Below are 56,910 nucleotides of genomic sequence, written 5' to 3'. Positions count from 1 at the left end.
TGCAATTTCCACACGTCGGAACAAGCCATAATCCCCCTGCACGGCGGCAAAGGTGAAATAGACGCCTAACATAAAGGCGACCGAGTAGAATGCGAATGCCCCAAGACCGGGTCGATAGGAACGGGTCACCAAGTAAACCACCGTAGAACGAACTGCCTCAAAACGTGCCCTTAGCGGGCATCTGCCGGTACTATGTCACAGGTGATTCGGCTTGTGAATCCCCTGTGAATAAAAAGGTCAAATCTGAGGGTTGGGCGCTTACCGAACCAGAGCGGCGACGCCTGGCAGGGCCTTACCTTCCATCCATTCCAAGAACGCACCACCTGCGGTGGAGATATAAGAAAATTCAGCCGCTGCACCCGATGCGTTCAGCGCGGCCACCGTGTCACCTCCACCCGCGACAGAGGTTAGTTTGCCATCTCGGGTCAAAGCCGCGGCTTGCAGCGCGGCGGCATTGGTGGCGGCGTCGAACGGGGTCAGCTCGAACGCGCCTAGCGGGCCGTTCCAGATCAGAGTCTGGCTTTTCTCCAGCACCTTGGCCACGGCTTCGACGCTTTCGGGGCCAGCGTCCAGTATCATGGCGTCGGCAGGGCATTGATCCGCGGGCAGAACCTGATGCGGTGCGTTTGCCTCGAATGCCTCGGCTACCACGATGTCGCGCGGCAGGACGATCGTGCAGCCTGTAGATTCGGCTTTGCTCAATATCTCGGTGGCCGTGTCGGTCATGGCGTGTTCGGCCAGAGATTTTCCGACGTCGATCCCTTTGGCCACCAGGAAGGTATTGGCCATCCCTCCGCCGATTACGAGGTAATCGACCTTCTCGATCAGGTTGCCTAACAGGTCTAGTTTGGTTGACACTTTCGCGCCACCGACAACGGCAGTGACGGGGCGATTGGGTGCACCCAAGGCAGCCTCAAGCGCGCTGAGTTCCTGTTGCATCAGACGACCGGCGCAGGCCGGTAGCAGGCGGGCAAGTGCTTCGGTCGAGCTGTGCGCGCGGTGGGCGGCCGAGAAGGCGTCGTTGCAATAGACATCGCCCAGTTTTGCCATGCCTTCAGCAAGGGGCAAGCTGTTCTTGGTTTCTTCGGCATGGAAACGGGTGTTTTCCAATAGCAGTACCTCGCCTGCACCCAGCGATGCTGCGGCAGCTTCGGCCTCAGGACCGACGCAATCATCGGCGAACCGAACCGGTGTGCCAAAGGCGGTCTCGAGCGCCGGGACCAATTGCCTGAGAGACATCTCGGCGACGCGTTCGCCTTTCGGCCGGCCGAAATGGGCCAGCAGGATCGGCTTGCCGTTTGCGGCGAGGATATCGCGCACGGTTGGTACGATGCGCTGAATGCGGGTGTCATCCGTGACCACACCATCCGCGACGGGCACGTTGATATCCACACGTACCAGAACCCGTTTGCCGTTCAGTTCCATATCGTCCAGAGTTTTCCAGCCCATCGCGTCTATCCTTGCCCATTACATCCAGTTTCAGGCGGTTCTTTTCCTGCATTTTGCCTTAAGGTCAATGCGTCACTTGGCATTCGCGCGTCTGCGTCATAGGTATTTGCGCAAGTTTCAAAGACAGGAGGGCCAGATGGCCGAGATCAAAGACCCCGAAAACACGATCATCATCGAGCTGAAAGACGGCAATGTCGTTATCGAGCTGCTACCCGACGTGGCACCTCAGCACTCGGCCCGCATGAAAGAGCTGGCGCGTGGTGGCGAATATGACAACGTTGCCTTCCACCGTGTGATCGACGGGTTCATGGCGCAAACCGGTGACGTACAGCATGGCGACATGGAAGACGGTTTCAACATTCGCATGGCAGGCACTGGCGGATCGTCGCTGCCGAACGTACCTGCCGAGTTCTCGAAGCTGCCCCATGATCGCGGCACTTTGGGCGCGGCACGCTCGGCCAACCCGGATTCGGCCAATTCGCAGTTCTTCATCAACTTCAAGGACAACCATTTCCTGAACGGTCAGTACACCGTGTATGGTCGTGTCATCGATGGAATGGAGCATGTGGATGCCATCGTTCGTGGTGAGCCGCCTGCGAGCCCTGACCGGATGATCAGCGTGAAGGTGGCCGCCGATGCATAAGCTGGCTGCTGCATTCGTCGTGTTGGCCAGCCCTGCGCTGGCGACAGGCCTTGAGATCGAAATCGAAGGGGAGGGGGCGAATGGCACCGTTACGGTCGACCTCTTCGAAGACCTTGCGCCCAAGCATGTCGAGCAGATTACTGCTCTGGCCGCTGACGGTCAGTATGATGGCGTTGTGTTTCACCGCGTGATTGATGGCTTCATGGCTCAGACCGGTGATGTGCAACATGGCCGCGTTGGCGCGGACATGCGTCGCGCCGGAACAGGTGGGTCAGATCGCCCAGACCTGCCTGCTGAGTTCTCGGACTACAATTTTGACCGGGGCGTTGTCGGCATGGCACGGGCACAGGATCCCAACAGCGCAAACTCGCAGTTCTTCATCATGTTCGAGCCCGGTCCGTTCCTGAACGGCCAATACACGGTCGTTGGCCAAGTTACCGACGGGATGGATGTAGTCGATGCGATCAAGCGCGGCGACGGCCCTAACGGTGCTGTTATCGGTCAGCCCGATGCGATGAAAAAGGTCACCGTGACCGAATGAACGAAAAAAGCCCCGGCTCGCGACAGCGGACCGGGGCTTTCAGAAACGGACCGATCAGTCGTCGGACGACATCGCCCGCCAGATCAGCGCACCAATTGCGCCGCCAATCAGGGGCGCCACCCAGAACAGCCACAGCTGTGCCAATGCCGGACCATCGGCAAACAGCGCCACGCCAGTTGACCGGGCAGGGTTTACCGAGGTGTTCGTCACTGGAATCGAAATCAGATGGATCAGCGTCAGCCCCAACCCGATGGCAATCGGCGCGAATCCTGCCGGAGCACCGCTGGACGTTGCCCCCAAAATGATCACGATGAAGAAGGCCGTCATGACGATTTCGATTACCAACGCGGACATCATCGAATACCCTTCGGGTGAGGCCTCGCCATACCCGTTCGAGGCAAACCCTCCCACACCTTCAAAACCCGGCGCTCCGCTTACGATTAAATAGAGCACGGCTGCTGCCGCGATGGCTCCGATCACTTGAGCGATCCAATAAGGGATCAGATCTTTGGCGTCGAACCGCCCGCCTATCATTAGGCCAAGGCTGACTGCCGGGTTGAAATGCCCGCCCGAGATATGCCCGACCGCGTAGGCCATGGTCAGCACTGTGAGGCCAAAGGCAAAGGAAACGCCCAGCCAGCCGATACCCACATCGGCGACGCCCGCAGCCAGAACCGCGCTGCCGCAGCCTCCAAGTACCAGCCAAAAAGTGCCAAAGAATTCAGCCATAAGTTTCGATGACATGAAAAGTCCTCCAGAAAACAATGGTTTTAAGACTAATTCATAAAGTGCGTTTTGTGAAACTGACGTTTGCGGGGAAATTCTTATGTTCTTTCACAGCGAGTGGAAACTATCCAGTGCGTCCGTAGAATGTCTGGCGCGCGCTTTCCGATAATGAGATACCGGGTTCAGTATTGTAGGCGAGCACGGCAAGAATACGGGTCTGTTCACCCTCGTTTGGTGCAACCCGATGGATCGAATTCCGGCCGCGGAAGAACACCAGCGTTCCAGCGCTGGCGTCAAGCCTATTAACTGGGGTACGGCCATCAAGGATGTCACCAACCGCGTCAAAGCTCATCTCACCGGCATCTGCATCACGCACATCACGAACGTACTCAAATGACCCGCCCTGTTCCGGAGGTTGCACCATCAAAGTGATCGCGAATGAAGAGTTGTCGAAGTGCCAACCCAACTCTTGGCCTTGCTCGGCAAAATGCAGGTTAATGGACGACAATGGGTCGGCATATTCATACAGCGCGTTTTCTTCCAGCACGTCGCACAGAAAGGAGCGGAATACATTGGAATCATATAACGCCCGCAGGGCGGAGGATTCGGCAATTTGATCATCTGTCAGGCAGCCTTTTGAGGATGTAACCAGCCTGTTGCGCGGGTGATCAGGATTGTAGGCAGGGTCCTTCGGGCTGAGATAGACCGTATGTTTTTCGGTCTTCGCATAAACCTTTTCCCGCTTGGCTAAACCCTCGGCCCGAATCGAAGATATCGCGCCCTCTTTGACGAAACCCGGCATCTCCAGCACACCGTCGCGTTGATAGCTCTGTCTGAGTTTCGCGCAAAATTCCGCATCCTCGATCGGGTATGTGGTGAGGTCAACAATATCTGCCAGTTCCATTGAGCCTCCAGGCCGTTGAGTGCAATATTCCCAACCGGTGTAGGGCTTATTCTGTAACCGAGAAACAAAAAAACGCCGCGATCAGGATCGCGGCGTTTCAGCAGGACAGAATGACCTGTCGTTATTGTTTGACTTCTGCCGCAGGGTTGGCACCCGACTTGCCGCCGCGACCGGGGTTCAGCGGGTCGTCCTGACGCTGGACCGAACCTTCGAAATGCGCGCCGCTTTCGATGGCGATGGTCTTGTGGATGATGTCACCTTCGACCCGTGCGGTCGAGGTCAGGCGGACCTTCAAGCCACGTACGCGGCCCACGATGCGGCCATTGACGACGACGTCATCGGCAGTAACTTCACCCTTGATGGTTGCAGTCTCGCCGATGGTCAGCAGATGGGCACGGATGTCACCTTCTACGGTGCCTTCAACCTGGATATCGCCCGAGGTTTTCAGGTTTCCGGTGATGTGAAGATCCGAGGACAGGACCGATGCGGGCGGCTTTGGCTTGGGCGGGGTGCTTGCCTTGGTTTCAGCCGGTGCAGGAGCCGCCGGAGTGGCCGGTGCGGCTGGTTTTGCTGCCTCAGTCTCTTTCGATCCGGGTTCGTTGATTTTGCTCTTAGAAAACATTTCTCGCAGCCTTGATGTAAGTCATTGGGTTAACAGGTTTTCCGTTCACACGGACCTCGTAGTGCAGGTGTGTGCCGGTTGACCGTCCGGTGCTACCCATATCAGCAATATGATCCCCGCGCGAGACCCTTTGACCAACCTTTACGCGTACCTTGGTGTTATGAGCGTAAAGTGTCTCAATCCCAAAGGCGTGCTTGATCTTAACCAGCCGTCCGAAACCCGATTGCCAGCCTGCATGAGTGACAACACCATCGGCGGTCGCGAAGATATCGGTGCCCGAGGGGCCGGCAAAATCAGCGCCATTATGCATGCGGCGACCGCCGGTCTTGGGATCGCGCCGCGTACCGTAGCCGCTGGTGAAACGAACCGCTGCACGCACCGGGCTGGCGAAGGGGGCCTTTTCGGCAGCGATGCGATAGAGGTTCAACTGGTCCATCTGTTCCAGCAGGATATTTGCGCGGATCTGGTCGGGGGTCAGTTCCTCACCGCGCGTACTAAGGGATAAAGGGGTCAGCGGACCGCCCATACCGCTATATCCGCGACGAACCTCGTCGAGGATACGATCTGTGGGCATGCCCGCGTTGCGGAACATCTTGTCGAGGGGTTCGACCGAGATCACCATGGCCTCTTCCAACTGGCGGAAAATCTCGTCGCTGCGTTCCTGCATCAGACGAATTTCAAGTTCCAGCTCATCGCGCTGATGCAGCGCACCTTGTGCGTCAGCCGCAATCTGGTCGCGCTGTGCAGCGGTCCTAGCCAGAGCGTCTGTCATGAATGCCATTTGCGCGGGATTGGCCGATGCCGCCATATACGCAGAATCTCCATCGGCGCTTTGTTGCAGTTCGGCCAATTCAATTCGGGCGTCTTCACGCTGTTTCATCGTGGCGCGCAGTGTGGTCTGGATAACCTCGATGCCGGTCTCCAACTCGCGGCGGCGGTTCTCGGATTCCAGTAACTCGGACTGCATGACCGAAATCTGTTCCAGCGCCGCGTTGAACCTGTCATGGGCGGCCAAAGCCTCGGCAGCGCGCGTATCGCGTTCATCCGACAGGATATTCAGGCGCTCTTGATAGGTTGCTTGATCGCGCTTGGCTTGTTCCCGGAAATTGCCAGACCCAATACTGTCCATCAGCAGGATCGACGTGGCAATGGCGGTCCAGGCGACCATTACCCCGACACCAGCGACGGCGGCGATCTGGGTCTCCGAACTTAGCCGGATAAACCGTGTATCATTGTCAGATTTCAGAAAAACCCGGCGCTCTGGAAAGTGCCGCTCAAGCAGTGAGTGTAGTTTAATTGCCAGACGTGTCCGCACGCGTCCTACCTCAATTGTCCCCATATCTCGGAGCCGGTCGTGAGTGAGTAGCCGCTCCTTGACGCGATTGCATAAAGGGGTCGGGGCATTCGGGCAAGTTTGTTAACCAATCGAGCGCTATGAACGGAGTTTTACCGCACGTGATCGGCGGGAATTTGCCGATAGCAGGCGTTTGCTGTCAGTCTGATACAGCTCCGGGTGGTGGCAAGTCTTCAGTCAGGGGCCAATAGAAATCAGGGGGCTGCCCGGCCTCGGCGCGCTTCTCTTCGTTGAAGGGTGGTTTCAGCGCTCCGTGGAAATAGCGGCGCACAAGGGCGTGAAACACATCCTTGGGATCCGCATTCTCGCGCCCGCACAGGAAGTGAAACCATTTCGAGCCATAGGCAACATGGCCAACTTCCTCGGCATAGATTACTTCAAGCGCGGCAACGGCGTCATCAGCGTTGGCCTTGCGGAAGATGCCTATCATGCCAGGGGTCACATCTAGCCCGCGCGCTTCAAGAACCATCGGGACCACGGCAAGGCGGCCCATCAGGTCCTCGGCGGTGTCCTCGGCGGCGCGCCACATTCCCGCATGGGCGGGCAGGGCACCATAATGGCTGCCCATCTGTTCGAGGCAGTCGCAGACCATCTCGAAATGGCGCGATTCTTCTTCGGCACATTTCACCCAATCGTCATAGAAGCCGATGGGCATCGGCACATGGCCAAATCGGGCAATGATGTCCCAATGCAGGTCCACGGCGTTCAACTCTATATGCGCGACGGCGTGTAACAGCGCGATACGGCCCGCCTCGGACCCGGGCCGGCGGCGGGGCACATCCCGAGGAGACAACAGTTCGGGCTTTTCAGGCCGCGCAGGGTAAATCGGTGGCTCGGCGGTGCCCACTTCGATCTTGGGCGCGTCGCCCTGCCGGGATGCAAACCAGGCAGCGGCGTATTGTTTGGACAGGGCGGTTTTCTCGCGTCCGACCGATGTGGTCAAAACCTCAGTCGCCATTTCGGTCAGTGTTTTTGACACGCTTGCCCCCTTACGCTGCAGTCCGCGCGGGTCATACCCTTGATGCCCGCGCGGGTCGAGAGGGTCAGAGTGCGCGCGCAGCCTCAAGCACTTCGTCCACATGACCCGGCACTTTCACCTTGCGCCAGATACGGGCAATTTTGCCCTTGGCATCGATTAGAAAGGTTGAACGTTCAATGCCCATCGATTTCCGCCCATACATGTTCTTTTCGACCCAAACGCCATAATCCTCGCACACGGTCTGACCCTCATCGGACAAAAGTGGCGTGGTCAGGCCGTGCTTTGCGACGAATTTGTCGTGCTTTGCCAAGGTGTCGCGCGAGATGCCGAAAACGTTAGCACCCGCATCCGCAAAGGCTTGCAGTTGTTCCGAGAAACCGATGGATTCCTTAGTGCAGCCCGGCGTATCATCGCGGGGGTAGAAAAATAGAACGACGGCACGGCCACGTTGTTCCGACAGGGACACCTCGCCGCCGCCATCGCGGGGCAGAGTAAAGTCGGGTGCGATGTCTGAGACTTCGGGCATATTCAAACTCCGGCTGAGAAATTAACGGTTGCCGCATATCATAGGGCTCCGTGTGCAGGTTGAAAGGCGTGGGACGTAAATTGGTCCAGCAAGAACAGCAGGATGACGCCGGTTCGGTTAAAAAGCCCCGACGTCGGTCGCGTCGACGGACTGCTGGCTTGTGGACATTGCGCGGTGTCTTCATTCTTCTGCTTCTGGCACTGGTCACAGGCTTCATGGTGGTGGGGCAGCGCATGCACGCGCCGGATTGGCTACGTGATCGGGTTGAAACTCGGTTAGATCAGGCGCTGGGCGGCGTCAAAGTGCGGTTCGGCGATGTCAGCTTTATCATTCATGAAGGCTGGCGTCCTCGATTGCGTTTGACCGATGTCCGCATCAATGACGCTGACGGTCGTCAGATCGCCGAAGTGTCCGACCTGCGGGCCAGCCTTTCTATGCGCCCGCTGCTGCGCGGTCATGTGCGGCCCAAGCGGATCATCCTGCAAGGCGCGCAGATCGCTTTGACAAGGGGTGTGGACGGAGCCCTTTCTCTGACGGTGGGTGCGGGCAGTGCGCCGGTCGGGCAAGCTCCGAATCTGGCGCAGCTGATCGAGGCCTCGGACGAGGTGTTCCAGGCCCCTGTCTTGTCAGCCCTGACCTCAGTTGAACTGGATGCAATTACGCTGGACTATCAGGATCTGCAGCTGGGTCGGTCCTGGGTGCTGGATGGTGGGCGCATTCAGGCGACCCGCAGCGCGCGTGAGGTTCGACTGGCCACCAGCTTTTCGGTACTTGCCGGGCGGGACTACGTAAGCACGATCGAGGCCAATTATACCAGTTCGCTTGGCAGCCCTGCCGCACAGTTTGGCATTTCGATCACCGATCTGCCTTCCGAAGATATTGGCGGACACAGCCCAGCTCTTGCATGGATGCAGGTGTTGCGCACGCCCATCTCTGGTGCTTTGCGTGGTAGCGTGGACCCCGAAGGCGCACTGGGCCCGGTCTTTGCCACACTGAACCTCGGTGCGGGTGCGGTGCAGCCAACACCTGAAACTACACCGATCAAGTTTGAATCGGCGAGGACCTATTTTACATACGATCCAAAGCTGCAGGCGCTGGACTTTAATGAGGTCTCGATCAATTCCGCTTGGGGAACAGTTCAGGCGGATGGAATGACCTTCCTGAAGGGGGTCGAAGCCGGCGGCTTGGAGAGCATGTCAGGGCAGTTCCGCCTGAGCGGGATTGAGATCAATCCGGTCAATTTGTTCCCTGAACCATTGAATCTGTCACGGGCCGATGTGGACTTTCAGATGAAACTGGCTCCGTTTCGGATGCAGTTGGGTCAGATGACAATCGAAGATGGTGCCCGACGCGCGCGCCTGAGCGGATCATTGGCCGGTCTGACCGAAGGTTGGGTTGCCGAGATTGACGCGCAGATTGACCAGATGAGCTCTGATCAATTGTTGAAATACTGGCCAGAACGTCTTGCGCCGAAACCGCGTCTCTGGGTCACTGAAAACCTGTATCAGGGCGAAATGTCGGATCTGGATTTCGCTCTGCGTCTGCGGCCCGGGGAAAAACCCGACATCTATGCCGATTTTGAGTTCGAAGAAACCAAGGTCCGGTTCGCCAAGACGCTTCCGCCCATTCAGGATGCACAAGGGCAGGCCAGTCTGCTGAACGGACGGTTTACGGTCTCGGCGCAGAAGGGGATCGTAATCGCGGACGAGGGCGGGGCGGTTGATGCTTCGGGCACCTCGTTTATCATTCCAGACACCCGTATAAAGAAATCCACGCCCGGGATCGCCCGCGTGCAGGCCAAAGGTAGCGTGACGGCTGCCCTGTCTTTATTGGATCGACCACCGCTGCAATTATTGACCAAGGCCAATCTTCCTGTTGAGCTGGCAGAAGGTCAAGTCAGTCTTTCGGGCACGTTGTCGTTGCCCATGATCAAGGGCTTGAAGCTTGAAGACACACGATTCCATTTTTTGGGCGAACTGTCCGATTTGGACAGTGACAGGCTGGTGCCAGGGTTTGAAGTCAGTGCCGACCAGCTCGATCTGAAAGGGGATCAAACGGAGGTCGCCATTTCGGGCGAGGGCCTGTTTGGCATCGTACCAGTTAAAGCCACCTGGCGACAGCCCATCGGCGGCGACACCGCGCAACGTAGTGAGCTGACAGGGCAAATTGAAATCTCTCCGCGCCTGTTGGAACAGATAAATGCTGGTTTACCCAAAGGGATGCTAACCGGACAGGGGGTGGCTGACTTTTCACTGGGTATCGGCGCAGGTGAACCGCCACTTCTGAACGCAAACTCAGACCTGGTGGGGGTGGCTCTGGCCATCCCCGAGTTGGGGTGGAGGAAAGGGGCAAACAGCAGCGGCACCTTAACAGCCGAAGCGATGCTAGGCGCGCAACTCAGCGTCGATGAGCTGCGTATCGAGGCGGCTGGGCTGCGAACATCAGCCACGATCTCTTTCAGAGATGGTGGGTTTGACCGCGTGCGTTTCAGCTCATTTGAATTGGGCAACTGGTTGGCTGTTCCTGCGGAACTGATCGGGCGAGGGGCGGCTTTACCGGATATCCGTGTGTTGGGCGGCGTGCTTAATCTAGGTAAATCGACCTTGGGTGAAGGGGCTAGCAGCGGAGGTAGGGCAGCTGGACCTGGGCCGAAACTCGACGTCACATTGGACCGGTTACAGGTTACCGAGACGGTGGCATTGACCGGGTTAACCGGCTTGTTTCAAACCACAGGCGGGTTGACAGGTGGATTCGCAGCTCAGGTCAACGGTGGCGCGCGGATCAAAGGCCAAGTGACGCCGCGCGATAATCGAACGGCGGTTGGGCTGACTTCCGAAGATGCGGGTGCGGTTCTGCGTTCGGCTGGTGTTCTGACGCAGGCGCGTGGCGGGTCCATGCAATTGCAACTCGAACCGATTGCAGAGCCAGGAAACTACGATGTTGACCTTAAGATCAAGAATACGCGGATCACCGACGCTCCAGCGATGGCGGCCTTGTTGAACGCGATCAGCCTGGTGGGGCTGTTGGACGAAATGGCAGGGCAGGGCATTTTCTTTGCAGCCATCGATAGCAAAATGCGCATCACCCCGACCGAAGTGAAAGTTTTAAGTGGCAGCGCCGTGGGGCCATCTATGGGACTTTCATTCGAGGGCACCATTGATACGGTGACTCAAATGCTGAACCTGCGCGGCGCGATCTCGCCAATTTATCTGGTTAATGCGATCGGCAGCGTTCTGTCGAAGAAGGGCGAGGGGATTTTCGCCTTCAATTATACCCTGACAGGCCCACTTAGCGATCCAAAGGTTTCTGTCAATCCGCTGTCCGGGCTGGCCCCGTTGTTCCTGCGAAACTTGTTGCGCGAGCCCGCGCCGACTGTCTCGGATGGCCCAAATGCAACGCCTGACCGATCGGACCAACCCCATCCGGCTGTGCAATCACGCGGCGAGGACCGTTGATCTGAGCGGTGGCCGAATCTGTTGGGCCGATGTATGGGGCGGCCATGAAACTCAGCGATTTTGATTTCCATCTGCCTGAACACCTGATTGCGACGCGGCCTGCCAGCCCGCGCTCATCGGCACGCCTGCTACTTGCGCAGCAGGATACCATTCGGGATCAGCGTGTCCACGAACTACCGGACATATTGCTCCCTGGGGACCGGCTGGTCTTGAACGACACGCGCGTCATCCCAGCACGCCTGAATGGCCGCCGCCATCGCAGCAGCGCACAGGGGCCTGTGTCCGCAGCGATCGAAGCGACGCTGCTGGACCCGCAATCCGACGGCTGCTGGGCTGCACTGATCAAACCGTTAAAGAGGGTCAAACCCGGCGAAGAAATCGTGTTTTCAGATGACCTTAGTGCGACCCTGGATCGGGTTGCCGATGGCCAGGCCTTTCTGCGTTTCAACCTGACCGGAGAGGATTTCGACCAAGCCTTGGAGCAGGCTGGCGCGATGCCATTGCCGCCTTATATTGCGGCGAAACGTGCTGCGGACGAACAGGATAAGACCGATTATCAAACTGTATGGGCGCGGAACTCTGGTGCTGTCGCAGCCCCGACAGCGTCGCTGCATTTCGACGATGCGTTGCTGCAGGCGCTTTCAGCACGTGGTGTCGAGTTTACCCATGTCACTTTGCATGTGGGTGCGGGCACCTTTCTGCCAGTTAAGGTCGAGGACGTGGCGACCCACAAAATGCATGCTGAATGGGGCCGTGTCAGCGCGCAGGCCGCAGCCGATATCGCCGCGACCAAAGCAGCGGGTGGGCGGATCATTCCTGTGGGCACGACGGCCTTACGTCTGATCGAAAGTGCTGCACGTTCAGGGCAGATCGAGCCGTGGGAAGGTGAGACCGACATATTCATTTACCCCGGATTTGAGTTTCACGTCACTGATGCGCTAATGACTAACTTTCATCTGCCGAAATCCACACTGTTAATGTTGGTTTCCGCGTTGATGGGACAGGATCGAGTCAAGTCAATTTATGATCACGCCATCGCGGATGAATATCGCTTTTTCTCCTACGGCGACGCATCTCTTTTGATCCCCTAGTCGCATCTGTTTCATCCGCGCCGCAACAATGTCGTAGACAGGCGCGACGCGGATAGTATTTGATCGCAAAGCGAACAAAACAAATCAGCAATTTGGGTTGGCAGAATGCTTCAGGTTCTTTCCAGCGCTTGGGCGCTTCTTCTGGGTATGGGATTGCTGATGGTCGGCAACGGCCTGCAGGGCACTCTGCTGGGCGTGCGTGGCGAGATTGAGGGGTTTTCTACCCTCGAAATGTCATTTGTAATGTCCGCCTATTTTGTTGGATTTCTCGGCGGTTCGCGTTTGGCGCCCGAAATGATCCGTCGCGTCGGTCATGTGCGCGTATTCGCAGCACTGGCTTCGTTTATTTCGGCCGTCATGATCATGTATCCGATGCTTGCCGATCCCATTGCCTGGTCGCTGGGCCGGGTCGTGATCGGATTCTGTTTCTCTGGTGTGTATGTGACCGCTGAGAGCTGGCTGAACAACGCCGCAAACAACGAGAACCGAGGACAGGCCCTTTCGCTTTATATGATCGTGCAGATGGCGGGTGTTGTCAGCGCTCAGGCCCTGCTGCTGGTTGGTGACCCCGCCGGGTATGAAACCTTTGTCATCGCATCGATTCTGGTTTCGATCTCGTTTGCACCCATTTTGTTGTCGATCTCTCCTACGCCTGCGTTTGACACCACCAAGCCGATGACCCTGCGCCAGTTGATGGAAACATCACCGCTGGGCTGCGTTGGCATGTTCTTGTTGGGCGGGATTTTCTCGGCTCAATTCGGGATGAGCGCCGTTTATGGTGCGCAAGTAGGTCTGAGTCTGGTTGAAATTTCGATCTTCGTGGCGGTGTTCTATATTGGAGCGGTATTGCTTCAGTTTCCGCTGGGCTGGATGTCCGACCGGATGGATCGTCGCGTATTGATTATATTGGTCTCGGCAGTTGGCGGGGTCGGTGCCGTTATTGGCATGGTGCTGGGCGTAACATTCACAATGCTTCTTGTTGCGGCCTTCTTTATTGGCGGCATGACAAGCCCGCTTTATTCCCTGCTGATAGCTTATACCAACGATTATCTGGAGTATGATGATATGTCGGCGGCCTCGGGCGGATTGGTATTCATCAATGGCCTTGGAGCTATCGCCGGGCCGATTATTACCGGCTGGCTGATGGGCACAGGCGTTGTCGGGCCAAAGGGTTTCTTTCTGTTTATCGCTACGCTGATGTTTGCCATGGCCGCCTACGCCGCCTATCGGATGACCCAGCGAGTCTACACACCGGTGGATGAGACGGGCGCGATTGCTCCGATCTACCCAACTTCGTCACCTGTTGCGCTGGAAGTCGCCCAAGAGGTTGCTATTGAAGCAGCGCAAGATGAGCAAGATGCGCAAGAACCCGCCCGTGCGCCGGAATTGTGACTTTAGTGTTGCAATATGTTACTGTCACAAATCTGTAAAAGTGATTTTAATGACGTTACGTCCTGGGGAGGACAATTACGGAGTCTAGGGCAATGGCAGGTCCTGAAGAAGTATTGAGTTTTTGGTTAGATGAGGTCGGCCCCGAGGGGTGGTACCTACAGGATGAAGCGCTGGATGCGCGGATTCGAGACAAATTCCTTTCAACCTGGAAAGCAGCGTGTGAAGGCAAGTTTTCGCTCTGGCTGACCTATCCCAGCGGGACGCTGGCTTACATTATCCTTTTGGATCAGTTGCCTCGCAATATGTTCCGGGGCAGCAAGCAAGCCTTTGCATCCGATAGGGCGGCACTGGCGGCAGCAAAATGCGCGGTCGACAAGGGCTGGGATCTAAAGATCGATGAACCCGCGCGGCAGTTCTTCTATCTGCCAATGATGCACTCGGAAAATTTGTGCGATCAGGAGCGTTGTGTACGCATGATGCTTGAGCGGATGCCCGAAAGTGGCGACAGTAATCTGCTGCATGCGCGCGCGCATCGCGAGGTGATCCGAAAATTCGGTCGTTTCCCATACCGAAACGATGCACTGGAAAGGGCAACTACTGATCACGAAGCCGCATATGTGAGCAATGGTGGCTACGGATCAACAGTACGTGAATTGCAGGCCGCGACCTAGGTCGCGGGCTCGCAACCCTTGATGATCAATATCCGGTTGGTGATGTTGTCTGCAGAAGTCGTGATCGCATAGTTGATCAGGTCTTCCGGACGTTCGACAAGGTTCGCCAAGCGAGATTGGGTGTTTTCAAGCTTCCCCTCCAAACTGTTCAAGTGTTGCAGTGTGGCGCTGAGCTGTTGGCGCATGGTTTCATCAAGCTGTGCTCTCTGGCCAAATGAGGCAAGATCGCTGCGCAGCTCTGTAATCTCTACTCTTATGCCTTGCGCCTGTTCGCGTAATGGCGCCACTGCTTGCAAGTTCTCAGCAAATCCGGTCCGAATTTGGTCTGCGGATTGCAAAAGTTTCCACCCCAGGAAGAGGCATAAGGCCAGCAATATCAATGTCGCGTTCAAAAAAGCCAGTAATAAGTCCTTGAGGGTTTTGGCCATGTTTCGCCTTTCGAAATATGGTGGATATCAAAAACAAATGGTTCCGAAGTCTCCGTTCTAGCCTTTGCGGCGGCACGGGTATAGGCTGAATTCAGCTTGATAATGGCGAAATTACCTTGCGTCACATATGTCGCGGGAAGTTATGTTGATGCGTTGGAAAAAATAGTTTAACGGTAAACTAGTTTTTGAACCGATCTGTGCCGAGAGGGAAACATGGCTGCAAAATCCTATGATCTGATCGTAATCGGGGCTGGCCCCGGTGGCTATGTGGCCGCTATTCGCGCGGCACAATTGGGCCTTAAGACCGCTGTCGTTGAACGCGAGCATTTGGGCGGCATCTGCCTGAACTGGGGCTGCATCCCCACAAAGGCGCTGTTGCGGTCATCGGAAGTGTTCCATCTGATGGAGCGTGCCAAGGATTTTGGCCTGAAAGCTGACAAGGTCGGTTACGATCTGGACGCCGTGGTCAAACGCTCGCGCGGGGTCGCGGCGCAGCTTTCCGGCGGCATCGGTCACCTGTTGAAGAAAAACAAAGTGGCCGTTGTGATGGGAGAAGCGACCATTCCGGCCAAAGGCAAGGTCAGCGTGAAAACTGACAAAGGCACCGAGGAGCTGACAGCGAAGAACATCGTTCTGGCCACTGGCGCCCGTGCGCGTGAACTGCCGGGGCTCGAGGCTGATGGCGATCTGGTCTGGACCTACAAACACGCGCTGCAGCCGCCGCGGATGCCCAAGAAATTGCTCGTTATCGGTTCGGGTGCGATCGGAATCGAATTCGCCAGTTTCTACAACACGCTGGGAGCAGACACGACTGTTGTCGAAGTCATGGATCGCGTTCTGCCGGTCGAAGATGCTGAGATCAGCGCGTTTGCAAAAAAGGCCTTCACCAAGCAAGGCATGACCATCATGGAAAAAGCAATGGTCAAGCAACTGGACCGCGCCAAGGGCAAAGTAACCGCGCATATCGAGGTGAAAGGTAAGGTCGAGAAGCACGACTTTGACACTGTGATTTCGGCGGTCGGTATTGTCGGCAATGTTGATAACCTCGGGCTTGAGGCTCTGGGCGTAAAGATTGACCGCACCCATGTTGTGACGGATGAATTCTGCCGTACCGGGGTTGAAGGACTTTATGCGATTGGCGATATCGCTGGCGCGCCGTGGCTTGCGCACAAGGCGAGCCACGAAGGCGTTATGGTCGCTGAGCTTATTGCTGGTAAGCACGCACATCCGGTCAAACCCGAAAGCATCGCTGGCTGTACCTATTGTCAGCCTCAAGTCGCCTCGGTCGGATACAGCGAAGCCAAGGCCAAAGAGTTGGGGTACGACATTAAGGTCGGCCGGTTCCCATTCATTGGAAACGGCAAGGCCATCGCACTGGGTGAGCCTGAAGGGCTGATTAAAACCGTGTTTGATGCCAAGACTGGTGAACTGCTGGGCGCGCACATGATTGGTGCTGAAGTGACCGAGCTGATCCAGGGCTATGTGGTGGGCCGCCAGCTGGAAACCACGGAAGAAGACCTGATGAACACCGTCTTCCCGCACCCAACGCTGTCAGAAATGATGCATGAAAGTGTGCTGGATGCCTATGGGCGCGTGATCCACATGTAAGGGAAGGGGGCTCTGCCCCCGCCGCGGCAAGCCGCGACTCCCCCGGGATATTTATAGCCAGATGAAGCATTGGATTCGCACTTCATCTGGCCGAAAATATCCCGGAGCGCGAGGCAGAGCCTCGCAAAATTCAAAGTTTATTTCTTGGTCAAAGCTTCCAGTATACGCGCCCATGAGCGGATGCCTTTGTGGAAGCTTTTGACATCATATTTCTCATTCGGTGAGTGGATCGCATCGTCATCATTGGCATAGCCGACCAGCATGGAATCCAGGCCCAACACCGAATTGAAATACCCAACGACAGGGATCGAGCCGCCCATGCCAGTGAAGACGGCCTCGCGGTCCCATTCATCCGAAAGCGCGCCGCGCGCGGCTTCGAATTCGGGGCGATTGAGGTTCATGACCGAGGCGGGCGAGCCCTCAAGGTCGTTATCCCATACTACTTTGGCATCCGATGACAAGCGATCTTCGACATGTTTGCGGATTCGATTGCGCAACGCATCCGGATCCATATCGCCGACCAGACGGCAGGTAATCTTGCAATGCGCCTCGGACGGGATCACGGTTTTGGAGCCAGCGCCGTTGTAGCCTCCCCACAAGCCGTTCACTTCCAGCGTCGGCCGCGCCCATTGTTGTTCGAGCGTCGAATACCCCTTTTCGCCGTGTGGTTCGGAGTAGCCAACAGAGTTCAGGTATTCCGCTTCGTCGAAACCACAATTCTGCCATTGGCGCAGTTGCTCCGCTGGGACTTCGTGCACGCCTTCGTAGAAGCCGTCGACCGCCACGCGACCGGTGTCTTCGTCGTAGAATGAGGCAACGATGCGCGATAGCTCTCGCAGCGGGTTCAGGCCGGGTCCGCCATAATGGCCTGAATGCAGGTCGATGCGGGGGCCGATGATGGTGAATTCATCCTTAAGCATGCCGCGCAATTGCGACGCGATTGACGGGACACCTCGCGAGACCATCGAGGTGTCACAGACCAAAGCCAGATCGGCTTGAAGCTCGGCTTTGTTCTCTTCGAGGAACGGCACCAGAGATGGCGATCCGGATTCTTCCTCGCCCTCAAAGAAAAAGGTAATGCGGCAGGGCAGGGAGCCGTGAACCGCTTTCCAGGCGCGGCAAGCTTCTACAAAGGTCATCAACTGCCCCTTGTCATCGGAAGACCCACGACCGCGGATCACTTGACCATGTGCGGTGTCTTCCAATGCTGGATCGAAGGGGTCGCGGTTCCACAGTTCCAGCGGGTCAACCGGTTGTACGTCATAATGGCCATAGAACAGAACATGAGGGCCTTCGTTGCCTTCGCCGACATGACCAACAACCATAGGATGGCCCGGGGTTTCTCGCTTTTCAGCGTTGATGCCGATGCTTTTCAAATCATCGACCAACCAGTCTGCGGCTTTGTCGACGTTCTCCTTGAACGCTGGATCAGTGGAAATAGAGGGGATTCGCAGGAACTCCATCAGGCGATCGATAGAGGTTGTCAGATCGGTATCGATCCGGCTCAGTACAGCGTCAAGCGACATGGGTCTCTCCTGAAAGGTCTGGATTTGGCGCAGAGCCTAGCAGCGCAAACGGGGCCGTCCAGCCCGTTTCGCCCTAAGAATCGGTGAATCTGCCTGCGTCGTTTCCTCGCGTCTGGTTGCCGTAACTTTACTTGTCGGATAGCCGCTTAGTAGGTATTTGATGCAAATCAAAGTTGGGTTCAACGGTTCGGCTGTAGGCAGGTCGGACAGGGGAACGCGAAGCCATATATTCGGCCCGTCTGTGATGTGGCAAAAAATATCGCCCGGGGTTATGATAAACCCGGGCATCCAAGGAGGGTCCGTTGGACTATACTGCTCAGCTCGATACTGCGATTGCCAGGCTGCATGACGAAGGACGTTATCGGACCTTTATTGATATCGAACGCCGTAAGGGTCAATTCCCGCACGCCGTGCGGACTTGCCCGGACGGATCACAGCAGAACATCACCGTGTGGTGCGGAAACGATTATCTGGGCATGGGGCAAAACCCCGTGGTGCTGGACGCGATGCATGAGGCGGTAGATGCGACCGGTGCGGGTTCAGGCGGAACACGCAATATATCAGGGACGACTGTCTATCATAAACGTCTCGAAGCTGAGTTGGCCGATCTGCATGGCAAGGAAGCCGCGCTATTGTTCACCAGCGCTTACATTGCAAATGATGCGACCCTGAGCACGTTGCCCAAGCTATTTCCTGGCCTGATCATCTATTCAGACGAGCTGAACCACGCCTCGATGATCGAAGGCGTGCGCCGTAATGGTGGGGCCAAGCGTATATTCCGTCACAATGATGTCGCACATCTGCGCGAATTGCTTGAGGCCGATGACCCGGCAGCCCCCAAGCTGATCGCCTTTGAATCAGTCTACTCGATGGATGGCGATTTTGGTCCGATTGAACAGATTTGTGATCTGGCTGATGAATTCGGAGCTTTGACCTATATCGATGAAGTTCACGCCGTCGGTATGTACGGCGCCCGTGGTGGTGGCGTGACTGAGCGGGATCGCCTTGCTCATCGCATCGACATCATCAATGGAACGCTGGCCAAGGCCTATGGCGTTATGGGGGGCTACATTGCCGCAAGCGAGAAGATGTGTGATGCCATCCGCTCTTACGCGCCCGGTTTTATTTTCACTACATCCCTGCCACCTGCGGTCGCTGCAGGGGCGGCGGCTTCAGTTGCCTATCTCAAGCGCGCACCGGAATTGCGTGAGCAGCACCAAACCCAGGCCAGCATTCTTAAGCTGCGGCTCAAAGGGCTGGGCTTGCCGCTGATAGATCATGGCAGTCATATCGTGCCGGTGATCGTCGGTAATCCCGTGCATACGAAGATCCTCAGCGACCGGTTGCTGGATGACTATGGAATCTACGTTCAGCCAATCAATTTCCCGACCGTTCCGCGCGGCACCGAACGCCTGCGCTTTACCCCCTCTCCGGTGCATGGACCTGACGAAATGAACCGTCTGGTGCAGGCGATGGACGAACTTTGGTCACATTGTGCGCTAAATCGCGCCGAACTTGCCGGGTAATGTCACACTAAAGTGTGCAACGAGTTTGCTGCGTGTTACGCTTACGCTAACAAAAGAATTAGACGAATCGTTGTAGGGGCGATTCGCCGTTAGCGTGCAACACGCGACAGGCAAAGATGGGGCAGCAGGAATGATTGGGCGCAGATCACAGCGCGATTCCGAAGAAGACATGGACGTCAGGCCAAAGGGCTTTGACGACTACGAGGTACGACTCGGCGATGTTATGCGCGGCGAACGCGCGACGATGGGCAAATCTCTTTTGGATGTGCAGCGCGAACTGCGGATCAAAGCCAACTACATAGCCGCCATTGAAAATGCTGATCCTGATGCTTTTGACACACCCGGCTTCATCGCTGGGTATGTGCGTTCCTATGCCCGCTATCTGGGGATGAACCCCGATGAGACTTTCGCAAGCTTCTGTCAGGAGAGCGGATTCGAAGTTGCACACGGCATGTCGGCCGAGGCATCGGTAGTCAAGAAAGCCCAAGGTGGTTTGCCCGCTCGCGGGTCGATGGGGCGTGATCCCTTCGTCTCGCCGAACACGCCCTATATTCCCGGTCGCGAATCCGTGGTCAGCCAGATCGAACCGCGGGCCATCGGCTCGACACTTGTGCTGTTGGCCGTAATTGGCGGAATTGGCTATGGCGGCTGGTCGGTTCTGAACCGAATTCAGCAGGTACAGGTCAGCCCGGTCGAGCAAGCGCCGGTTGTTCTGACCGATCTTGATCCGCTGGACGCTGCGCAGGCGCGGTCGGATGAGGCCGAATTGGCCATCGTCGACGCACCAAGCACAGAAGCGCTGGATCGTTTGTATCGCCCGCAAGCGCTGGATGTACCGGTGCTGGTTGCCCGCGATGCCCCGATTTCAACGCTTGATCCGCGTACAGTCGGCACTTTCCGCGCTCCTGAGCCACCGCAGATTCAGGTGACTGAAGTTCATACGGTCGAGCGTCCGGCGTTACCGCAGGTGGTTGAGCAACTGGATACGACGCTGAAGATCGTAGCCGTTAACCCATCGTGGATGCGCGTAACGGCCGCTGATGGCAGTGTCATTTTCGAAGGTACACTGGGTACCGTCGAACAAGGCAGCACGTTCGAAGTGCCCCTGACCGAAGAGGCTCCGCTATTGCGAGCTGGCGCATCAGGATCCGTATATTTCTCGATGAATGGTGAACATTTTGGTCCGGTTGGCGCACCCGGCACGGTGACCAAGGGCGTTGTGCTCTCGAAAGATGCAGTTTCCGAGAAATTTGCAGTTGCAGATCTTGAGGCCGAACAGAACAGCGCGCTCAAGCAACTGGTCGCGGAATTGCAGACTAAGACAGCAGAAGCACCTGCTGAGTGATCTAGCCATTGCTCCCCTTGGGTTGGCGAACTATCTAAGGGGCAACTCAGGCTGATCTGGACCCTCCCTAATGTCCCTTAATCACGTGCGTCCTTGGCGCGACATCTATCGCCGCAAATCTCGCCAGATCATGGTGGGCAATGTGCCTGTTGGTGGAGATGCGCCGATTGCTGTGCAAACCATGACCAACACGCTGACGACAGATGTGGCAGCGACGGTCGCGCAGGTTCAGGCGGCAGCAGAGGCTGGCGCGGATATTGTTCGGGTGTCGGTCCCGGACGAGGCCTCGGCCAAAGCGCTGAAAGAAATCGTGCGCGAAAGCCCGGTTCCAATCGTGGCTGACATTCACTTTCACTACAAACGTGGTATCGAAGCCGCCGAGGCGGGTGCCGCTTGTCTGCGGATCAATCCCGGGAACATCGGCGATGAAAAGCGGGTGAAGGAGGTCATCAAGGCCGCGCGCGACCACAATTGCTCGATACGGATCGGGGTGAATGCGGGTAGTCTGGAAAAACACCTGCTTGAGAGATATGCCGAACCATGCCCCGAGGCGATGGTTGAAAGCGGGCTGGAACACATCCGTATCCTCGAAGACAACGACTTTCACAATTTCAAGATCAGCGTGAAGGCCAGTGACGTCTTTCTATCGGCAGCCGCCTATCAAGGCATCGCCGAAGCCACGGACGCACCGATTCACCTGGGCATCACCGAGGCTGGCGGGCTGGTATCGGGCACGATAAAGTCTGCCATCGGCCTGGGCAATCTGCTGTGGATGGGCATTGGCGACACGATCCGGGTCAGTCTGTCCGCCGATCCGGTGGAGGAGGTGAAGGTGGGCTTTGAGATCCTGAAATCTTTGGGCCTGCGCCATCGCGGCGTGAACATAATCTCATGCCCTTCCTGCGCGCGTCAGGGCTTTGATGTGATCAAAACGGTTGAGGCGTTAGAACATCGACTGGAACACATCAAGACTCCAATGAGTCTGTCGATAATTGGCTGCGTGGTGAATGGGCCGGGCGAAGCCCTAATGACCGATGTCGGCTTTACCGGCGGCGGGGCAGGGTCTGGCATGGTCTATTTGGCGGGAAAAGCCAGCCACAAGATGTCAAACGATCAGATGATCGATCACATCGTGGAACAGGTCGAAAAGAAGGCGGCAGAGTTGGACGCTGCAATTTCAAACTGAAACAAAGCACGGCGCTTCTTGTATGAAGCGCCGCGTCTAAAGAAATCCAATGCTCACAGATTTGTCAGACTGGACGTGATTTCCGTTTGCCAATTACAATCAAACCACCAAGTCCAGCCAACAACATCAACACCGCAGGCGGCAATGGTATAGGTGCTACGGTTCCAAACGCATCTAATCCGCTTAGCCCTTTGCCATCCCAGGTGAACGTGTTGTTTTCTGAATTGTTCCTGATCAGTATGTAACGGGGATCAAAGGCACTCCAAGCCAGATAGTATTGGCCAGAGCCAGTCCAGGAAAAGAGTGAGCTCCCACCAGGGTTATCTATACCACCGCCCCCAACGTTTCCATCGCTTGAGGCCGATTGAGTGGCGAATGAATCTAACCCAGCGAATCCAAGAACTGTATTCATAAATGAAAGCCGATTGGCGTTGCTATTGTTACTACCAGGCCCAGGCCCGACTAAACCACCATATGAAGCTGCGAGCCAAGATCCAGCGGATGCATTGAAACCGTCGGGATCCAACGCCAAATCCCAAAAATCACATGATCCTGAACAGGTAATATCAACGCTTTTTGTTGAAGTTGCGATAGTCACGGCCGATGCTGAATTAGCAAATATCATGCCAAAAAGCGCTATCACCAAAACAATTCTCAACCGAAGGTGCGCAGTGAAGTCCTTATTCATACCCAATTACTCTCCAAAAAGTAGAGAAAACTCGAACTGCCTTAATTATGCCTTAGTTTTCGCAGCGTGTCAAAATAAAACAAAAGCCGGCAAACGTAATTCTGCAGAGGCGTTTTCAATGGTAAAACTGCAGATTATCCGCTTCGTCAAGCATCGCGCCGTCACCCTTGTTTGGCGTACATCCAGAACGCAAGCGGCAACATCTGGTCGGCGATCAAAAACCGCCACTTGATCTTAGCGATGAACAAAAATGTGCTCGTTGGAAACTTGCATCTTTATTGAGCCATTTTACATGCCTTGATACCCTATTCGTCGATATTCGTTACCGCTCGATCCATCCTGAGCTTATCCAAGACGCAAAACTTCTGCTGAAGCAAAACAGACGCAACACGGGATGGGGTTACTCTGCAAACTTCGGATATATGAAACCGTTCACCGGATATGAACTGCCGTACCGACCCGGATTGGTTTCCACCCGTACCAGCGTCCAGTCATTGTTTTTGGATACGTCCATGACACCCATTTTCAACGACACTTTGTTGCGGTGCCAGTTTGCATGGTTGATGATGACTTCTCGGTCGGTGACGATATCGGTGACGACGGCGACATGACCCAGAGGCATTCCGCGGGTTGCACGAAACGACATCACAGCACCAACCTCTGGCTCATTGCCCCGGTCAAAGATATTGCCAGCCTTGCCCCACCAGTCCTTTGCATTACCGCGGATCTGGATGCCGCTGAGGTTTCGGGCGTAGGGTACGCACCACACTCTTTGCCCGCGGGCATGCTTTTTCGAAACCTCTTGCAGCGCCATTGCCTGACGCTCTGGATCAAGATCACTATCGTTTGGATTCTGAGCGCAGGCCGAGACAAAACCGATAAGGCCCATCGCGATCACAGCGCGGGCGGTGACTGGCAGGCGCGGCCAAATCGTATTTGTTTTGCGGTTGCTGATTTGCAAGAATCTTTGATGCCGGTTTGAGTGGTTACAGAGTTTTAAGGTGATCATGCAGCTTGTGAAAAGAGCCCAAAAAGGTCCCGGCAAAATATTGCCGGTTCCCTAGTTCCAAGGTGGTCCAATGCATGCTCAGGAACGCCCACTCAATCGATTCAATTCAATTGATAGGTTTGAAGAGAAGGCTCACAAAAGGCTCAATATCCAATGTAGATGGCTGTTGGGCCAAAGGTGAGTTGAACCCATCGGCAAAGTGAACGTCGGGCGATCATTCCAACCTCTGCTCTTAACCTTGTTCTGCACGAACTCCGTTCGCAATCTGCAGCATCTGATCTGCGGGTAGGTAACCGCGCAGCATTTCAGTGCCCAGAACAAATGAAGGCGTTCCAGAGATTCGTAGTTTTTGTGCCAGCGCGCGGGTTTTGGCGATCTCCTCGGTGACTTCTTCACTGTCCATCGCCGCGATGATCGCGTCGCTGTCCAGTCCCAGCCCGTCAGAGATGCGGCGCAGTGTGACTTCGGACGGCTCACCGCTAAAGGCCAGGAGGGCATCATGAACCTGTTTGTATGCATCATCTCCCGCCACCTGTTTGGTCGCGATGGCAAAGCGGGATGACACGACCGAGGCATCGCCCAAAATTGGCAATTCCTTAATAACCAGACGGATATTGCCGTCCTGGGCCAGCAGGGTCGCCACTTCGGGCATGGCGCGCCGGCAATAGCCGCAGCGATAGTCCATGAACTCAACCAGAGTTATGTCGCCGTCTGGGTTGCCACCCACCCAGCTATAACCATCGTTGAACAGGTCTTCCGCATTGGCAGCGACGAGTTCTTTGTCGGCATTCGCCTCGGCTGCGGCGTTGCGCTCTTCAAGGATGTTGATCGCCTCGATGATCACCTCCGGATTTGCCAGCAGATATTCGCGCACCTGCGCGCCAAACTCGGCTCTCTCTGCGTCGCTCATGGCGTTCAGGTCGAGCGCCTGCGCGGGGCTAGTGATCAGGGAAAGACCCAATAGGGCCGGTGCAGCATGTCTCAGGATCATTTCCGTTTCCTTCTTTTGTTCTTTTTCAGGCGCTCCGAGGCAATCAGCACATCCTGCGCCCTTTGCCAACCCGGAGAGCCTTCGGGGAGTTGTGCAACCGCGCGTTTAGCATGGATGCCTGCATCAGCAAGACGACCCTGCAGCGCATATCGCTCTGCGGTCACAGCAGACGCCATTCCATTGTTGCCCACCTGCGAATAGGCTAAGCCAAGATCACGCATCAATCGGGCGTTTCGGTAATCTCTTGCCCTTGCTTTTTCAAGAACTTGCAGGGCTTTCTTGGTTTGCCCATCCGCCAGCAATGCGCGCCCGTAACCGGCCAGAATCAGAGAATTGTTCGGCGCCATATCGACCGCATCGCCATAGGCCTCAACGGCCTCGTTCAAGCGCCTGTTCTCAAGCAGGATCTGACCTTTCAATTCATAGTAAAACGGGTCATCGGGACGAACCTCCAGCGCGCTGTCAATCGCGGCGCGGGCACGGGCAAGATCGCGGTTCTGGTGATGTGCCGAGGCTTCGCGCATCAATCGAATATCGCGATCTGTTTCTTCTGCAGCACGGCGAAGAGTCCAGGATGGCGACCGCAAAAACGCAGATAGCTTTCCTTTGATGCGGGCAAACCAGTAATTCGCGTTTGGGTTCTTTTCGGCTTTGTCTCCAAACTGATCCAAAAACGTCTCAGCCGCCCGCAATCGTTCCCGGCTGGTCGGGTGTGAACGCATGTAAGGGTCCTGCCTGAATTCACTTAGCAGTTCCTGACCGGCAAACTTGCGGTGCAGATCGACCATCCCGCGTGGCGAGATCCCGGCCCAACGCAGATAGCTGGCGGCGCTGCGATCGGCTGAGGCTTCTTCTGCCCGTGTATGCCCCAAAAAGCTGCGTAGTGCCGAGGCCTGGGTACCGGCGGCAATGCCAGCTGCAGCCTCGCCGCCACCAGCAGCGGCGGCTGCCAATGCCAGCAGCGTGCCAAGCTGAGCGTTGCGTTGCGCCGCTCGCAGGTTTTCCGAACGGCGCGCAAGATGCCCGTTGGCGATATGGGCGGCTTCATGCGCGATCACCGCCTGCAACATTTCGGGGGTTTCGACAGTCAGGATCAGACCGTAATTCAGGTAAATGGTGTTGTAATCGATAACGAAGGCATTGAATACGCTATCATTTACGACCAGAATCCTGACCCTGTTGGTGTTCAGGCCGGCCGCGCGCAGGATCGGAAAGGCCAGTTCTCTCAGGCCGTGTTCTATGTCAGGATCGCGGATCAGGCTTTGTGCGCTGGCCTGAGTGACACCGGCCAGCCATGTCACTGCGATCAGCAACACGGCCGGGATTGACGCCAGCCGGGATACGCGTTCAAAAGCCATGGCTGCAACATGGGAGATGGCCATGAGAAACTCAACCCGTTCCGGGGTCGATCCCTTCATCGTGATGGACGTGATGGAGGCTGCGCGCAAGGCGGAAGAGGCCGGGCGGCATGTCATTCATATGGAGGTTGGCCAACCGGGAACCGGGGCACCCAAAGGCGCGACTGAAGCATTGGCCAAGGCCATGGAACAAGGGCCGTTGGGGTACACTGTGGCTTTGGGTTTGCCCGCGCTCAGGCGGCGGATCGCGCGGTTGTATGGCGAGTGGTATGACGTTGATCTCAACCCCGAACGGGTGGTGATCACGCCGGGGTCGTCCGGCGGATTCCTACTGACCTTCACGGCACTGTTCGACAGTGGCGATCGGGTAGGGATCGGGGCACCCGGGTATCCGTCCTATCGGCAAATCCTCAAGGCGCTGGGGTTGATTCCGGTTGATCTGCCGACCGCGTCGGAAAACCGCCTGCAGCCGGTGCCCGCGGATTTCACAGGGCTCGATCTGCAGGGTTTGATGGTTGCTTCACCTGCGAACCCCACTGGTACGATGCTGGACCATGCCGCGATGCAGTCGCTGATCGAAGCGGCGCACAGGCAGGGGGCTTCATTCATCAGTGATGAGATTTATCACGGGCTGGAATACGAAGCCAACGCCGTCACCGCGCTGGAACTGACGGATGAGTGCTATGTGATCAACTCGTTCTCCAAGTATTTCTCGATGACCGGCTGGCGTGTTGGCTGGATGGTTGTGCCCGAAGATCAGGTGCGCGTGGTCGAGCGGATTGCCCAAAACATGTTCATTTGTGCGCCACATGCGAGCCAGGTGGCGGCATTGGCGGCGATGGATTGCGAAGATGAGCTGCAGGCCAATCTGGATGTTTACCGCCGTAATCGCCTGTTGATGCTGGATGGGTTACCCAAGGCCGGGTTTACCAATATCGCGCCGCCGGATGGGGCGTTTTACGTCTATGCAGATGTCTCGGATTTGACGCAGGATAGCCGATCCTTTGCCGCCGAGATTCTGGACAAGGCCGGGGTTGCCGTGACGCCGGGGTTGGACTTCGATCCGGTGCGCGGGCACACTACGCTGCGGTTTTCCTATGCGCGGTCGACCGAGGACATTCAGGATGGGCTGGATCGGCTGCAGCGTTTTATGGCCGAGCGGGGCGCGATCCCGCAAACGGCCTAAGGCGTTCACAAAGGCGGGGTTATACGATAGGCTCTGCCTCAAACGATCTCGGGAAAACTTGAGGCCATGAGCAGGATTTTCTACGCACTCGCCCTGATCTGGGCGCTGACCGGTGCCGCTGTCGCGCAGGATTTCAGCGCCCTTGCACGTGCCCTTCCGGACGAAAGTCGCATCGTCGATGAAGGCAATACCGGGGTGCGGGTCGAACTTGGTTTAAGTCAGGGCGTGCCATACCGTGTATTCACGCTGCGTGATCCCTACCGGATGGTGCTGGATTTTCAGGAAGTTGACTGGTCTGGTCTGAACCGCGAGTCATTCCTGCAAAGCGACCGCATCAGCAGTGTCCAATACGGGGCGTATGTTCCCGGTTGGTCGCGTCTGGTGTTGGAACTTGGGGCTCCGTTGGCGGTGGAAACCGCTGAGCTGCGGGTTGATCAGGCAACGGGCGCGGCACATTTGTCGCTGCACTTGAAAGGGACCGACTTCGACAGTTTCGCAGCCACCGCCGGTGCCCCCCGGCAACCGGGGTGGGACCTGCCGGAGCCTGCGGTGACATCGACGGTGCCCGCGCGCGGAGGTGAACAAGCAGTGCGAGTCATGCTGGATCCTGGACATGGCGGCATTGATCCCGGGGCAGAGGTAGCTGATACCAATGAGAAAACGCTGATGTTGGTCTTCGCGCGTGAACTGCGTGAGGCGCTGCTGCGAGCAGGTGGTTTCGAAGTGGTGATGACACGCGTCGATGATCAGTTTGTTTCGCTGGAACGGCGCATTGCGCTGGCGCATCGGGCCGGGGCGGATGTATTTATTTCGCTGCATGCGGATTCGCTGGCCGAAGGGCTGGCGCGTGGGGCGGTGGTTTACACGCTGTCAGAAGAGGCCTCGGATGTGGCCAGCCAGAAGCTGGCCGAACGGCATGACCGAGGCGATTTGATTGCCGGTATCGATCTGAGCGGAGCCGACGATCAGGTTGCTGATGTGCTGCTGGATTTGGCCCGGCAAGAGACCAAACCGCGCAGCAAAGCGCTGGCCCGCTCGTTGGTCGATGGTATGGCGCAGCAGGGAGGCCCGATGAATCGCAGACCCCTGCGGTCTGCGTCATTTTCGGTATTGAAGGCTGCGGATATCCCTTCGGTTCTGGTCGAGCTGGGGTTCTTGTCCAGCCCGCGCGATTTCAAGAACATCTCTGATCCGGACTGGCGCGCTTCGATGGCGCAAGGCCTTGTGCAGGGACTTGAGAACTGGCGTCAGGACGATTTGGTGAAACGATCGCTGATCGGTCAATAACGTAGCGGCGCAAAACGGCCATTGTAGCCTTTCGTGTTTTGACCCTGCGGGGGGGCGGCACTATATAGGCGTCACCGCGAGTAAAAGGCAGTAACGTGATCCGGTTCATTCTTTCGTTTTTCGGGGCGATTTTCAGCCTCGTGACCTTGGGTATTTTTATGGCCGCGCTGGTCGTTGGCGCGGTGTTCTGGATGTATGGGCGCGACCTGCCCAGTCATGAATCACTGGCGCAATACAAGCCGCCGACCATCAGCCGGATTTACTCGGGCGAAGGACAGCTGATCGACGAATTTGCACAGGAACGCCGTCTGTTCACGCCGTCCGAGGAAATCCCCGATCTGGTGAAACAGGCGTTTATCTCTGCGGAAGACAAGAATTTCTATACCCATCAGGGCTATGACCCGCGCGGTATCATTGCTGCCGGGGTCGAGGCCGTGCGCACCAAGGGCGAAACCGTACGTGGTGCGTCAACGATCACGCAGCAGGTGATGAAGAACTTCCTGCTGTCCGGCGATCGCCGGGCCGAGCGCAAGATCAAGGAAATCATCCTCGCCACTCGGCTTGAGGATACGCTGGACAAGGAACAGATCCTCGAACTCTATATGAACGAGATATTTCTGGGCCAGAACTCCTATGGCGTGACCGCCGCGGCGCAGACTTACTTCAACAAGACCCTGCAAGAGCTGGCACCACACGAAGCGGCGATGCTGGCCGCTATGCCCAAAGCGCCGTCCGACTACCATCCGGTTCGTCAGAAGGAACGCCTGCTCAACCGCCGCAACTATGTGCTGCGCGAAATGCAGCAGAACGGGTATATTGATCAGGCGACCTATGAGACCGAGGTCGAGATGCCCCTGCGCTCGGTCCAAAACGGTGACTTTGAAAGCTTCCGTACTGCATTGCCACCCCGTGATTACTTCACTGACGAAATCCGCCGCCAGCTGAGTGAGGATTTTGGTGAAGGTGAGTTCTTCACTGGCGGCTTTACCGTCCGGGCGTCGGTTGATGAAGAAATGCAGGTCGAAGCGGCGAAAGCCCTGCGCACGGCGCTGCAGAAATACGACCGCTCGCGCGGGAAATGGCGTGGTACGGGTGAGGTGATCCCTGAAGAGAAGCTGGCAGATGAAGCTAAGTGGCGCGAGGCGCTGGCGATCATGGAAATCCCCCGCGACGTGGTGCTGCCGACGCAATGGTATCCGGCCGTTGTTCTGAACGTGGCCGACCAATCCCTGACCGTCGGGATCGAAGATGGCCCAGCAGATGGCACCGTCCCCCGCGAAGATATCAAGTGGATGCAGGGTGATTTCGCAGCCAATTTCAAACGCGGCGATGTCATTCTGGTAATGGCCGGCGAAGAGGGGCAGTGGTCTGCCCGTCAGGTGCCAGAAGTGCAGGGCGGCTTTGTCGCGATGGACGTGAATTCGGGCCGTGTTCTCGCGATGCAGGGTGGGTTTTCTTATCAGGACACGGTGTTCAACCGCGCCACGCAAGCGCAGCGGCAGCCTGGGTCCAGCTTCAAACCCTTCGTTTATGCAGCCGCACTGGATAGCGGATATAGCCCAGCCACAATCGTTGTGGATGCGCCGATCGAGGTGAATACACCGCAGGGCCTTTGGCGTCCCAAGAACTCGACCAACAAGTTCTATGGTCCGACGCCGTTGCGCACCGGGATCGAGATGTCGCGGAACTTGATGACCATCCGCTTGGCGCAAGAGGTCACCATGCCCGTTGTTGCGGGGTATGCCGAACGGTTCGGCGTTTATGACCGTATGGGCGCATTCCTTGCGAACTCGCTGGGGTCCGAAGAAACCACGCTTTATAAAATGGTTGCTGCCTATGCGATGTTCGCCAATGGCGGTGAGCGGGTTGAGCCGACTCTGGTTGACCGTATTCAGGACCGGTTCGGCAAGACCATCTATCGCCATGACGATCGCCAGTGTGTGGATTGTAACTCCAGCTGGCTTGAGCCCGATGAATCGCCCACGATCCTGACCGATCGCAGTCAGGTCATGGATGCCATCACCGCCTATCAGCTGACTTCAATGATGAAAGGCGTGGTGGATCGCGGCACCGCGTCGCGTGTCGTGAACCTGCCCGTGCCCACGGCGGGCAAGACCGGCACTACGAACGAATCCAAGGATGCGTGGTTTATCGGTTTCACCTCAAACATCGTGGCAGGTTGCTACATCGGTTATGACCGCCCGCGTCCGATGGGCCGGGGGGCCTATGGCGGCACGCTGTGTGGCCCTGTGTTCCAGAGCTTCATGGAAAAGGCCGTCGAGAAATACGGCGGAGGCCCCTTTGAAGTGCCTCCGGGCGGCCATTTCATCAAGATCGACCGGTTCAGCGGCGCGCGCCTACCTGAAGATGCCAGCGGAGAATACGTGGTCGCCGAGTATTTCCGTGATGGCGTCGACGGCTTCATCGACCGCATCTATGATGGTGGCTTTGCTATGGGCTCGGATTTGCCGTTGTTTGAAGAGGCCAGCTCGGGCCGTCAGGTAACCACCTCGACGGGTGATACGATCACGGTCGGCCCCAATGCTAGCCAAGGTGAACTGCAGGGCGGTGGGCTTTACTGATCCGCTATATCTAAGAAAAGGTGGAGCAGATCGGCCTCACGGTCGGTCTCGACCGAACCATGTGAGCGCCAGAAAATTGAAAGTGCGCACTTTGCAGCAGCCCATTTTGCCAGTCGGTCTTCGCTCACAAGCAGCGCATCGGCGTAGAGCTTTAGACATCTTTTGATCTGGCTGCGCTGCTGCACTAGAGAGGGCATGCCTTTGGGATGGCGCAGGGCATTCGCCAGCTCGAACGCGGATCACCCAAATACCCTTTTGCGTCTATCACGCGTGGCCCGGTTGCAGTCTGAATAACATTGTCGGGATGCAGGTCACCATGCAATGCGACTGTCTGAACCTGGGTGTCCAACAGGCGACGCGCCAGACTGATCGCTCTCTTCATGTTGCACTGTAATGCTGCGGTGCAGTCCGGCAAAAATCGGCAGGAGAATAGGGGCTCAAAGACATCACTGAGCGGCTTCAACCCTTTGGGTGATTTGATCGGCATGTGATGTAGGCCTCGCGCTGTATCAGCCAGACTGGCAAGGGCTATGCCTGGCTGACCAGTACGCGCAATATCGCCGAGAGACGGCCCCTCCAACCACTCCATCAGCACGGCATTTTGCGCTTCCGACAGTATTTGAACAGCACCGCGATTCTCCCAATGCTTCAGCAGCGTAGTACCTGCCGCCTCATTGCCCCGATCCGTGCGATGGTAAAGTTTCAGCGCCGCGCTTCCATTGGCTGTTTGAACCTTCCAAACCTGTGCATGGCCGGTATCTGCGACGTAAGACAGGTTATGCAGCACCCAATTGTTCGCTAACTTTTCCACTGCGCTCTGCATTACGATCCTGCCCGTCTTGTGGTGACCTGCACCTCTTGCTATCACGCAACCCTGATTGAGCAAGTTGGGACCTGACCATGCGCGCCGAAACCCAGAATATCGTGGCGGAAATCGAAAAGTCGCTGGAGCTGCTGGCGCAGCGTATGGACTATGAAACCGCTCCGCACAGGCTAGAGGAATTCAACGCGCGTGTTGAAGATCCGAACCTGTGGGACAATCCTGAAAACGCGCAAAAACTGATGCGCGAACGGCAGATGCTGGTCGACGCAATCGAGACCTACGAATCCATCAAAACCGATCTCAGCGATAATATCGAACTGATCGAATTGGGCGAGATGGAAGAGGACGAAGAGGTTGTCACCGACGCTGAGAACGCCATCAAAAGCCTGCAGACCAAAGCCGCCAAGAAAGAGCTTGAGGCGCTGCTGGATGGCGAAGCCGACGGCAATGACACGTTCCTTGAGATCAACTCGGGTGCGGGCGGCACGGAAAGCTGCGACTGGGCGTCGATGCTGGCGCGGATGTACGTGCGTTGGGCCGAGAAAAAGGGCTATACGGTTGAACTACAATCCGAGACGGCGGGGGAAGAGGCGGGGATCAAATCCGCCGCTTACAAGATCACCGGCCACAACGCCTATGGCTGGTTGAAATCGGAAAGCGGCGTGCACCGGCTGGTGCGCATTTCGCCTTTCGACTCAGCAGCAAAGCGTCATACCTCGTTCAGTTCGGTCTGGGTTTATCCGGTGGTGGACGACAATATCGAGATCGAGGTCAATCCTTCGGACATCCGCATCGATACATACCGGTCCTCGGGCGCAGGCGGTCAGCACGTGAACACCACGGACTCGGCGGTACGTATCACACACATCCCGACCGGGATTGTTGTGACGAGTTCCGAGAAATCGCAGCATCAGAACCGCGATATCGCCATGAAGGCACTGAAATCGCGGCTGTATCAGCAGGAGCTGGATCGCCGGAATGCTGATATCAACGCAGCGCATGAGGCTAAAGGTGATGCGGGTTGGGGCAACCAAATTCGGTCCTATGTGCTGCAGCCCTATCAGATGGTTAAAGATCTGCGAACCAACCATGAAACGTCGGATACCAAGGGCGTACTGGACGGCGACCTTGATGAGTTCATGGCAGCGACGCTAGCGCTGAATGTCTCGGGTAAAAGCCGGTCCGAGGCGCAAGGCGAAGGCTAGTTGCGAAAGCACCTGACCTCTGCTGCAAACCTGATCAAAGGCCACTGGCAATTGATCATCATTGTTGCGTTGGTGTTTGTGTTCTGGAACACGATGCTGGTGCTTCCATTGAAAATCCTGGTTGTTTTTCTGCATGAGCTTTCGCACGTCCTTGCTATCGTTCTGACCGGAGGATCGGTCGATAGCTTTTCGGTCTCACCGCAACAGGGTGGTCTGGTGGTCGGCCGAGGCGGCAACCGGTTTATCAGCCTTTCAGCCGGATATCTGGGCTCATTGATGCTTGGGATGGGGCTGCTGATGATCGCTTTACGCACGAATGCCGATCGGATGGCGCTTGGTCTCTTTGGTGGCGTCATGCTGGTGGTCACTCTGCTGTATATCCGTGACCCGTTTGCCATGGCGTTCTGTGCGGGCAGCGGCGTGGTGATGGTGGCGATCGCCTGGTACCTGAGCCGCAATCTGTGCGATCTGATTTTGCGAGTCATTGGATTGACCAGCATGATCTACGTGCCCTTTGATATCTTCGATGACACCCTCCGGCGCTCGGGTTTGCGTTCAGACGCGTACATGCTGGCCGACGAGTTCGGTGGAACGACAATGATGTGGGGTGGGCTGTGGCTGACCATCAGTCTAGTCATGATCATCTTTGGCCTGAGGAACATGCTTGGCCGCGATAGCAATGTTCGGATCGACGTCAGGATCAAGTGAGCATAACCTTTGCTCACATCCAAAAAAGATACATCTAAACAGTGGCTTTAAATGGTCCGACCACGTCGTTAGGCTGATCGGGAACAGGCAAAGGGCCAACCCACATGGATCTGAACAGAGCCTCTGCAAAGGACATTCTCGATAGCTTGTCCAACCGTCAGCTTTCAGCAGTTGAGTTGATGCGCGCGACACTGGATCGGATCGCTGAGGTGAATGGCCCGGTGAACGCGATTGTCGCGCTCCGAGAGGAAGACGCTTTGATGGAAGAGGCGCGGGCGGCGGATGCGGCCCTCACGCGTGGTTCGCTGCACGGGCTACCGATCGCGGTGAAAGACCTGGTGAATGTGGCGGGGATCGCCTTGACCCAGGGTTCGCCATTGTTCAAGGATCATGTCCCACAAACTGACGATCTGTTGGCCGCCCGGTTGCGCGCAGCTGGAGCGATCCTGATCGGTAAGACCAATACGCCGGAATTCGGACTTGGCTCGCACACGTTCAACCCCGTCTATGGTGCAACCCGCAACCCGTACGATACGGCAAAATCTTGTGGCGGCTCGTCTGGTGGCGCGGCTGTGGCGTTGGCGACGGGCATGCTGTCGCTGGCCGACGGGTCCGACATGATGGGCAGCTTGCGCAACCCTGCGGCATGGAACAACGTCTATGGGTTCAGGCCTACTTGGGGGCGGGTTCCGTCCGAACCTGCGGGCGACAGCTATCTGCACCAGCTTTCAACATTGGGACCGATGGCGCGCAGCCCGGAAGATATCGGGCTTTTGCTCGACGTGATGTCTGGCCCAGACCCAAGAATGCCCCTGAGCGCCGAGGTTGCGGCAGTGTCCCCCATTCAGGCGGCCGATCTGACAGGAATGCGTATCGGCTGGATGGGTGACTGGGGCGGGGCGTTTCCATATGAGCCAGGCATACTTGAGCTTTGCAGAGATGCGTTGCGGGTTTTCGAAGGAAACGGCGCGCGGGTTGAGGCGCTGGAACCACCCTTTGATGCGGACCTGATCTGGGACAGCTGGATCACATTGCGCTCGTGGAGCGTGGCAACTGGGCTTGAGCCTCTGGCTCGGGATAAAGCCGTACTCAAAGATACAGCGCAATGGGAGTTGGAGCGTGGGCTGTCTTTCAGCGCAATGGATGTGCACCGCGCCAGTGTTATTCGATCAGACTGGCACAGACGCGCGGCAGAGATATTTGCTGATTATGACGCTCTGGTATTGCCAGCTGCGCAGGTCTGGCCATTTGAGATCGAAACACCATACCCAACCAAAATCGAAGGGCAGGGGATGGATACCTACCATCGCTGGATGCAAGTTGTGACGCCAGTCAGCCTGCTGGGTCTGCCCTGTTTGGGAGCTCCAGCCGGGTTTGGGGCCAATGGGTTGCCGATGGGGCTGCAACTATTTGGCCCACGTGGATCGGATGCGAAAATCTTGTCGATGGGCGCCGCTTATCACGCAGAAACGCACTGGCCACAGAAACGACCCGCCATGTAGAAAGAAACGCCTGGGAGGAGCAAACAGGAATGAATAAACCCTTTGGTGTGCCGACGTTGAAACCGGTCGATACTGCGATGCTGAAACAAGCGCTGTGTCGCGCCTGGCAAGATTTTCGCTGCGCGCCGCTATACGGGCTTCTTTTTGCTGGTTTTTATGTCTTGGCCGGATGGCTCATGGCCTGGGTTACACTAAAGACCGGTACATCATTCTGGCTGGTTCTGGCCGCAATCGGATTTCCTTTGATCGGGCCATTCGCCGCCGTAGGGCTATACGAGGTGTCGCACCGATTGGAGCAGGGCGAACCGTTGAACTCTGCTGCGATATTCGGCGTCGTCGTTCAGCAAAGCCGCAGGCAACTGCCGTCTATTTGCGCGATCATAGTGGTGATTTTTCTGTTCTGGTTCTTTCTGGGTCACATGATCTTTGCCCTGTTCATGGGTCTGTCGACGATGACCAACATCTCGACTTCGTTTGAAGTCTTTCTGACCCCTAATGGTTTGGGCATGTTAGCTTTGGGCACATTGGTCGGTGCCGTGTTTGCGATCATTTTGTACATGATCACGGTACTATCGATACCAATGTTGCTGGATCGCGAACTAGATTTCGTGACAGCGATGATCTCAAGCTTTGGTTACGTCAAGGCGAACATGAAAGTGATGCTGGGGTGGGGAGGATTCATCGCGATTGTCACATTTCTCGCGATGGTGCCCTGGTTCTTGGGCCTGTTTCTGGTCCTGCCGTTGCTTGGACACGCAAGCTGGCATCTTTATCGTTTGATCTCAGATGGTGGAACATCAGAAACTACTGAACCTGAGAGTGCCTGAGCGCGCAATCTCAGGTCAGAGTGCCCTAGCGCGGGTGCGCTGAGCGCTTTGCTTTGCGCGCCAATTTCAACGCAGCAGACAGGTCATGTCCCAAGTGCCGTAGCTCAACCCGTTGGGTGCTCTGGCCTAGCTCGGATCCTTCTGCCAGCCGATAGACATAGCCCAACAATCGGGTGCCGTTCTCTTCGCTCGTCTCAGACAGAACCATCATTCGACGATCTTGCGCGCCTTTTCGTGAAATCAACGCGCAGATCTTTCCATCTGCATAAGACACGATACCCCGAACCTCACGCGTGGCGGGTCTCTCGGATAGCGGGGAACAGGGGTCATAACCACGTAGCAGGGTGCAATTGAAGATCTCACGCACATGGTACAGCCGGTGATGGGGCTGGCTCGCGGCTGTCTGGTCACGCTCAATGGCTTGGTAAAAGCCGGTCGCAAACGTCGTATCGACGTTAGCCGAGAGGTAACGATCGATGACATTTACCGCCGGATGCGGTGCGTTGGGCTCGATTTCATCCAGTGGTTTTAGAAGGATACGCGCATCGACATCAAAAAACTGACAAATCCTGTCCAAGATATCCGGGCGCGGAAAGCTCTCACCGGCCAGATATCGGTTGAACTGCGTTCGATTGATTCCCAGTTGGCGGCATAGCTCAGACACCGATGGGAATCTTTGTGCAAGCTGCCGAAGGTTCGCGCCAAACATTCTACGTAATTTTGCAGGGCTGCGATTGCTGTCAGTCACGTCAATTCCACGGTTCTGCTTGAGATTCGAAGTAACAAGAAGACGTCAACACAGTGGCTGCACGTCAGTCAGAAATCGTAAAAATGACAAAAGGGGGCGCCGGATGAGGTCCCGCTACGCAGGTCAGGCTAACGTTACGTCATGCAAAATCAATAGTGATTCAGCTTTTTTGCATGATCTTTTACATACTATTGTTCATGAATTGCGCGGAATGCGGACTAATTTCGGATTATTGTTTAAACTTATTGCGTGGCCGGGTCCTCGGCTGGGCAAGCACAGCCGAGGATGGTGCCAAAATGTCAGTCTCCACGCAGCAGGGCAGCAACACCGGTCCGGGCGATTTCGATTAGCCCTAGAGGGCGCATCAGGTCAGCAAACGCATCGATCTTGTCTGGCGCGCCGGTGATTTCAAAAATGAATGAATTCAGCGTGCTATCGACCACATTGGCGCGGAAAATATCGGCCAGACGCAACGCCTCGACCCGTTTGTCTCCTTCGCCGACAACCTTGATGATCGCCAGCTCGCGCTCGACCGAGGCGCCTTCAACGGTCAGATCATGGACATCGCGAACCGAGACGATGCGTCCGAGCTGCGCCTTGATCTGTTCGATGACCTGCGGGGTGCCGGTGGTGACAATCGTGATCCGGCTCAGGTGGCCTGTATGATCCACCTCGGCGACCGTGAGGCTTTCGATGTTATAGCCACGGCCCGAGAAAAGTCCGATCACCCGCGCCAGAACGCCTGGTTCGTTTTCAACCAGAACAGCAATTGTATGCTGTTCCTGAACGTCCGAGAAAGTTGGGCGTAGGTTGTAAGCAGAATGGCGAGTTGCGCCTTTTTTGATTTGTAGGGCAGACATTTACGTCCCTTTCATCATCTTTCGATGGCCGGGCACCGAAGCGCCCGACAAAATTCGTCGAATTTTGTTAAACCAGTACCGAGCCTTTGCTATCGATTACGCCCTGCGTTTCGGCCTCGCCCAGCAGCATTTCGTTATGGGCTTTGCCTGATGGGATCATCGGGAAGCAGTTTTCGTGCTTTTCGACCACGCAGTCAAAGATCACAGGGCCGTCATAGTTGATCATCTCCATGATCGCGTCGTCCAGATCTGCTGGGTCGGAACACAGGATACCCTTGGCACCAAAGGCGTCGGCGAGTTTGACGAAATCAGGCAGTGCTTCGGACCAGCTGTGCGAATAGCGTTCGCCATGCAGCAGCTCCTGCCATTGGCGCACCATGCCAAGGCGTTCATTGTTCAGGATAAACTGCTTCACCGGCAAGCGGTACTGTGCTGCGGTGCCCATTTCCTGCATGTTCATCAACCACGACGCTTCACCTGCCACGTTGATGACCAGCGCATCGGGATGTGCCATCTGCACACCGATCGAGGCGGGGAAACCATAGCCCATTGTGCCCAGACCACCCGATGTCATCCAGCGGTTTGGATCTTCAAAGCCGAGATACTGAGCCGCCCACATCTGGTGTTGTCCAACCTCAGTCGTGACGTATCGATCGTGGTTCTTTGTCAGCTCTTCAAGCCGTTGCAGCGCGTATTGCGGCTTGATGGTTTTCTCGCTGTTGGTGAAGGCAAGGCAGTTAACTTTGCGCCACTCGTTGATCTGTTCCTGCCACTGTTTGATATTGGCGGCATCTGTTTTGCGACCGCGTGCCTTCCAGACTTTCAGAATGTCCTCAAGCACATGGGCAACATCGCCAACGATTGGGATGTCCACACGGATAACCTTATTGATCGAGGATGGGTCGATATCCACATGAGCCTTGGTCGAATTTGGCGAGAACGCATCGATACGGCCGGTGATACGGTCGTCAAAGCGCGCGCCGATATTGATCATCAGATCGCAATCATGCATCGCCATGTTGGCCTCGTAGAGCCCATGCATCCCCAGCATACCGATCCAGTTTTCACCCGAGGCCGGATAAGCCCCAAGCCCCATCAGGGTCGAGGTGATCGGGAAGCCGGTTGCGTCCACAAGCTCGCGCAACAGCTGGCTGGCTGCAGGGCCCGAATTGATGACACCGCCGCCAGTGTAGAAGACCGGTTTCTTCGCGGTCTCAATTGCCGCAACCAGTTCGGTGATTTCTTCCAGATCGCCCTTCAATACTGGCTGATAGTGGGAGGTTGACGGTTTTGGCGTCGTGTATTCACCCGAGGCAAACTGAACGTCCTTCGGAATGTCGACCAGCACGGGGCCGGGACGACCCGCGGTTGCCACGTGGAAGGCTTCATGCATTGTTGCCGCCAGCGAGTCCGTATCCTTCACCAGCCAGTTGTGCTTGGTGCAGGGGCGGGTGATGCCTACGGTGTCCGCTTCCTGAAAGGCATCAGAGCCAATCATGAAGGTCGGAACCTGACCGGTCAGAACAACTATCGGAATCGAATCCAGCAACGCATCGGTCAGGCCGGTCACCGCATTTGTCGCACCGGGACCGGATGTGACCAAGGCAACGCCCGGCTTGCCGGTTGAGCGGGCATAGCCTTCAGCGGCATGTACTGCACCCTGCTCATGCCGTACCAGAATGTGGCGAATGTCGTTTTGCAGAAAAATCTCATCATAGATCGGTAGGACGGCGCCACCGGGGTATCCGAAAACTGTGTCCACGCCCTGATCCTTGAGGGCCTGAACTACCATCTTTGCGCCGGTCATCTCACGTGTCATCTGCTTTGCTCCGTTCGCGACATGTGTCTTGCGTGTTGCCAAAAAAAAGCCCCCGAGATTTTCGGAGGCGCATGGGTTCGATTATGGTTTACCGTTACCGGCCCATGCGCGTGTTTCCTACGATTACGACTAGCGCTTTCATCGCCAGAGGCTCCTTCTTTGCGTGCAGGGACATTATGTTTGAGGGGAAGGGGCGTCAACAGGCAAATACAAAAATATTGTAAGTCAGTGTTCATATTTTTTGTTACTTTATTGCGCAAAATGACGCAGCTCGAGAAACATCCGTGAAATTAGGGTGAAATTTTGAGTGCATGACCTTGCGTGAGGCTGGTCTGATTGCGTCAGGTCCATGTCTGAAACAGACCAGAGCAACCCCCGATGCTGAGGCAGGCTGATGAAAACAGCACTACATCGGGAGGTCAGACATGTTGCACGATCTTGTAGATTTAGGGCGATATCCGATCGATCGGCCTGACTCCTATGGATATAGGCAGTTGATCGCGGACCTGCGGCGGGATCTGGATGCTGATGGATGTGCAGTCCTGCCGTCCTTTGTGCATGAAGAGGGATTGGAAAGACTGATTGCCGAGGCCGACGAGGTCGCTCCCAAGGCGCATCGGTCATTCAATCGCACGAACGCCTATTTCACTCAGGACGACCCGAGCTTTGGTATCGGGCATCCGATCCGACGGTTTTTCGACCGGTCCAATGCCTTTGTGCCAGCGGATAATTTTTTAGCCACAAGCCCGCTGCGACGTATTTATGAGTATGAAGGTTTTATGCCCTTCATCCGCGAGGCGCTGAACGAGCCAGAGGATCGGTTCTTTAGATATGACGATCCGTTGGCGGACGTGATCATCAATGTAGTCGAGAAGGGGGGCGGCTTTCCGTGGCACTTCGACACCAATAATTACACTGTTACGCTGGCAATTCAGAACGGCGAAGCGGGCGGCGCGTTCGAATACGCACCCAATCTGCGGACCAGTGAAGACGAAAATTTCAAAGGCGTCGCTGCGATTTTAGATGGCAGCAGGAGGGGTGTGCACCAACTGGAACTGCAACCAGGAGACCTGCAGATTTTCAAAGGGCGTTATGCCTTGCACCGGGTTGCTCCGGTCGAAGGTGATCGCAAACGCTATGTCGGAATTTTTTCATTTGTAGAAACCGAAGGGATGTGCGGCGGGGTTGAGCGTACACGGCAACTTTATGGTCGGGTTTTGCCCCATCATTACGCGCGTGCTGGGCTTCGGGATGACGAATTGCTGGATTGAGTTAAGCGAGAGGCTAGACTGGCCACTATATTATCTGCGGAGAATCCATTAATGTCGCAAATACTGCAACTCACACCATTTGTTCTTTGTTCGTCTTTGGACGCGCAGATTGAGTTTTATTGCAAGAAGCTGCGATTTACCTGCAATTTCAGGCAGGAGAACTATGCGTTTCTAAGGTTGGATCAAGTTGCCATTCGTTTATTGGAATGCCCGCCGCGATCGGATGGTAAACCATTGGGTGATAACCAATCCTTCTATATTGATGTCGACGGAATTGATGAGCTTTATGAAGAGATGAAAGGGCGGCTGGCCGATTTGCCAGAAGGCCGCGTGCGCCCGCCTTTCGATCAGCCCTATCAACAGCGCGAATTTCATGTGATCGACGAAGATGGAACGCTGATCTTCTTTGGTCAGGACATTCGCCCCAGGTAACCGGGCAAAGCTCCCGCCCGTTATCAACGCGCCATTCGGCGCGCCTTTTCCGGTTGGGTCGGGCAGCGCGTATCGCGCTGCGGTCAGAGCCCCGGGCTGGTGCCCTGCAGAACGCCGTGTTCCAGCGCATAGCGGGTCAGACCGGCAGTCGAAGAGATCCCCAGTTTACGTTTGATATTCTTACGGTGGGTTTCGACCGTGCGGACAGAAATATCCAGAGACTGCGCAACTTCTTTGTTAGATTTACCCTGCGCGAGCTCCAGCAAGATGGTCTGTTCGCGCCCGGTTAGCGCTTCACGCGTGTCACCCTCTTTCGGTTCCAAAGAACCTCTGGCACCGGTGCAGAGATAGCGCTCGCCACGCATCACCGCGTCGATAGCTTGCTTGATTTCTTCGGTCGGAACGTCCTTGAGGATATAGCCCTTGGCTCCGTGACTGAGCGCCGTCGAGATATATTCGGGACTGTCGTGCATTGATAGGATCAGAATGCGGGTTTCAGGAAGGCGTTCCAAGATAATCTCAGTGGCGTTGAGCCCGCTGAGGCCGGGCATGTTGAGATCCATCAGGATCACGTCTGGTTCGAGCTGGGTCGCCTGATCAACCGCCTCTTGCCCGTTTGAGAGCGTGCCAACCACGTCTATTTCATCAAAACTTTCCAGTAGTGACTGAATGCCTTCGGCGACCATGGGATGATCGTCGACTATTAGTACACGTGTGGTCGTGTCGGACATCAGAGACCGGCCTTTCGTTTTGGCGTTGGATCTTCCTGCGGCGGCAGCATATGGCTGAGTGGCAGGCTGACTTCAATCACAGTGCCGCTTTGTCCGCCGCGAGAGGAGAGGATACGCAGGCTGCCGTCGAGCTGCTCAATCCGCTCTTGCATGTTGCGCAATCCGATCCCGGCGCTGACTTGACCGGGTTCGCTACGCAATCCTCGGCCATTGTCGGTGATCCGCATCGTGGCGCCTTTCTTATGACCCCGCAGATCTATGGTAACACGGGTCGCGCCCGAGTGGCGCTCGATATTGGTCAGGGCTTCCTGTGCAATCCTATAAAGGGCGATCTTGCTGTCCTGATCCAGCCGGTTACGGAACACGACTGTCGAAAACTCGGTCTCGATCCCGGTGCGTTCGCTGAAGTCGTCTGTTAGTGCTTTTAGGGCAGGCCCAAGACCCAGATCGTCCAGAACGCCGGGGCGCAGATCGCGGCTAATACGGCGGACTTCGGTGATGGCGGTGGCCAGATTATCGATACCTGTTTGCAGCGGAGCTTGGGCGGCTGCGTCGTCTCCGCGGCCCAACCGTCGACGGGCATTGTCCAGCGCATAACGGACGCCGACCAGTATTTGGCTGATGCCATCGTGCAATTCACGGGCAACGCGCCCGCGCTCTTCCTCTTGGGTATCAAGCACGCGCTGGGTTAGTTCCTTGAGTTTGGCGTCGGCCAACCTGCGTTCGCGAAAATTCAGCAACATTCCGGATGCAAAGACGATCAGTACGGCTGCAAGAACGATACCCCCGATATAAAGGAATGTGCGCTGCACGCGCGCCTCGACCTCGGCGCGGGCGTTGGCCACGGTGGCGACGATATCGTCGATGAAAACGCCGGTGCCGACGACCCAGCGCCAATCCTGCAACCCAACCACGTAGGCGATCATCTGCGCCTCTTCCCCGGTTGAAGGTTTTTGCCACATAAAGCTGTGCCATCCTGCGCCTTGGCGGGCGAGGCTTATGAACTCATCCACAATGGGCGTGCCATCACTATCCGTTAGGCCAACCCAGTTGCGGTTGATAAACTCGGTCTGGCGCGGGCTGACCAGGTTGTTGCCGTCATAATCGTAAACGAAGAAGAATCCGTCCTTGCCGTAGATCATCGCCGACAGGATTTGCGTTACCAGGTTCTTTGCCACCTCGTCATCGGGCGAGGCGCGGCCGTAGATATAGGCAAACCCGTTGCGCGCTTGCGTGACGTAGTTGCGCAGCTCGTCCTTCTTGGCTTCGATCAGGCGGCGTTCAAGCGCTTGTATCTCGCTTTCAGCGGTTGCGCGGGATTCATATGCGACCACCAAGGCGATCGCTGCCACCGCCGCAATCAGTGGGATTGCAGCGACAAGCGACAATTTCTGCGCGTAAGTCAGCGAGATGAGATTTCGGAAACCTCTCATGGTCGAATCGATACGCAAGCCGCAGCGAAATTGCAAAAAGATTGGTTGATCAGTAACCTCAGGCAGCGCGATTTGGTGCTGGGTACGCGAAATCAGCCCGAATTGCGCCCTCAAATCCAAAAAAAACTAACTGGCTACGTAGTAGTAGGTATTCACATTCATGTGTGCGGAACTAGGCTAACGCGCACTGGAAACGATCGACCCGGCATCACCCGGGGAATGAATATGAAGGGGAGGATCACTCATATGGATCGTCGTAAGTTTCTAAAAACATCAGCACTGGGCGGCTCGGCCGCTGCAGCCACCACGCTGGCAGCGCCCGCCTACGCGCAGGGCAAGCGTACGCTGACTATGGTCACCTCGTGGGGCCGTGGCCTTGCAGGCGTGTTCGACAGCGCGCAGCGTTGCGCCGACAGCATCACCACCATGTCGGATGGCGACCTGAACGTTGAAATCAAAGCAGCCGGTGAACTGGTTGGTGCTTTCGAAGTGTTTGACGCGGTATCGTCCGGTCAGGCTGATATGTACCACGCGGCAGACTACTACTTTGTGGGTCAGCACCCGGGCTATGCCTTCTTCACTGCTGTTCCGTTCGGCATGACCGCGCAGGAACTGGTGAACTGGTATTACCATGCCGGTGGCATGGAGCTGCATGATGAGCTGGGCGAAATCTTCGGCCTGAAATCCTTCCTGGCCGGTAATACTGGCGCGCAGGCAGGTGGCTGGTACTCGAAAGAGATCAACAGTCCCGAAGACTTTAACGGCTTGAAGTTCCGTATGCCGGGTCTGGGCGGTAAGGCGCTGGGCAAGCTGGGTGCATCGGTTCAGAACATTCCGGGTTCGGAAGTGTATCAGGCGCTGTCGTCCGGTGCGATTGACGGAACCGAGTGGATCGGTCCTTGGGCTGACGAAAAAGCGGGCTTCCAGGAAATCACCAAGACCTACTACACCGCAGGCTTCCATGAGCCGGGTGCGGGTCTGTCGTTGGCCACTAACCGCGAGGTTTATGACAGCCTGTCCGCTGCGCAGCAGAAGATCATCGAGATCGCAGCAGCCGAATGCCACCAGTGGAATCTGGCACAATTCCTGGCCAACAACGGTGCCGCGCTGGCGCGCCTGCAAGCCGGTGGCGTCAAGGTAATGGAGTTCCCTGACAGTGTTTGGGACGCTTTTGGTGCAGCCAGCCAGGAAGTTCTGGACGAGAACATGGGTGACGAGCTGTTCAAGCGCATCCACGACAGCGCCATGGCGTCGATGGCAGAGTCCTCGGCATGGAACAACCTGTCGTCGGGTGTTTACACCGCACAGCGCGACCGCGTTCGCGGCTAAGTAAACCGCTCAATGCAAGCGGTTCCCCCGTAAAGGCGGGGGAGCCTTTCCCGTTGCACATAAGCGGTTCGGACATGCCGCAATAATCAAACGTGCAACCGATACGACCTGGGGACAACATGCAGGACGAAAACGGTATCTCGTTCTTCGGCGCCCTGTGGAATGGACTGATATGGTTCATTCAGAACATTGCCGAAGCCTTCTATAATTTCGGATACGCCATCACGCATCCGCAGCTCTGGCTGAACTGGTCGGACAAAGAAGCGATCATGCGCTTTGTCTATTACGGCGGGTCTGTCGAGTTCTTCTTCGTGATCTTCGCGCTGTTTCTGGTGCTGACGGCCATAGGGCTTTACTACCGGAATTTCATGTGGGGGATGGTGCGCGGGCTCGAGGGTTTTGCCAACACCACGGGCCGTTTCTTTGCCTGGGCGGGACTGCTGATGGTGATCCAGCAGATCGTGATCGTATTCATGCAGCGGGTGTTCACGCGGCCAGATATGTCCTTTGGTTTGGGTATCCCTTTTCAGATGGATATCAGTTGGTTCGCCGAAGAACTTAAACTTTATAACGCGATGGTTGTCTGCCTCTGCTGCACTTATACGTTCGTGCAAGGTGGTCACGTCCGCGTTGACCTGATTTATGCAGGTATCAGCCACAAGGCCAAACGCGTCGTTGATATGTGTGGGGCGGTACTGTTCATGATGCCCATGGCCGTGCTGACCTGGATGTATGGCTGGTACTTCATGTGGCGGCACCTGATCGTGCCGAAACCCTCGGCCAGTGATACGCTGGACCGGCTGCTGGCCAAGTCCCGCGCGCTGCGCTGGAACGTTGAAACCATCGGGTTCAGCCCCAATGGGTTCAATGCCTACTTCCTGTTCAAAATCCTGCTGGTGGCCTTTGCCGCCATGGTGTTCCTGCACGCGATTGCGTTCCTGTATCGCTCGTATCTGGAATACGTGGAAGGGCCGGAAAGCGAAGGAAAATACCTCGACAAGGACAGCCTTGGCGAGGGTGAAGAAGCCTACGAAGGCGCTCATTAAGGACGGAGACCAAGACTATGCTATTCGGACTTGATGGCGTCGAAATAGGCCTCATTATCGTATTCTTCTGCCTGTTTGGTGGAATTCTTAGCGGCTTTCCGGTGGCCTTTGCCATCGGTGGGGCCGGGGTGATTTCCTTCGGGATCATCGCCGCATTGGACAGCGCCGGGCTGTTGATACACCAAGCGATCGACACCGGTTCGCAAGCCTACCGCGACGTGGTGAATTCGGGCGTCAAACCTGACGTGATATCCGTATTCCGATACCCGGATTTGCCGAGGATCGCCGAGCCGGTCTTTGTACAAGGCTGGGAAACCGCGCTGGACCGGAACGTCTCTTTCATCGTGAACCGTATGAACGAACGTGTTCTGGCCGGGCAATCGATTGAAACCTTACTAGCGGTGCTGATGTTTGTTCTGATGGGCATCACGTTGGAACGGTCGAAGATCGCGAATGACCTGCTGACCACCATGGCGCGCGTCTTCGGGCCTTTGCCCGGTGGCCTTGCGGTCTCGATTGTGGTCGTGGGTGCATTCCTTGCGGCTTCGACCGGTATCGTGGGCGCGACTGTGGTGACCATGGGCTTGTTGGCCCTGCCCACCATGCTGCGGAACAATTATTCGCCAGAACTGGCGACGGGTGTGATCGCGGCCTCGGGTACGTTGGGGCAGATCATTCCACCGTCCATCGTGATCGTTCTTCTTGGAACGTTGGCCGGTGACCTCTATTCGACCGCGCAGGAAACGCGAGCGGTCGAGGCCGGGTGTACCGACGCGCTGACCTATCTGGGCGAGCCTGCGGTCGTTTCGGTGGGCACATTGTTCCAGGCGGCGCTGCTGCCAGGTATCATGCTGGCGTTGCTCTACGCACTCTATGCCTTTGGTTATGCACTGTTGAACCCGGAAAAGGCCCCTGCGGTTGAGCTGTCGGGCGGTTCGGGTGAAACCATCACGCGCTCGGAAGGTCTGACTTGGCTGCTGGGTGCTCCGGTTGCTCTGATCGTTGGCGCTGTGCTGCTGGGCAGTGCGGGCGTGATCGGAAGCCAGAATGTCTCAGTCTCGGCATTCTCGGATATCGGGCAGGGCGCATCACTGCGCACAAACGTCTCGGAAGAGTGTCAGGCTTCGATGATCGAGCTGCATGGTCAATCCGCCTGGGATCAGGCGGTGGCCGAGCAGGAAGCGATCGATGAGGCAGGAGGTGCGGCTGAATCCCAACGTCTGAGCGAAGAGGAACTTGCGGCTGCACAAGAGGCCAAGATCGCTGCCGCTGCACCGATAGGAAACGGTGTTGCCGTTATTGTGGTTCTGCTGGGGCTCACGTTGGTACTGGGACGCGGGATTGCTCCATCGCGGTCGCCGCAACCTCTGATCGTCGGGGCTATCGGCTTGTTGCTGATGCTGCTGGTCGATGTGCTGCTGATTGCGCCGACAACGTCGTCCGGGGCGACGTTCCTGTTGCTGGCGATACCCTTTGCGTTTGCCATGTATGGCTGCAAAGAGGCGGCCGCACGATGCGCCACTAATGATCTGATCAGGGTGGTGTTCCCGCCGCTGGTCCTGATCATCGCGGTGCTGGGCTCGATCCTTGGTGGTGTTACCAACCCCACGCCAGCTGCGGCGCTAGGGGCGGGTGGGGCCATAATGTTGGCGGCCTATCGCAAGCTGCAGGATCAGGGTAGATCGGGCAAGGTGATCATATGGTCGACCTTTGCAGTGATCATTGCGCTGCTGATGGGCGTGAACTTTGATCTGCGTATCAATCAGGGCGGTGTCACGGTCGAAAGCTGGATTGCCTTCATCATTGCCTATTCCGCTTATCTTTACGCGCTGTTCGGGCTGTTGTTCGCATGTTGGGTGCTGTTCTCGAGCGGGGTTCTGACACCTGTAGTGCGCGAGACGGCCAAGGTGACCTCGATGGTCTTTACCATCCTGATCGGATCGCAACTGCTGAACCTGGTGGTGATCTCGTTCGGAGGGGAGCATTATATCCAGCAGTTCCTCAAGAGCTTCGACAACGAATTCACGGTCTTCCTGATCGTGATGCTTGTGTTGTTCTTCCTGGGCTTTGTGCTGGATTTCCTCGAGATCATCTACATTGTGATCCCGATCGTTGGGCCGGTGATCTACGGCGGGTCGTTCGACCCGAAATGGGTGACGATCATGGTGGCGGTGAATCTGCAGACCTCGTTCCTGACGCCGCCGTTCGGATTTGCGCTGTTCTATCTACGCGGGGTTGCGCCCAAAGAGGTCACAACCGGCCACATCTATCGTGGCATCATACCGTTTGTGATCATTCAGGTGGTGGGTATCGCGATCTTGTGGTTCTTCCCCTCGATCGTCACCATTGTGCCCGATCTGATACCAAGCTGATTGAGGCGATTTATGTCCAAGGGAAAGGGGGCTTCGATGCCCCCTTTGCTTTATGTAACTGTGCAGGGGATCAGGTGAACTGGATCAGGTCCCAGCGATTGCCGAAGGGGTCACGCCAGACCGCTACGGTACCGTAGGGTTCGTAGCGAGGCGGTTCTTCAAAATGAACGCCGTTGACGCGCATGTTTTCGTAGTCCCGATTGAAATCATCTGTTTCAAGGAAGAAGCCGACACGGCCCCCTGTCTGGTTCCCGATGCACGAGCGCTGGACGCCATTCGCAGCCCTGGCAAGCAACAGCGTACCCCCGGATGATCCCGGAGGCGCGACGCGCACCCAGCGTTTGCCACCTCCCAGATCAATATCCTGGAGCAGCGAGAAGCTCAGCACATTGGTGTAGAACGCAATCGCATCATCGTAATCCGGCACTACAAGAGTGACCGCGTGAAGGCTCTGCCTCATTGCAGGTTAGCCTTTCGTCGGATGTCTGTCAGGCAGTTGGATATTGGCCACCTGCTCGGCAATGGGGGCCGATGACAGAGGGTGGTGCGCTGTCTGGGCGTATTGTTCCGGGTCTTCAATCTGCTTCCATTCGCCTCGAATATAGGCCTGAAGCCCCGAAAATTTGGCTTTATAGTCCATCTTCGGACTGCCGGGGACCCAATATCCCAGATAGATGTAAGGCAATCCGGCCTCGCGCGCGATCTCAATATGGTCGAGGATCATATACGTACCCAGCGAGTGTTGCTGAAACTGTGGATCGTAGAACGAGTAGACCATGCTCAACCCGTCATCCAGCACATCGGTCAGGCTGACTGCGATCAATTCGTCTGTATCGGGATTGGCATATTCCACTACGCGGCTGCGGATCGGGGTTTCCTCGATCATCGCGGCAAATTCAAACACATCCATATCGGCCATACCGCCATCAGCATGGCGAGCATCGAGATAGCGCCGGAATAGGTCGAATTGCTCATCCGTGGCCCACGGCGATGTGGCACGCCGAGTCAGGTAGGAATTGCGCCGATAGGTCCGTTTCTGGCTTTTGCTGGGGCGAAAGCTTGAAACATCGATGCGCGCTGACAGGCAGGCGGCGCAATCGGTGCAGGACGGACGATAAAGCACATTTTGCGAACGGCGAAATCCTTGTTGCGACAAGCAATTATTCAGCTGGTCCGCGCCTTCTCCCTGAAGGGCGGTGAACAGTTTGCGCTCCATTCTGCCCTCAAGATAAGGGCAGGGTTGGGGTGCCGTCACATAGAATTGTGGCGCGATTGGCAGCGTGTGTCGCATGAAGGTCCCGCATTTCCTCGGGACCGATGATAGCAACGGTTTTTGGTGCCGCCAAGTGTTTCACTCAGGTGCTAAGTCAGGCGCGTTGATTGATCATCACGGTGCCAAGGAAGGCATCGGTAAGGCCCTGACAACGGGCGCTGGTCATCATCATGATAACCGAGATGATCTGCAGTACCGGAAACGCCATGCTAACGAAATAGCCTGCCGTGTGTGCGATGGCTTTGCCTGTATCCATCCGGGCACCAAACGCATCACGCAACTCGATCCCCATAAAGCGCATCCCCAACGTGGCCGAGCCATTCGCGATAGTGACAACGCGGTAGACGAAGCTAACCACGGCATAGATCAGGGCCAGGATGAAAAAACCCATGCCAAAGGTCAGTAGAATTGCAACTGTACACAGCAGCGAGATGAAGGCGATGTCGAACAGCCAAGCAAAGAAGCGTTTGGTCGTCACGGATTGATAAAATTCGGGCTGGCTGTCGGGATCAGGCAGGTGAGTCATAGAGTGCGGTCCAGAAGTTTGTCAGAAACACCCTGTCCCGACAGGCGGGACAGGGCAAGTTCAGATCAGACGGGTTTATTGCCATCGTCTGCGTCGTCGCGATTGTCGCGGGCGCGTTCGTCCATGAACTCGTCGAATTCGGCCTTATCCTTGGCTTCGCGCAGGCGGTGCAGGAAGGCCTCAAAGTCCTTCTGTTCACGTTCGAGCCGCGCCAGCGTGTCAGCCTTATACGCGTCAAATGCGCTGTTGCCCGAAGGTTTCATTGCGCTCATGTGACTGTTCCACGATGAACGACGGCTGCAGGATTTGCTGAACATGCGTTTGCTCCAGATCATATAGGCAAGGAAGGCAAGGCCGATCGGCCAGAAGAAGATAAAGCCAAGGACCATTGCGGCGATCCAGGCGCCTTTACCCTTGCTGTCAAGCCAGGCTTCGCTTCGGTGCAGCCACCCCGGGTTTTGGGGAACGGCGTGGTCGGACAATGCGGTCATTTTGCTCTCTCCAGTTAGGATGTAAATTCTCTTCACATTTCCTAGATGGGAGGGGTCGATCGGCAATGCAAGGAGTGTATGTGAAAAAGATTTACATTTTATGGATCATCGCTCCTGATTGGTTGACGCGGTCGCGGATCGGGCGCAATTTCAGCTCATGCAAGATATTGAAAATAATCCCGCCCCATCACTTGATCAGATTCTATCTTTGGAAAAACAAGTGTGGACTGCACTTGTTGAAGGGAACGCCGAGGCGGACCGTGCCTTGCTGAGCCCAGATTTCCTGGGCGTATACCCATCCGGGTTTGCAAATCGAGATGATCATGTGGGCCAGTTCGCCGATGCGCCGACGATGGCACAGTATGAACTCAGCGACACCAGACTGCGTGTTTTGTCGGCGCACATAGTTTTGCTCTCGTACCGCGCAGATTATCGGCGACCCGACAGAGAAGAATGGGAAGCGATGCTGATCTCATCACTTTGGGAGCGGCGGCATGACGTTTGGGTCAACAGCTTCAGCCAGGACACCCCTTTGGATAAAGCATGAGTGACGCTCTCGCCATAAACCGTCTACCGCGTGCATTTCATGTCGAACTAGGGCGGGAAACACGTGCTGCACTGCCCGATCTGACGGCCGAACAGGGTGAGTTGATCGCAGGAACTGCTGGCTCCAGCCCGTATCTTAAGGGACTGATCGACCAAGAACGGGATTGGCTGCCGCAAGCGCTGCAGCGACCGGACCAGTCATTCGCGGATGTGATGGAGGCGGCTCGGAAGCTGCCATCGGATCAGTTGAAACCCGGATTACGGCAAGCAAAACGGCGCATGGCATTGCTGACGGCCCTCGCAGATCTGGCGGGTGCGTGGCCGCTGGAAAAGGTGACTGCTGCGCTGACCGATTTCGGCGCACTGGCCGCCGATGTGGCAGCGAAGGCCGAGATTGCGACGCTAATTCGGCGTGGAAAGCTGCCGGGCATGACTGAAGAAGATGTCGAAACCGCCGCCGGTATGGTCATTCTGGCGATGGGCAAAATGGGTGCGCACGAGCTGAACTATAGCTCGGATATCGACCTGATCGTGATGTTCGATGAAACACGTTTCGACCCTGATGATTTTTACGAGGCCCGGCAGGGAATGGTTCGCGCCACGCGTAGCTTTTGTGCGACGCTCAGCGACAAAACGGCGGATGGTTATGTGTTCCGCACTGATCTGCGCCTGCGCCCTGACCCGGCAGTCACGCCAGTGTGTCTGGCGATGGAAGCGGCTGAGCGGTACTACGAAAGCCTTGGACGCACGTGGGAGCGCGCGGCCTATATCAAGGCGCGACCTTGTGCCGGGGATATCGCGGCGGGGCAGAGGTTTTTGGATGCGTTGCGCCCGTTCGTCTGGCGCCGGCACTTGGATTTTGCCGCGATTCAAGACGCTCATGACATGCGTCTGCGCATTCGCGAGAATAAGGGAACTGGTGGCAGCCTCTCGATTGCAGGTCATGATATGAAGCTGGGGCAAGGCGGTATTCGCGAGATTGAGTTCTTTACTCAGACCCGCCAACTGATCGCAGGGGGCCGCGATCCTGACCTGCGGGTGCGGGGAACCGTGCCTGGTTTGGCGGCGCTGGCCACGAAGGGATGGGTGCCCGAGGATGTCACCGAAAAATTAACGGATCATTACCGCGCCCATCGCGAGGTCGAGCATCGCATCCAAATGGTACATGATGCGCAAACCCACAAGGTTCCGAATTCAGACGATGGGATCGAACGGGTTGCCTGCTTGATGGGCATCAGTAGCGACGAACTGACCGCCGATCTGACTCGCCGCCTGACCGAAGTGCACGAATTGACTGAAGGGTTCTTTGCTCCCGGACCGGGCGCGCAACCTGCGCCGTTACAAGAGGTCGAATTCGACAAGGGTGTTCTGGCCCGCTGGCCCACCTATCCGGCGCTTCGGTCTCAGCGGGGGGCTCGGATATTCGAGCGGCTAAGGCCCGAGCTTTTATCGCGACTGGCAAAGACCGCGAAACCCGAAGAAGCGTTGCTTGCGTTGGACGGGTTTCTGTCTGGACTGCCAGCTGGGGTACAGCTGTTTTCACTGTTTGAGGCGAATCCGCAACTGATCGATCTGCTGGTCGATATCGTCGGTACATCTCACGCTCTCGCCACCCATCTTTCGCGCAATGCCTCTGTTTTTGACGCGGTGATAGGCGGAAGTTTCTTCAGCGATTGGCCTGGGCTGACTACGTTGCGGGCCGATCTTTCACGGGCCCTGACAGAAGAAGACGACTATGAAACGCAGCTGGATTTTGCGCGTCGCTGGTGCAAGGAATGGCACTTTCGCATCGGCGTGCATCATCTGCGCGGATTGATCAACGGGGCGCAGGCCGGGCGGCAATATGCTGAACTTGCGCAAGCCGTTATCGCGGCGGTGCTGCCTTGCGTTGTCGAGCAGTTTGCCAAAAAGCACGGCCCTGCGCCGGGGCGTGGCGCCGCGGTTCTGGGCATGGGATCGCTTGGGGCAGGGCGCATCAACTCGCAATCCGATCTGGACATGATTGTCATCTACGACCCACAGGATCAGGACATGTCTGATGGCCCCCGCCCGCTGGCCACGCGGACATATTACGCTCGGTTTACCCAAGCCCTGATAACAGCGCTCAGCGCGCCGATGTCGCAGGGGCGTCTTTATGAGGTCGACATGCGCCTTCGACCTTCGGGCAATCAGGGGCCAGTAGCCACCAGTTGGGGCAGCTTCACCAACTACCAGCAGAATGAAGCCTGGGTATGGGAACACCTGGCGCTGACCCGAGCCCATGTTGTTGCGGGCGATGCTGAGCTGGCGGAGGATATCGAGACCTTTCGCGCTGAATTCCTGTCGCAACCACGCGATAGGGACATGGTTCTGAAAGAGGTTGCCGAAATGCGCGCCCGGCTTGCTGCCGCCAAAGCACCCGCCGGAGTGTGGGACGCCAAGAACGGACCGGGCCGCATGATGGATATCGAATTGTTGGCTGAAACTGGAGCTTTGATGGCGGGGCTTTCTCAGCGCGACGTGGCTTCGGGTCTTGACGGCGCGGTCGCAGCCGCGTTGCTGGATGTCGCGCAGGCACAAACCCTCAGGGACTGTTACGACTTATGCTGGTCGGTGCAATGCGCAGCGCGGCTGCTGTCGGGAAAAGTGATTGAGGCCGATAAGATTGGCGAGGGAGGCACAGCCTTCCTGTGCCGGGCCACCGGGTTCGATCAGGTCGAGCAGCTGCAATCTGCCTTGAAGGACAGTTACAGTAGGGCCGCCCAGTTGATCAGCGGCGTGGTTGGGGAGATTGAAGATGGCACGCAATGATGATCCGAACGACCATAAAGGTCTGATCCGCGAAGCTTATCGGATTGAAGGCATCACCTTGCCTGAATGCCGCAGCATTTTTCTGGACTGGGCGCTGAGCCTGCCTGTAGACCGCGATCAGAAACAGGCCGTGAGCTCTCTGCATTCGATTTACTCGGCTCAGGCAGAAGACCACCCAATGACGCAGGTACTGGCCGAAGGGCTGCAAACTGCCCAAGCGCCCAAGCGGCGTGGCGGCTGGCGCAATCGCAACCGCTAACAGGGCTTTTACCCCTGCGTATTCGCGACTATGAGGGCGCCATGACAAATTCATCCGAACGCCCCCGTATCCGTTTGAAACCCAAGGCCAACGCGCGTGGCCTTCGCCATGGGTTTCCATGGGTCTATGCCAATGACATCGTGACCGACCGCCGGACTCGAAAAATCGAAGCCGGAGCATTGGCTGTGCTCGAAGATGATAAACGCGCACCCATCGCTCTGGTCGCAGTAAACCCGGCCTCGAAGATCATGTGCCGGGTGCTGGATCGCGATATCGGGACACAGCTGACCGCGGATTGGTTCGAAACGCGACTTCGCCATGCGCTTGAGATGCGCGAAAACTTGTTTGATGCCCCATACTACCGTCTGATCCATGCTGAGGCGGATGGGTTTCCGGGTGTCATCATCGACCGCTTCGGAGATGCCTGCGTGATCCAGCCAAACGCCGCATGGGCCGAGGCGCATCTCGATGCGCTGACCGACGCGCTGGTCAAAGTCACCGGGGTATCTACGGTGTTGAAAAATGCCTCGGGCCGCACGCGCGGTTTGGAAGGGCTGGACGATCTCAGCCTGGCCCTCCGCGGCACTGCGCCCGAGGCACCGCTGCCGGTGCCCATGAACGGTGCAACATATATGGCCGACCTGACGGGCGGGCAGAAAACCGGCCTGTTTTATGACCAGCGCCCCAATCATGCGTTTGCCGCCAAGTTGGCTCACCCCGGTGCGCGTGTACTGGATGTTTTTAGTCATGTCGGTGGGTTCGGCTTGGCCATGCTGGCGGGCGGCGCGGCACACGCCGTGTCGGTTGATGGATCGGCAGCGGCTCTGGAATTGGCGGCAAAGGGCGCTGAGGTATCAGGGTTTGCCGACCGTTTTCAGACCCGTCAAGGGGATGCCTTCGATGCGCTGGCCAAGCTGGGGGAAGCGGGTGCAGAATTCGACGTTGTAATCTGCGACCCTCCAGCCTTTGCCCCCTCGAAACAGGCGCTGGACGCAGGCTTGCGCGCGTATGAGCGCATCGCACGTCTGGCAGCACCGCTGGTCAAGCCCGGCGGTTACCTTGGCCTCTGCTCCTGTTCTCATGCCGCTGATTTGGGACGCTTCCGTGATGCGTCTTCGCGCGGGATCGGACGCGCAGGGAGACGAGCCCAACTGATCCATACCGGATTTGCGGGCCCTGACCACCCGCAACTGCCGCAACTAGCCGAAAGCGGTTACCTCAAAGCTGTGTTCTACCGGCTGTGAAAGCGGTTCTGGATACCTGCGTCATCTATCCAACGGTGATGCGAGAAATGTTGCTGGGCGCCGCCAAGCTTGGCCATTTTACACCTGTCTGGTCCGCGTGCATCTTGGAAGAATGGGCCCGCGCGGCGCGCAAACTCGGCCCGGAGGGCGAGGTACAGGCACGTGCCGAAATCGCATTGGTTCAGGCAAATTGGCCAGATGCCGAGCATCCTGCCGCACCCGGAGCAGAGCAACGTCTATGGCTGCCGGATGCGGCAGATATCCATGTTCTGGCAACAGCAGTCACGAGCTCCTCGGATGCCATAGTCACCGTCAACGCCAAAGACTTTCCAAAAAACATCCTTGCCGAAGAAGGGCTTGATCGGCGCGACCCCGATGGGTTGCTGCACGGTTTCTGGCTTTCGGATCCAGAAGGCATGTCGCAAATCGCTACCAGCGTTCTGTCAGTCGCCAACCGTCTATCGGGCGATAACTGGACATTACGCGCACTGATGAAGAAAGCACGGCTGCCAAGACTAGGCAAAGCGCTCGCCGACTGACGCAGGATTTTCTTCATCTGGCCAAAAATACTCCGGGGCGTTTGCGGGGCTGGCCCCTCGCTTCCAAACTAACCACCAACGCCCCACTTTTGTTCCAACACCTCCAACGCTGCAATCCGCTCATCCGTCTTCGGGTGGCTCATCAGCCAGGCTGGTACTACGCCTGCACGCTGTTGTGTCAGATCTTCAAGCTTGTGGAACAATGACTTCTGCGGCCCAATCCCAATTCCGGCTTTGGTCAAAAGCGCCGCGGCATACTCATCTGCCTCATACTCATCGCCACGCGACAATCGCGAGGCCAACAGATGTGTCAGCATATTCGCGATCCACGCACCGATGAACGGAATAAAACGGTTCAACAGCATCATCAACGCGGCCCGCAGCGCATTCTGGCCGGAAAAATCGATCATGCGCCGCCGGGCGTGTCCCAGTGCTACATGCCCAAGCTCGTGCGCGATGACGCTCGCCATTTCTTCTGCCGAAACCTCGCCATTGTGAAACTTTCGATAGAATCCACGCGTAATGAAAATGCGTCCATCAGGTGCTGCCAGACCGTTCACCGGATCGATTTCGTAGACGTAGACCGGCACACGATCGATTTCCAAAGCTGCCGCCAATCGGTCGGTCATACGTTTGAGAGCGGGATCAGCCAACTCAGTCGATTTTGCATCCAGCTCGCGATGCGTGCGCCAAACGGAAATCCGATACATGACGACGGCATAGGCGATGGCCAGCAAGATGGGTGTTAATCGGAGCATGTGTTAGATATGGGCGGCCCGCCCTGTAGAGGCAAGTCGCTATTCCAGATACAGGCCCGATTGGAAGGTGTTGCGTAGACGATTGCTACTGACTTGGCGTTGGCAACTGAAGGTTCGAGTGGAACTCGGAGAGCGACTGCTTAGTCAAAACCGCGCCCTTTGAAGCTTCGAAAAACGCATGTTCAGCCTCTTTCTCTGCGACCAAGGTGTCAATTCTCAGATCCCTCACATCCGCGCGCAGATCGTCGCGCGCCTCTTCATAGGTTTCTGCATCACGCAGTTCATCCTCAAGCGCACTGAGATCG

53 protein-coding genes (1 of these 53 only partly in view) are annotated in these 56,910 nt (G+C 56.6%); 27 read left to right on the top strand and 26 right to left on the bottom strand.

Annotation, left to right across the window (positions count from 1 at the left end; all coding sequences use genetic code 11):
• Together ACR0MQ_RS20085 and ACR0MQ_RS20080 are read right to left on the bottom strand one after the other, a co-directional pair.
• Positions 1–129 carry the start of a septum formation initiator family protein gene (locus ACR0MQ_RS20085; protein WP_170472213.1) on the bottom strand. The gene continues 171 nt to the left of window position 1, outside the view, so only the first 129 of its 300 coding nucleotides appear in the window; it begins with the start codon at positions 127–129; its stop codon lies off the left edge, out of view.
• Positions 130–258: 129 nt separating this feature from the next.
• Entirely contained in the window at positions 259–1,449 is a 1,191-nt protein-coding gene (locus tag ACR0MQ_RS20080; RefSeq protein ID WP_170773214.1) for a phosphoglycerate kinase, read from the bottom strand.
• A gap of 136 nt (positions 1,450–1,585) precedes the next feature.
• On the opposite strand from ACR0MQ_RS20080, the gene ACR0MQ_RS20075 reads away from it, so the two are divergent.
• On the top strand, positions 1,586–2,092 hold the full coding sequence (locus ACR0MQ_RS20075) for a peptidylprolyl isomerase (protein ID WP_170396522.1): 507 nt from the start codon (positions 1,586–1,588) through the stop codon (positions 2,090–2,092).
• On the top strand, positions 2,085–2,633 hold the full coding sequence (locus tag ACR0MQ_RS20070) for a peptidylprolyl isomerase (protein ID WP_170540549.1): 549 nt from the start codon (positions 2,085–2,087) through the stop codon (positions 2,631–2,633). The genes ACR0MQ_RS20075 and ACR0MQ_RS20070 overlap by 8 nt, the downstream gene beginning before the upstream one ends.
• Before the next feature lie 54 nt (positions 2,634–2,687).
• Here ACR0MQ_RS20070 and aqpZ read toward each other — a convergent pair whose 3' ends face one another.
• The 6 genes from aqpZ to ACR0MQ_RS20040 all read right to left on the bottom strand — a co-directional run bounded on the left by aqpZ (position 2,688) and on the right by ACR0MQ_RS20040 (position 7,744).
• Positions 2,688–3,377: an aquaporin Z gene (aqpZ, locus tag ACR0MQ_RS20065; RefSeq protein WP_170540546.1), complete on the bottom strand. Its 690-nt coding sequence runs from the start codon at positions 3,375–3,377 to the stop codon at positions 2,688–2,690.
• Positions 3,378–3,483: 106 nt separating this feature from the next.
• Positions 3,484–4,263 (bottom strand): HalD/BesD family halogenase, encoded by a 780-nt coding sequence (locus tag ACR0MQ_RS20060; protein ID WP_480610334.1) that lies wholly within the window; start codon positions 4,261–4,263, stop codon positions 3,484–3,486.
• A gap of 121 nt (positions 4,264–4,384) precedes the next feature.
• Complete coding sequence (locus ACR0MQ_RS20055; RefSeq protein ID WP_010442130.1) at positions 4,385–4,885, bottom strand: bactofilin family protein; 501 nt, start codon at positions 4,883–4,885, stop codon at positions 4,385–4,387.
• Positions 4,875–6,200, bottom strand: a complete 1,326-nt coding sequence (locus tag ACR0MQ_RS20050) for a M23 family metallopeptidase (RefSeq protein WP_010442131.1) — start codon at positions 6,198–6,200, stop codon at positions 4,875–4,877. The genes ACR0MQ_RS20055 and ACR0MQ_RS20050 overlap by 11 nt, the downstream gene beginning before the upstream one ends.
• Positions 6,201–6,378: 178 nt before the next feature.
• A complete protein-coding gene (locus ACR0MQ_RS20045) occupies positions 6,379–7,197 on the bottom strand; it encodes a ferritin-like domain-containing protein (protein WP_480610353.1) in 819 nt (272 codons plus the stop codon).
• Between the two features lie 85 nt (positions 7,198–7,282).
• Positions 7,283–7,744 (bottom strand): peroxiredoxin, encoded by a 462-nt coding sequence (locus ACR0MQ_RS20040; protein WP_480610332.1) that lies wholly within the window; start codon positions 7,742–7,744, stop codon positions 7,283–7,285.
• 68 nt (positions 7,745–7,812) lie between these two features.
• Here ACR0MQ_RS20040 and ACR0MQ_RS20035 point away from each other — a divergent pair, with 68 nt between their 5' ends.
• From ACR0MQ_RS20035 to ACR0MQ_RS20020, 4 genes are all read left to right on the top strand, one after another.
• Positions 7,813–11,199: a YhdP family protein gene (locus ACR0MQ_RS20035; RefSeq protein ID WP_480610330.1), complete on the top strand. Its 3,387-nt coding sequence runs from the start codon at positions 7,813–7,815 to the stop codon at positions 11,197–11,199.
• Between the two features lie 44 nt (positions 11,200–11,243).
• Positions 11,244–12,290, top strand: a complete 1,047-nt coding sequence (queA, locus tag ACR0MQ_RS20030; RefSeq protein ID WP_480610328.1) for a tRNA preQ1(34) S-adenosylmethionine ribosyltransferase-isomerase QueA — start codon at positions 11,244–11,246, stop codon at positions 12,288–12,290.
• Positions 12,291–12,395: 105 nt separating this feature from the next.
• Complete coding sequence (locus tag ACR0MQ_RS20025; protein ID WP_170472195.1) at positions 12,396–13,682, top strand: MFS transporter; 1,287 nt, start codon at positions 12,396–12,398, stop codon at positions 13,680–13,682.
• A gap of 92 nt (positions 13,683–13,774) precedes the next feature.
• Positions 13,775–14,353 (top strand): DUF924 family protein, encoded by a 579-nt coding sequence (locus ACR0MQ_RS20020; protein WP_170472193.1) that lies wholly within the window; start codon positions 13,775–13,777, stop codon positions 14,351–14,353.
• Here the strand turns inward: ACR0MQ_RS20020 and ACR0MQ_RS20015 are convergent.
• Positions 14,350–14,781 carry a hypothetical protein gene (locus tag ACR0MQ_RS20015; RefSeq protein ID WP_170773224.1) on the bottom strand — a complete coding sequence of 144 codons (432 nt, stop codon included), beginning with the start codon at positions 14,779–14,781 and terminating at the stop codon, positions 14,350–14,352. The two genes, ACR0MQ_RS20020 and ACR0MQ_RS20015, sit on opposite strands and share 4 nt — an antisense overlap.
• 213 nt (positions 14,782–14,994) lie before the next feature.
• On the opposite strand from ACR0MQ_RS20015, the gene lpdA reads away from it, so the two are divergent.
• Positions 14,995–16,389, top strand: coding sequence for a dihydrolipoyl dehydrogenase (gene lpdA, locus ACR0MQ_RS20010; protein WP_480610325.1), 1,395 nt, complete (start codon positions 14,995–14,997; stop codon positions 16,387–16,389).
• 137 nt (positions 16,390–16,526) lie between these two features.
• On the opposite strand, the gene ACR0MQ_RS20005 is transcribed toward lpdA, so the two are convergent.
• Positions 16,527–17,915, bottom strand: a complete 1,389-nt coding sequence (locus ACR0MQ_RS20005) for a dipeptidase (protein WP_170773228.1) — start codon at positions 17,913–17,915, stop codon at positions 16,527–16,529.
• A gap of 302 nt (positions 17,916–18,217) precedes the next feature.
• Here ACR0MQ_RS20005 and hemA point away from each other — a divergent pair, with 302 nt between their 5' ends.
• The 3 genes from hemA to ispG all read left to right on the top strand — a co-directional run bounded on the left by hemA (position 18,218) and on the right by ispG (position 21,972).
• The gene (gene hemA, locus ACR0MQ_RS20000) at positions 18,218–19,441 is read left to right on the top strand and encodes a 5-aminolevulinate synthase (protein ID WP_170472185.1); all 1,224 of its coding nucleotides are present in this window, start codon (positions 18,218–18,220) and stop codon (positions 19,439–19,441) included.
• A gap of 130 nt (positions 19,442–19,571) precedes the next feature.
• Complete coding sequence (locus ACR0MQ_RS19995; RefSeq protein ID WP_170773231.1) at positions 19,572–20,786, top strand: helix-turn-helix domain-containing protein; 1,215 nt, start codon at positions 19,572–19,574, stop codon at positions 20,784–20,786.
• A 70-nt stretch (positions 20,787–20,856) separates the two neighbouring features.
• Positions 20,857–21,972 (top strand): flavodoxin-dependent (E)-4-hydroxy-3-methylbut-2-enyl-diphosphate synthase, encoded by a 1,116-nt coding sequence (gene ispG / locus ACR0MQ_RS19990; RefSeq protein WP_480610322.1) that lies wholly within the window; start codon positions 20,857–20,859, stop codon positions 21,970–21,972.
• A 64-nt stretch (positions 21,973–22,036) separates the two neighbouring features.
• On the opposite strand, the gene ACR0MQ_RS19985 is transcribed toward ispG, so the two are convergent.
• The 4 genes from ACR0MQ_RS19985 to ACR0MQ_RS19970 all read right to left on the bottom strand — a co-directional run bounded on the left by ACR0MQ_RS19985 (position 22,037) and on the right by ACR0MQ_RS19970 (position 26,042).
• On the bottom strand, positions 22,037–22,660 hold the full coding sequence (locus tag ACR0MQ_RS19985) for a hypothetical protein (RefSeq protein ID WP_480610320.1): 624 nt from the start codon (positions 22,658–22,660) through the stop codon (positions 22,037–22,039).
• 400 nt (positions 22,661–23,060) lie between these two features.
• Positions 23,061–23,669 (bottom strand): CHAP domain-containing protein, encoded by a 609-nt coding sequence (locus tag ACR0MQ_RS19980; protein ID WP_480610318.1) that lies wholly within the window; start codon positions 23,667–23,669, stop codon positions 23,061–23,063.
• 232 nt (positions 23,670–23,901) lie between these two features.
• Positions 23,902–24,660, bottom strand: coding sequence for a DsbA family protein (locus tag ACR0MQ_RS19975; protein ID WP_170773239.1), 759 nt, complete (start codon positions 24,658–24,660; stop codon positions 23,902–23,904).
• Positions 24,657–26,042, bottom strand: coding sequence for a M48 family metalloprotease (locus ACR0MQ_RS19970; RefSeq protein ID WP_480610316.1), 1,386 nt, complete (start codon positions 26,040–26,042; stop codon positions 24,657–24,659). Before ACR0MQ_RS19970 ends, ACR0MQ_RS19975 begins: the two co-directional genes overlap by 4 nt.
• On the opposite strand from ACR0MQ_RS19970, the gene ACR0MQ_RS19965 reads away from it, so the two are divergent.
• The 3 genes from ACR0MQ_RS19965 (at position 26,041) to ACR0MQ_RS19955 (ending at position 31,073) form a co-directional block, all read left to right on the top strand.
• Positions 26,041–27,204, top strand: a complete 1,164-nt coding sequence (locus ACR0MQ_RS19965; RefSeq protein ID WP_480610314.1) for a pyridoxal phosphate-dependent aminotransferase — start codon at positions 26,041–26,043, stop codon at positions 27,202–27,204. The genes ACR0MQ_RS19970 and ACR0MQ_RS19965 overlap by 2 nt on opposite strands.
• Positions 27,205–27,270: 66 nt before the next feature.
• Positions 27,271–28,491, top strand: a complete 1,221-nt coding sequence (locus ACR0MQ_RS19960) for an N-acetylmuramoyl-L-alanine amidase (protein WP_480610312.1) — start codon at positions 27,271–27,273, stop codon at positions 28,489–28,491.
• 95 nt (positions 28,492–28,586) lie between these two features.
• Positions 28,587–31,073, top strand: coding sequence for a PBP1A family penicillin-binding protein (locus ACR0MQ_RS19955; RefSeq protein WP_170773248.1), 2,487 nt, complete (start codon positions 28,587–28,589; stop codon positions 31,071–31,073).
• 184 nt (positions 31,074–31,257) lie between these two features.
• Here ACR0MQ_RS19955 and ACR0MQ_RS19950 read toward each other — a convergent pair whose 3' ends face one another.
• Positions 31,258–31,884 (bottom strand): aminoglycoside phosphotransferase family protein, encoded by a 627-nt coding sequence (locus tag ACR0MQ_RS19950; protein ID WP_170773253.1) that lies wholly within the window; start codon positions 31,882–31,884, stop codon positions 31,258–31,260.
• Between the two features lie 89 nt (positions 31,885–31,973).
• On the opposite strand from ACR0MQ_RS19950, the gene prfB reads away from it, so the two are divergent.
• From prfB to ACR0MQ_RS19930, 4 genes are all read left to right on the top strand, one after another.
• On the top strand, positions 31,974–33,101 hold the full coding sequence (prfB, locus tag ACR0MQ_RS19945) for a peptide chain release factor 2 (protein ID WP_010442151.1): 1,128 nt from the start codon (positions 31,974–31,976) through the stop codon (positions 33,099–33,101).
• Positions 33,102–33,809, top strand: coding sequence for a M50 family metallopeptidase (locus ACR0MQ_RS19940; RefSeq protein WP_480610309.1), 708 nt, complete (start codon positions 33,102–33,104; stop codon positions 33,807–33,809).
• 104 nt (positions 33,810–33,913) lie between these two features.
• Entirely contained in the window at positions 33,914–35,311 is a 1,398-nt protein-coding gene (locus ACR0MQ_RS19935) for an amidase (protein WP_480610307.1), read from the top strand.
• Positions 35,312–35,340: 29 nt separating this feature from the next.
• Complete coding sequence (locus ACR0MQ_RS19930) at positions 35,341–36,138, top strand: DUF2189 domain-containing protein (protein ID WP_480610305.1); 798 nt, start codon at positions 35,341–35,343, stop codon at positions 36,136–36,138.
• 25 nt (positions 36,139–36,163) lie between these two features.
• Here the strand turns inward: ACR0MQ_RS19930 and ACR0MQ_RS19925 are convergent, their stop codons facing one another.
• From ACR0MQ_RS19925 to ACR0MQ_RS19915, 3 genes are all read right to left on the bottom strand, one after another.
• Positions 36,164–36,847, bottom strand: coding sequence for a helix-turn-helix domain-containing protein (locus ACR0MQ_RS19925; protein ID WP_480610351.1), 684 nt, complete (start codon positions 36,845–36,847; stop codon positions 36,164–36,166).
• Between the two features lie 338 nt (positions 36,848–37,185).
• Entirely contained in the window at positions 37,186–37,746 is a 561-nt protein-coding gene (ilvN, locus tag ACR0MQ_RS19920) for an acetolactate synthase small subunit (RefSeq protein ID WP_010442156.1), read from the bottom strand.
• A 67-nt stretch (positions 37,747–37,813) separates the two neighbouring features.
• Positions 37,814–39,565: an acetolactate synthase 3 large subunit gene (locus ACR0MQ_RS19915; RefSeq protein ID WP_480610302.1), complete on the bottom strand. Its 1,752-nt coding sequence runs from the start codon at positions 39,563–39,565 to the stop codon at positions 37,814–37,816.
• Positions 39,566–39,990: 425 nt separating this feature from the next.
• Between ACR0MQ_RS19915 and ACR0MQ_RS19910 the strand changes: the two genes are divergently transcribed.
• Positions 39,991–40,836 (top strand): HalD/BesD family halogenase, encoded by an 846-nt coding sequence (locus ACR0MQ_RS19910; protein ID WP_170773262.1) that lies wholly within the window; start codon positions 39,991–39,993, stop codon positions 40,834–40,836.
• Between the two features lie 51 nt (positions 40,837–40,887).
• A complete protein-coding gene (locus ACR0MQ_RS19905) occupies positions 40,888–41,268 on the top strand; it encodes a bleomycin resistance protein (RefSeq protein ID WP_170773264.1) in 381 nt (126 codons plus the stop codon).
• An 83-nt stretch (positions 41,269–41,351) separates the two neighbouring features.
• Here ACR0MQ_RS19905 and ACR0MQ_RS19900 read toward each other — a convergent pair whose 3' ends face one another.
• Both ACR0MQ_RS19900 and ACR0MQ_RS19895 read right to left on the bottom strand, forming a co-directional pair.
• Entirely contained in the window at positions 41,352–41,999 is a 648-nt protein-coding gene (locus ACR0MQ_RS19900; protein ID WP_010442161.1) for a response regulator transcription factor, read from the bottom strand.
• Positions 41,999–43,432 carry a cache domain-containing protein gene (locus ACR0MQ_RS19895; protein ID WP_029622026.1) on the bottom strand — a complete coding sequence of 478 codons (1,434 nt, stop codon included), beginning with the start codon at positions 43,430–43,432 and terminating at the stop codon, positions 41,999–42,001. The genes ACR0MQ_RS19900 and ACR0MQ_RS19895 overlap by 1 nt, the downstream gene beginning before the upstream one ends.
• A 246-nt stretch (positions 43,433–43,678) precedes the next feature.
• Between ACR0MQ_RS19895 and ACR0MQ_RS19890 the strand changes: the two genes are divergently transcribed.
• The 3 genes from ACR0MQ_RS19890 (at position 43,679) to ACR0MQ_RS19880 (ending at position 48,179) form a co-directional block, all read left to right on the top strand.
• Positions 43,679–44,761: a TRAP transporter substrate-binding protein gene (locus ACR0MQ_RS19890; protein ID WP_170473331.1), complete on the top strand. Its 1,083-nt coding sequence runs from the start codon at positions 43,679–43,681 to the stop codon at positions 44,759–44,761.
• Positions 44,762–44,880: 119 nt separating this feature from the next.
• Positions 44,881–45,807, top strand: a complete 927-nt coding sequence (locus ACR0MQ_RS19885; RefSeq protein WP_319544782.1) for a TRAP transporter small permease subunit — start codon at positions 44,881–44,883, stop codon at positions 45,805–45,807.
• 17 nt (positions 45,808–45,824) lie between these two features.
• Positions 45,825–48,179 carry a TRAP transporter large permease subunit gene (locus ACR0MQ_RS19880; RefSeq protein WP_170773268.1) on the top strand — a complete coding sequence of 785 codons (2,355 nt, stop codon included), beginning with the start codon at positions 45,825–45,827 and terminating at the stop codon, positions 48,177–48,179.
• Between the two features lie 70 nt (positions 48,180–48,249).
• Here ACR0MQ_RS19880 and ACR0MQ_RS19875 read toward each other — a convergent pair whose 3' ends face one another.
• The 4 genes from ACR0MQ_RS19875 to ACR0MQ_RS19860 all read right to left on the bottom strand — a co-directional run bounded on the left by ACR0MQ_RS19875 (position 48,250) and on the right by ACR0MQ_RS19860 (position 50,469).
• The gene (locus ACR0MQ_RS19875) at positions 48,250–48,639 is read right to left on the bottom strand and encodes a VOC family protein (RefSeq protein ID WP_480610298.1); all 390 of its coding nucleotides are present in this window, start codon (positions 48,637–48,639) and stop codon (positions 48,250–48,252) included.
• A 6-nt stretch (positions 48,640–48,645) separates the two neighbouring features.
• On the bottom strand, positions 48,646–49,470 hold the full coding sequence (locus ACR0MQ_RS19870; RefSeq protein WP_480610296.1) for an arginyltransferase: 825 nt from the start codon (positions 49,468–49,470) through the stop codon (positions 48,646–48,648).
• 76 nt (positions 49,471–49,546) lie between these two features.
• Positions 49,547–49,978 carry an RDD family protein gene (locus ACR0MQ_RS19865; protein WP_170773275.1) on the bottom strand — a complete coding sequence of 144 codons (432 nt, stop codon included), beginning with the start codon at positions 49,976–49,978 and terminating at the stop codon, positions 49,547–49,549.
• Positions 49,979–50,043: 65 nt separating this feature from the next.
• The gene (locus ACR0MQ_RS19860) at positions 50,044–50,469 is read right to left on the bottom strand and encodes a DUF2852 domain-containing protein (protein WP_170540470.1); all 426 of its coding nucleotides are present in this window, start codon (positions 50,467–50,469) and stop codon (positions 50,044–50,046) included.
• A 157-nt stretch (positions 50,470–50,626) separates the two neighbouring features.
• Between ACR0MQ_RS19860 and ACR0MQ_RS19855 the strand changes: the two genes are divergently transcribed.
• Genes ACR0MQ_RS19855 through ACR0MQ_RS19835 form a run of 5 tightly spaced genes read left to right on the top strand, consistent with a single transcriptional unit; the run spans position 50,627 to position 55,847 of the window.
• Complete coding sequence (locus ACR0MQ_RS19855; RefSeq protein WP_480610293.1) at positions 50,627–51,016, top strand: DUF4440 domain-containing protein; 390 nt, start codon at positions 50,627–50,629, stop codon at positions 51,014–51,016.
• Positions 51,013–53,805 (top strand): [protein-PII] uridylyltransferase family protein, encoded by a 2,793-nt coding sequence (locus tag ACR0MQ_RS19850; protein WP_170773277.1) that lies wholly within the window; start codon positions 51,013–51,015, stop codon positions 53,803–53,805. The genes ACR0MQ_RS19855 and ACR0MQ_RS19850 overlap by 4 nt, the downstream gene beginning before the upstream one ends.
• Positions 53,792–54,064: a hypothetical protein gene (locus ACR0MQ_RS19845; RefSeq protein ID WP_170773279.1), complete on the top strand. Its 273-nt coding sequence runs from the start codon at positions 53,792–53,794 to the stop codon at positions 54,062–54,064. Before ACR0MQ_RS19850 ends, ACR0MQ_RS19845 begins: the two co-directional genes overlap by 14 nt.
• Before the next feature lie 41 nt (positions 54,065–54,105).
• Positions 54,106–55,308 (top strand): RSP_2647 family RNA methyltransferase, encoded by a 1,203-nt coding sequence (locus tag ACR0MQ_RS19840; RefSeq protein WP_480610290.1) that lies wholly within the window; start codon positions 54,106–54,108, stop codon positions 55,306–55,308.
• The gene (locus ACR0MQ_RS19835; RefSeq protein WP_480610288.1) at positions 55,305–55,847 is read left to right on the top strand and encodes an RSP_2648 family PIN domain-containing protein; all 543 of its coding nucleotides are present in this window, start codon (positions 55,305–55,307) and stop codon (positions 55,845–55,847) included. The genes ACR0MQ_RS19840 and ACR0MQ_RS19835 overlap by 4 nt, the downstream gene beginning before the upstream one ends.
• A 68-nt stretch (positions 55,848–55,915) precedes the next feature.
• Here ACR0MQ_RS19835 and ACR0MQ_RS19830 read toward each other — a convergent pair whose 3' ends face one another.
• Together ACR0MQ_RS19830 and ACR0MQ_RS19825 are read right to left on the bottom strand one after the other, a co-directional pair.
• Positions 55,916–56,605, bottom strand: coding sequence for a M48 family metallopeptidase (locus tag ACR0MQ_RS19830; protein WP_170472124.1), 690 nt, complete (start codon positions 56,603–56,605; stop codon positions 55,916–55,918).
• Between the two features lie 85 nt (positions 56,606–56,690).
• Positions 56,691–56,910: hypothetical protein (locus tag ACR0MQ_RS19825; protein ID WP_480610286.1), on the bottom strand; the 220-nt coding region annotated here is incomplete at its 5' end.

This window comes from Ruegeria sp. AN6 (genome assembly GCF_056540425.1).
Note: the sequence above shows the minus strand (reverse complement) of the source record. Positions and strands in the feature narration are given on the sequence as shown.

Bases quoted from the DNA above. Each gene is read 5' to 3' on its own strand.
- ACR0MQ_RS19885 (WP_319544782.1), top strand. From the start codon at position 44,881: ATGCAGGACGAAAACGGTATCTCGTTCTTCGGCGCCCTGTGGAATGGA.
- ACR0MQ_RS19900 (WP_010442161.1), bottom strand. From the start codon at position 41,999: ATGTCCGACACGACCACACGTGTACTAATAGTCGACGATCATCCCATG.
- ispG (WP_480610322.1), top strand. From the start codon at position 20,857: ATGTCCCTTAATCACGTGCGTCCTTGGCGCGACATCTATCGCCGCAAA.
- queA (WP_480610328.1), top strand. From the start codon at position 11,244: ATGAAACTCAGCGATTTTGATTTCCATCTGCCTGAACACCTGATTGCG.
- ACR0MQ_RS20075 (WP_170396522.1), top strand. From the start codon at position 1,586: ATGGCCGAGATCAAAGACCCCGAAAACACGATCATCATCGAGCTGAAA.
- ACR0MQ_RS19915 (WP_480610302.1), bottom strand. From the start codon at position 39,565: ATGACACGTGAGATGACCGGCGCAAAGATGGTAGTTCAGGCCCTCAAG.
- ACR0MQ_RS19840 (WP_480610290.1), top strand. From the start codon at position 54,106: ATGACAAATTCATCCGAACGCCCCCGTATCCGTTTGAAACCCAAGGCC.
- ACR0MQ_RS19845 (WP_170773279.1), top strand. From the start codon at position 53,792: ATGGCACGCAATGATGATCCGAACGACCATAAAGGTCTGATCCGCGAA.
- ACR0MQ_RS19880 (WP_170773268.1), top strand. From the start codon at position 45,825: ATGCTATTCGGACTTGATGGCGTCGAAATAGGCCTCATTATCGTATTC.
- ACR0MQ_RS19935 (WP_480610307.1), top strand. From the start codon at position 33,914: ATGGATCTGAACAGAGCCTCTGCAAAGGACATTCTCGATAGCTTGTCC.
- ACR0MQ_RS20015 (WP_170773224.1), bottom strand. From the start codon at position 14,781: ATGGCCAAAACCCTCAAGGACTTATTACTGGCTTTTTTGAACGCGACA.
- ACR0MQ_RS20045 (WP_480610353.1), bottom strand. From the start codon at position 7,197: ATGGCGACTGAGGTTTTGACCACATCGGTCGGACGCGAGAAAACCGCC.
- ACR0MQ_RS19930 (WP_480610305.1), top strand. From the start codon at position 35,341: ATGAATAAACCCTTTGGTGTGCCGACGTTGAAACCGGTCGATACTGCG.
- ACR0MQ_RS19985 (WP_480610320.1), bottom strand. From the start codon at position 22,660: ATGAATAAGGACTTCACTGCGCACCTTCGGTTGAGAATTGTTTTGGTG.
- ACR0MQ_RS20005 (WP_170773228.1), bottom strand. From the start codon at position 17,915: ATGTCGCTTGACGCTGTACTGAGCCGGATCGATACCGATCTGACAACC.
- ACR0MQ_RS20055 (WP_010442130.1), bottom strand. From the start codon at position 4,885: ATGTTTTCTAAGAGCAAAATCAACGAACCCGGATCGAAAGAGACTGAG.
- ACR0MQ_RS19855 (WP_480610293.1), top strand. From the start codon at position 50,627: ATGCAAGATATTGAAAATAATCCCGCCCCATCACTTGATCAGATTCTA.
- lpdA (WP_480610325.1), top strand. From the start codon at position 14,995: ATGGCTGCAAAATCCTATGATCTGATCGTAATCGGGGCTGGCCCCGGT.
- ACR0MQ_RS19870 (WP_480610296.1), bottom strand. From the start codon at position 49,470: ATGCGACACACGCTGCCAATCGCGCCACAATTCTATGTGACGGCACCC.
- ACR0MQ_RS19860 (WP_170540470.1), bottom strand. From the start codon at position 50,469: ATGACCGCATTGTCCGACCACGCCGTTCCCCAAAACCCGGGGTGGCTG.
- ACR0MQ_RS19830 (WP_170472124.1), bottom strand. From the start codon at position 56,605: ATGCTCCGATTAACACCCATCTTGCTGGCCATCGCCTATGCCGTCGTC.
- ilvN (WP_010442156.1), bottom strand. From the start codon at position 37,746: ATGTCTGCCCTACAAATCAAAAAAGGCGCAACTCGCCATTCTGCTTAC.
- ACR0MQ_RS19980 (WP_480610318.1), bottom strand. From the start codon at position 23,669: ATGATCACCTTAAAACTCTGTAACCACTCAAACCGGCATCAAAGATTC.
- ACR0MQ_RS19895 (WP_029622026.1), bottom strand. From the start codon at position 43,432: ATGAGAGGTTTCCGAAATCTCATCTCGCTGACTTACGCGCAGAAATTG.
- aqpZ (WP_170540546.1), bottom strand. From the start codon at position 3,377: ATGTCATCGAAACTTATGGCTGAATTCTTTGGCACTTTTTGGCTGGTA.
- ACR0MQ_RS20020 (WP_170472193.1), top strand. From the start codon at position 13,775: ATGGCAGGTCCTGAAGAAGTATTGAGTTTTTGGTTAGATGAGGTCGGC.
- ACR0MQ_RS20060 (WP_480610334.1), bottom strand. From the start codon at position 4,263: ATGGAACTGGCAGATATTGTTGACCTCACCACATACCCGATCGAGGAT.
- ACR0MQ_RS19865 (WP_170773275.1), bottom strand. From the start codon at position 49,978: ATGACTCACCTGCCTGATCCCGACAGCCAGCCCGAATTTTATCAATCC.
- prfB (WP_010442151.1), top strand. From the start codon at position 31,974: ATGCGCGCCGAAACCCAGAATATCGTGGCGGAAATCGAAAAGTCGCTG.
- ACR0MQ_RS19995 (WP_170773231.1), top strand. From the start codon at position 19,572: ATGATTGGGCGCAGATCACAGCGCGATTCCGAAGAAGACATGGACGTC.
- ACR0MQ_RS19925 (WP_480610351.1), bottom strand. From the start codon at position 36,847: ATGTTTGGCGCGAACCTTCGGCAGCTTGCACAAAGATTCCCATCGGTG.
- ACR0MQ_RS20040 (WP_480610332.1), bottom strand. From the start codon at position 7,744: ATGCCCGAAGTCTCAGACATCGCACCCGACTTTACTCTGCCCCGCGAT.
- ACR0MQ_RS19960 (WP_480610312.1), top strand. From the start codon at position 27,271: ATGAGCAGGATTTTCTACGCACTCGCCCTGATCTGGGCGCTGACCGGT.
- ACR0MQ_RS19970 (WP_480610316.1), bottom strand. From the start codon at position 26,042: ATGGCCATCTCCCATGTTGCAGCCATGGCTTTTGAACGCGTATCCCGG.
- ACR0MQ_RS19905 (WP_170773264.1), top strand. From the start codon at position 40,888: ATGTCGCAAATACTGCAACTCACACCATTTGTTCTTTGTTCGTCTTTG.
- ACR0MQ_RS20070 (WP_170540549.1), top strand. From the start codon at position 2,085: ATGCATAAGCTGGCTGCTGCATTCGTCGTGTTGGCCAGCCCTGCGCTG.
- ACR0MQ_RS19890 (WP_170473331.1), top strand. From the start codon at position 43,679: ATGGATCGTCGTAAGTTTCTAAAAACATCAGCACTGGGCGGCTCGGCC.
- ACR0MQ_RS19875 (WP_480610298.1), bottom strand. From the start codon at position 48,639: ATGAGGCAGAGCCTTCACGCGGTCACTCTTGTAGTGCCGGATTACGAT.
- ACR0MQ_RS19910 (WP_170773262.1), top strand. From the start codon at position 39,991: ATGTTGCACGATCTTGTAGATTTAGGGCGATATCCGATCGATCGGCCT.
- ACR0MQ_RS19850 (WP_170773277.1), top strand. From the start codon at position 51,013: ATGAGTGACGCTCTCGCCATAAACCGTCTACCGCGTGCATTTCATGTC.
- ACR0MQ_RS19975 (WP_170773239.1), bottom strand. From the start codon at position 24,660: ATGATCCTGAGACATGCTGCACCGGCCCTATTGGGTCTTTCCCTGATC.
- ACR0MQ_RS20080 (WP_170773214.1), bottom strand. From the start codon at position 1,449: ATGGGCTGGAAAACTCTGGACGATATGGAACTGAACGGCAAACGGGTT.
- ACR0MQ_RS20025 (WP_170472195.1), top strand. From the start codon at position 12,396: ATGCTTCAGGTTCTTTCCAGCGCTTGGGCGCTTCTTCTGGGTATGGGA.
- ACR0MQ_RS19965 (WP_480610314.1), top strand. From the start codon at position 26,041: ATGAGAAACTCAACCCGTTCCGGGGTCGATCCCTTCATCGTGATGGAC.